At 38.0% G+C, this 57,671-nt stretch carries 50 protein-coding genes (2 of these 50 cut by a window edge); 32 read left to right on the top strand and 18 right to left on the bottom strand.

The features are described from left to right. From ACW6QP_RS05685 to ACW6QP_RS05740, 12 genes are all read left to right on the top strand, one after another. A protein-coding gene (locus ACW6QP_RS05685) for a glycosyltransferase (protein WP_457909889.1) crosses the window boundary here: on the top strand, positions 1-970 show its 3' portion. Its footprint begins 236 nt before the window's first position; 970 of the gene's 1,206 nt are visible here — the last part of the coding sequence; its start codon lies beyond the left edge, outside the window; its stop codon occupies positions 968-970. Between the two features lie 9 nt (positions 971-979). After that, positions 980-1,564 carry a CatB-related O-acetyltransferase gene (locus ACW6QP_RS05690; RefSeq protein ID WP_457909890.1) on the top strand — a complete coding sequence of 195 codons (585 nt, stop codon included), beginning with the start codon at positions 980-982 and terminating at the stop codon, positions 1,562-1,564. 2 nt (positions 1,565-1,566) lie between these two features. Then, positions 1,567-2,496 carry a glycosyltransferase family 2 protein gene (locus tag ACW6QP_RS05695; protein ID WP_457909891.1) on the top strand — a complete coding sequence of 310 codons (930 nt, stop codon included), beginning with the start codon at positions 1,567-1,569 and terminating at the stop codon, positions 2,494-2,496. A 285-nt stretch (positions 2,497-2,781) separates the two neighbouring features. Then, positions 2,782-3,750 carry a glycosyltransferase family 2 protein gene (locus tag ACW6QP_RS05700; protein WP_457909892.1) on the top strand — a complete coding sequence of 323 codons (969 nt, stop codon included), beginning with the start codon at positions 2,782-2,784 and terminating at the stop codon, positions 3,748-3,750. 158 nt (positions 3,751-3,908) lie between these two features. Next, a complete protein-coding gene (locus ACW6QP_RS05705; RefSeq protein WP_457909893.1) occupies positions 3,909-5,123 on the top strand; it encodes a glycosyltransferase in 1,215 nt (404 codons plus the stop codon). Between the two features lie 20 nt (positions 5,124-5,143). Then, a complete protein-coding gene (locus ACW6QP_RS05710; protein ID WP_457909894.1) occupies positions 5,144-6,028 on the top strand; it encodes a glycosyltransferase family 2 protein in 885 nt (294 codons plus the stop codon). Positions 6,029-6,071: 43 nt separating this feature from the next. Then, positions 6,072-7,166: a glycosyltransferase family 4 protein gene (locus ACW6QP_RS05715; protein WP_457909895.1), complete on the top strand. Its 1,095-nt coding sequence runs from the start codon at positions 6,072-6,074 to the stop codon at positions 7,164-7,166. 83 nt (positions 7,167-7,249) lie between these two features. Then, positions 7,250-8,347 (top strand): glycosyltransferase family 4 protein, encoded by a 1,098-nt coding sequence (locus ACW6QP_RS05720; protein WP_457909896.1) that lies wholly within the window; start codon positions 7,250-7,252, stop codon positions 8,345-8,347. A gap of 4 nt (positions 8,348-8,351) precedes the next feature. Continuing rightward, entirely contained in the window at positions 8,352-8,885 is a 534-nt protein-coding gene (locus ACW6QP_RS05725) for a serine acetyltransferase (RefSeq protein WP_457909897.1), read from the top strand. A 339-nt stretch (positions 8,886-9,224) separates the two neighbouring features. After that, a complete protein-coding gene (locus ACW6QP_RS05730) occupies positions 9,225-10,310 on the top strand; it encodes an EpsG family protein (RefSeq protein ID WP_457909898.1) in 1,086 nt (361 codons plus the stop codon). Further along, positions 10,311-11,189 (top strand): glycosyltransferase family 2 protein, encoded by an 879-nt coding sequence (locus ACW6QP_RS05735; protein ID WP_457909899.1) that lies wholly within the window; start codon positions 10,311-10,313, stop codon positions 11,187-11,189. Continuing rightward, entirely contained in the window at positions 11,189-12,283 is a 1,095-nt protein-coding gene (locus ACW6QP_RS05740; protein ID WP_457909900.1) for a glycosyltransferase, read from the top strand. The genes ACW6QP_RS05735 and ACW6QP_RS05740 overlap by 1 nt, the downstream gene beginning before the upstream one ends. A 7-nt stretch (positions 12,284-12,290) precedes the next feature. Here ACW6QP_RS05740 and ACW6QP_RS05745 read toward each other — a convergent pair whose 3' ends face one another. Beyond that, the gene (locus ACW6QP_RS05745) at positions 12,291-12,956 is read right to left on the bottom strand and encodes an acetyltransferase (protein ID WP_457909901.1); all 666 of its coding nucleotides are present in this window, start codon (positions 12,954-12,956) and stop codon (positions 12,291-12,293) included. Between the two features lie 264 nt (positions 12,957-13,220). On the opposite strand from ACW6QP_RS05745, the gene ACW6QP_RS05750 reads away from it, so the two are divergent. From ACW6QP_RS05750 to ACW6QP_RS05790, 9 genes are read left to right on the top strand one after another with little or no spacing between them, the layout of a single operon-like run. Further along, positions 13,221-14,384, top strand: coding sequence for a glycosyltransferase family 4 protein (locus ACW6QP_RS05750; RefSeq protein ID WP_457909902.1), 1,164 nt, complete (start codon positions 13,221-13,223; stop codon positions 14,382-14,384). Positions 14,385-14,413: 29 nt separating this feature from the next. Further along, the gene (locus ACW6QP_RS05755) at positions 14,414-15,037 is read left to right on the top strand and encodes a sugar transferase (RefSeq protein WP_457909903.1); all 624 of its coding nucleotides are present in this window, start codon (positions 14,414-14,416) and stop codon (positions 15,035-15,037) included. Continuing rightward, positions 15,034-16,071: an ATP-grasp domain-containing protein gene (locus ACW6QP_RS05760; protein ID WP_457909904.1), complete on the top strand. Its 1,038-nt coding sequence runs from the start codon at positions 15,034-15,036 to the stop codon at positions 16,069-16,071. Before ACW6QP_RS05755 ends, ACW6QP_RS05760 begins: the two co-directional genes overlap by 4 nt. Positions 16,072-16,073: 2 nt before the next feature. After that, positions 16,074-16,973 carry an NAD-dependent epimerase/dehydratase family protein gene (locus ACW6QP_RS05765; RefSeq protein WP_457909905.1) on the top strand — a complete coding sequence of 300 codons (900 nt, stop codon included), beginning with the start codon at positions 16,074-16,076 and terminating at the stop codon, positions 16,971-16,973. Between the two features lie 30 nt (positions 16,974-17,003). Continuing rightward, positions 17,004-17,651, top strand: a complete 648-nt coding sequence (locus ACW6QP_RS05770) for a metallophosphoesterase family protein (protein WP_457909906.1) — start codon at positions 17,004-17,006, stop codon at positions 17,649-17,651. Then, positions 17,652-18,827, top strand: coding sequence for a DegT/DnrJ/EryC1/StrS family aminotransferase (locus tag ACW6QP_RS05775; RefSeq protein WP_457909907.1), 1,176 nt, complete (start codon positions 17,652-17,654; stop codon positions 18,825-18,827). A gap of 6 nt (positions 18,828-18,833) precedes the next feature. Continuing rightward, the gene (locus tag ACW6QP_RS05780; RefSeq protein WP_457909908.1) at positions 18,834-20,807 is read left to right on the top strand and encodes an SDR family NAD(P)-dependent oxidoreductase; all 1,974 of its coding nucleotides are present in this window, start codon (positions 18,834-18,836) and stop codon (positions 20,805-20,807) included. Positions 20,808-20,819: 12 nt separating this feature from the next. Further along, entirely contained in the window at positions 20,820-21,602 is a 783-nt protein-coding gene (locus ACW6QP_RS05785; RefSeq protein ID WP_457909909.1) for a polysaccharide biosynthesis/export family protein, read from the top strand. Continuing rightward, entirely contained in the window at positions 21,602-23,998 is a 2,397-nt protein-coding gene (locus ACW6QP_RS05790) for a GumC family protein (RefSeq protein WP_457909910.1), read from the top strand. Before ACW6QP_RS05785 ends, ACW6QP_RS05790 begins: the two co-directional genes overlap by 1 nt. Positions 23,999-24,315: 317 nt before the next feature. Here ACW6QP_RS05790 and ACW6QP_RS05795 read toward each other — a convergent pair whose 3' ends face one another. Continuing rightward, positions 24,316-25,047 carry a tyrosine-protein phosphatase gene (locus ACW6QP_RS05795; RefSeq protein ID WP_457909911.1) on the bottom strand — a complete coding sequence of 244 codons (732 nt, stop codon included), beginning with the start codon at positions 25,045-25,047 and terminating at the stop codon, positions 24,316-24,318. Positions 25,048-25,125: 78 nt separating this feature from the next. Between ACW6QP_RS05795 and ACW6QP_RS05800 the strand changes: the two genes are divergently transcribed. The 5 genes from ACW6QP_RS05800 to ACW6QP_RS05820 are packed head-to-tail and all read left to right on the top strand — an operon-like array spanning position 25,126 to position 30,848. Continuing rightward, positions 25,126-26,463 carry a capsule assembly Wzi family protein gene (locus ACW6QP_RS05800; RefSeq protein WP_457909912.1) on the top strand — a complete coding sequence of 446 codons (1,338 nt, stop codon included), beginning with the start codon at positions 25,126-25,128 and terminating at the stop codon, positions 26,461-26,463. A 3-nt stretch (positions 26,464-26,466) separates the two neighbouring features. After that, on the top strand, positions 26,467-26,805 hold the full coding sequence (locus ACW6QP_RS05805) for a hypothetical protein (RefSeq protein ID WP_457909913.1): 339 nt from the start codon (positions 26,467-26,469) through the stop codon (positions 26,803-26,805). After that, entirely contained in the window at positions 26,784-28,619 is a 1,836-nt protein-coding gene (locus ACW6QP_RS05810; RefSeq protein ID WP_457909914.1) for a PAS domain-containing sensor histidine kinase, read from the top strand. Before ACW6QP_RS05805 ends, ACW6QP_RS05810 begins: the two co-directional genes overlap by 22 nt. 45 nt (positions 28,620-28,664) lie before the next feature. Further along, entirely contained in the window at positions 28,665-30,410 is a 1,746-nt protein-coding gene (locus ACW6QP_RS05815) for a PAS domain S-box protein (protein WP_457909915.1), read from the top strand. Positions 30,411-30,440: 30 nt separating this feature from the next. Then, positions 30,441-30,848 (top strand): response regulator, encoded by a 408-nt coding sequence (locus ACW6QP_RS05820; RefSeq protein ID WP_457909916.1) that lies wholly within the window; start codon positions 30,441-30,443, stop codon positions 30,846-30,848. Here ACW6QP_RS05820 and ACW6QP_RS05825 read toward each other — a convergent pair. Together ACW6QP_RS05825 and ACW6QP_RS05830 are read right to left on the bottom strand one after the other, a co-directional pair. Further along, the gene (locus tag ACW6QP_RS05825) at positions 30,845-31,921 is read right to left on the bottom strand and encodes an endonuclease/exonuclease/phosphatase family protein (RefSeq protein ID WP_457909917.1); all 1,077 of its coding nucleotides are present in this window, start codon (positions 31,919-31,921) and stop codon (positions 30,845-30,847) included. The two genes, ACW6QP_RS05820 and ACW6QP_RS05825, sit on opposite strands and share 4 nt — an antisense overlap. Positions 31,922-31,930: 9 nt before the next feature. Further along, positions 31,931-32,752 carry a phosphatase PAP2 family protein gene (locus tag ACW6QP_RS05830; RefSeq protein WP_457909918.1) on the bottom strand — a complete coding sequence of 274 codons (822 nt, stop codon included), beginning with the start codon at positions 32,750-32,752 and terminating at the stop codon, positions 31,931-31,933. Positions 32,753-32,902: 150 nt separating this feature from the next. Between ACW6QP_RS05830 and ACW6QP_RS05835 the strand changes: the two genes are divergently transcribed. From ACW6QP_RS05835 to thrC, 6 genes are all read left to right on the top strand, one after another. Beyond that, a complete protein-coding gene (locus tag ACW6QP_RS05835) occupies positions 32,903-34,027 on the top strand; it encodes a vWA domain-containing protein (RefSeq protein WP_457909919.1) in 1,125 nt (374 codons plus the stop codon). Positions 34,028-34,105: 78 nt separating this feature from the next. Further along, on the top strand, positions 34,106-34,474 hold the full coding sequence (locus ACW6QP_RS05840; protein WP_457909920.1) for an endonuclease domain-containing protein: 369 nt from the start codon (positions 34,106-34,108) through the stop codon (positions 34,472-34,474). 84 nt (positions 34,475-34,558) lie between these two features. After that, positions 34,559-36,022: a magnesium chelatase gene (locus ACW6QP_RS05845; RefSeq protein WP_457909921.1), complete on the top strand. Its 1,464-nt coding sequence runs from the start codon at positions 34,559-34,561 to the stop codon at positions 36,020-36,022. Positions 36,023-36,340: 318 nt separating this feature from the next. Next, positions 36,341-38,788, top strand: coding sequence for a bifunctional aspartate kinase/homoserine dehydrogenase I (gene thrA, locus ACW6QP_RS05850; RefSeq protein ID WP_457909922.1), 2,448 nt, complete (start codon positions 36,341-36,343; stop codon positions 38,786-38,788). A 3-nt stretch (positions 38,789-38,791) separates the two neighbouring features. Then, positions 38,792-39,715 (top strand): homoserine kinase, encoded by a 924-nt coding sequence (locus tag ACW6QP_RS05855; protein ID WP_457909923.1) that lies wholly within the window; start codon positions 38,792-38,794, stop codon positions 39,713-39,715. Beyond that, positions 39,712-41,007, top strand: a complete 1,296-nt coding sequence (gene thrC, locus ACW6QP_RS05860; RefSeq protein ID WP_457909924.1) for a threonine synthase — start codon at positions 39,712-39,714, stop codon at positions 41,005-41,007. The genes ACW6QP_RS05855 and thrC overlap by 4 nt, the downstream gene beginning before the upstream one ends. 71 nt (positions 41,008-41,078) lie before the next feature. Here thrC and ACW6QP_RS05865 read toward each other — a convergent pair whose 3' ends face one another. The 14 genes from ACW6QP_RS05865 to ACW6QP_RS05930 form a co-directional block, all read right to left on the bottom strand. After that, positions 41,079-42,563: a S10 family peptidase gene (locus tag ACW6QP_RS05865; protein ID WP_457909925.1), complete on the bottom strand. Its 1,485-nt coding sequence runs from the start codon at positions 42,561-42,563 to the stop codon at positions 41,079-41,081. Between the two features lie 93 nt (positions 42,564-42,656). Then, positions 42,657-44,327: an ABC1 kinase family protein gene (locus ACW6QP_RS05870; protein WP_457909926.1), complete on the bottom strand. Its 1,671-nt coding sequence runs from the start codon at positions 44,325-44,327 to the stop codon at positions 42,657-42,659. Positions 44,328-44,450: 123 nt separating this feature from the next. Further along, the gene (locus ACW6QP_RS05875) at positions 44,451-46,466 is read right to left on the bottom strand and encodes a cation:proton antiporter domain-containing protein (protein WP_457909927.1); all 2,016 of its coding nucleotides are present in this window, start codon (positions 46,464-46,466) and stop codon (positions 44,451-44,453) included. A gap of 108 nt (positions 46,467-46,574) precedes the next feature. After that, the gene (locus tag ACW6QP_RS05880; protein ID WP_457909928.1) at positions 46,575-48,437 is read right to left on the bottom strand and encodes a M61 family metallopeptidase; all 1,863 of its coding nucleotides are present in this window, start codon (positions 48,435-48,437) and stop codon (positions 46,575-46,577) included. Positions 48,438-48,617: 180 nt separating this feature from the next. Continuing rightward, on the bottom strand, positions 48,618-49,814 hold the full coding sequence (locus ACW6QP_RS05885; protein ID WP_457909929.1) for a glutamate-5-semialdehyde dehydrogenase: 1,197 nt from the start codon (positions 49,812-49,814) through the stop codon (positions 48,618-48,620). Positions 49,815-49,836: 22 nt separating this feature from the next. Beyond that, a complete protein-coding gene (gene proB, locus ACW6QP_RS05890) occupies positions 49,837-50,607 on the bottom strand; it encodes a glutamate 5-kinase (RefSeq protein WP_457909930.1) in 771 nt (256 codons plus the stop codon). A 24-nt stretch (positions 50,608-50,631) separates the two neighbouring features. Then, positions 50,632-51,441 (bottom strand): pyrroline-5-carboxylate reductase, encoded by an 810-nt coding sequence (proC, locus tag ACW6QP_RS05895; protein ID WP_457909931.1) that lies wholly within the window; start codon positions 51,439-51,441, stop codon positions 50,632-50,634. A gap of 480 nt (positions 51,442-51,921) precedes the next feature. Then, on the bottom strand, positions 51,922-52,356 hold the full coding sequence (locus tag ACW6QP_RS05900) for a hypothetical protein (protein ID WP_457909932.1): 435 nt from the start codon (positions 52,354-52,356) through the stop codon (positions 51,922-51,924). Between the two features lie 2 nt (positions 52,357-52,358). Then, positions 52,359-52,781 carry a hypothetical protein gene (locus ACW6QP_RS05905; protein WP_457909933.1) on the bottom strand — a complete coding sequence of 141 codons (423 nt, stop codon included), beginning with the start codon at positions 52,779-52,781 and terminating at the stop codon, positions 52,359-52,361. Positions 52,782-52,861: 80 nt separating this feature from the next. After that, the gene (locus ACW6QP_RS05910) at positions 52,862-54,229 is read right to left on the bottom strand and encodes an MBL fold metallo-hydrolase RNA specificity domain-containing protein (protein ID WP_457909934.1); all 1,368 of its coding nucleotides are present in this window, start codon (positions 54,227-54,229) and stop codon (positions 52,862-52,864) included. Between the two features lie 2 nt (positions 54,230-54,231). Continuing rightward, a complete protein-coding gene (locus tag ACW6QP_RS05915; RefSeq protein ID WP_457909935.1) occupies positions 54,232-55,074 on the bottom strand; it encodes a restriction endonuclease in 843 nt (280 codons plus the stop codon). Positions 55,075-55,101: 27 nt separating this feature from the next. Further along, positions 55,102-55,953, bottom strand: a complete 852-nt coding sequence (locus ACW6QP_RS05920) for a universal stress protein (protein WP_457909936.1) — start codon at positions 55,951-55,953, stop codon at positions 55,102-55,104. A gap of 2 nt (positions 55,954-55,955) precedes the next feature. Next, a complete protein-coding gene (locus ACW6QP_RS05925) occupies positions 55,956-56,807 on the bottom strand; it encodes a universal stress protein (RefSeq protein WP_457909937.1) in 852 nt (283 codons plus the stop codon). A gap of 11 nt (positions 56,808-56,818) precedes the next feature. Next, positions 56,819-57,671, bottom strand: the 3' portion of a protein-coding gene (locus tag ACW6QP_RS05930; protein WP_457909938.1) for a universal stress protein. The gene runs 2 nt beyond the window's last position; the window shows 853 of its 855 coding nt (coding positions 3-855); its start codon straddles the right edge of the window (only 1 of its three bases is visible, at position 57,671); its stop codon occupies positions 56,819-56,821.

Consider the following 57,671-nt stretch of genomic DNA (forward strand, 5'->3'; position numbering starts at 1 on the left):
AATAAGATTTTTCAAAGAAAAAAAAATATCTGATGCAGTTGGCGCTCTCTTCAGGGCTGTTAGAATAAAACTCTCGTCAAACGATTTATGGCATCTAAATTTCAAAGCTTTTTTTAATAAAATACATAAAATTTATGAAGCAGATATAGCTATTTCCTTTAGAGGTTTAGATATAATTATTCCATATTTTGTTACAGAAAAGGTAAATGCTCGTTTTAAATTAATGTGGATTCATGGTGATATTAAACATCACATTACTGATAAACAAAAATTCTCACATATATTATATCCCAAATTCGATAAAATATACGGAGTTTCAGAAGATGTAAAAACTTCAATAATTTCAATGTTTCCCGATTTAAAAGAAAAAGTTGAAGTTTTTAGAAATATGGTTCCTGTTGTAAAAATTAAAAAACTTGCAGAGATTGGGGGATCTTTTGAAGATGATTTCTCCGGATATAGATTATTAACAGTAGGTAGATTAGATCGATTTAAAGGACAAGATAGAATCCCAAAGATAGTTAGATGGCTCAAAGATAAAGGTTTTAATTTTAGATGGTATCTGGTGGGGGATGGGGAATTAGAAAATGAAATTAAAACTCAGATTCTAGATTTAGAAATCAATGATCATTTATTTCTTTTAGGAAATAAAATGAATCCTTATCCTTTTATTAAAAACTGCGATATATATGTGGTTCCCTCCAGAACTGAGGGAGCATCTATAGTAATGCATGAAGTTAAAACTTTAAAGAAACCTATAGTTACAACGAACGTAGCGAGTGCTGAATTATTTGTAAATGATGGAGTAGACGGATTTATAGTATCAAATGATATGGAAGGTGTTTTCAATGGCATACAAAAATTTTTGGATAATCCTTTATTAATAAAAAAATTCTCAATTTTTTCAAATTTATCTAATAATGAACAAATTGATGATATTAATAAATTTTATGAATTGGATAAAATTTGAGTTGAGCATATGAAAAGTATCATACAAAGAATTAGAATTTTATTATATTTTCTAAAAATAAATTCTAAACCAAAAGAACAACCTCCATTTCATATTAAAAGTCACGGCCAAATAATAAGTAAAGGGAGAAATTCTGTCCATAACGGAAATTTTGTAGTTAAAGGAAAAGGTGGTGTTTTAGAAATTGGAGGTTTTTGTGCAATAGGCGTAAATGTAACGGTTATTTTAGCAAATCACTATTATGATTTTCCAGCTGTAGAATTTGATTTTTATAAAAAATATTTTGGGAAATATCCATACACTATAAAAAATCGAAAAAATCGAATTGGGAGCGATGTATGGATTGGAGACAATGTGGTAATATTGCCAGAAGTTAACATTGGTAATGGAGCAATTATAGGCGCTGGAGCCATTGTAACTAAAGATGTTCCGCCTTACGCCATTGTAGGTGGAAACCCTGCTAAAATAATAAAATACCGTTTTTCCGAAAGTGTTACTCAAGAATTATTAGATTCTAAATGGTGGGAATGGGATGATTCGAAAATAAAAGAAAATAAAGATTTCTTTTTTAGAAATTTAAATCAGAATAATTAAGAATGACAGATAAAAATTTAAGAAAGGTTGATTTTAGTATCATTATACCGGTATATAATTCTTCTTCTTATTTAGAGCTGTGTATACAGTCTGTTTTAAGTCAAACCTATAAAAATTTAGAGATCATTTTAATCAATGATGGATCTACTGATGATAGTCTCTCAATTTGTAATAGCTTAGCTAAGGGAGACGCTAGAATAAAAGTCTTAGATCAAAAGAATAAAGGTCAGGGTAGTGCAAGAAACTTAGGTTTAAAACATGCCAATGGCACTTATATTCTATTTGTGGACTCAGATGATGCATTAGCTGAGAATACATTAGAGCTAAATTATCAAATATTAGAAAAAGATCCTTCAATTGAATGTTTGCAGTTCCCTATTTTCATGAAATATGGAACTGAGGATGCTTATATCAGAAAAAATATTGATAAAAAATATCAACTGGAATCTAATGAATTTAAAAAATTTATTCTTGAAGACAATTTGATTTCATGGATTGTCTGTGATAAAATTTTTAAAAGAGATAGTATTAAAAGTTTGAAATTTAGAGAAGATATTAAATTTGAGGATAATTTTTTTATGATGGAGTACGTACAAATTGTCAAGAGTTTTTATTCATCTGAGAAGGGACTTTACTATTATTATTTTAGGGAGGAATCAACGACAACCTCAACTTTTAGTGAACTTAAAGAAAGAAGCACTTTAGAAGTGTTGTGTTTGATTTTGAGCTTTTTAAATCCAATAAAAGATTGTGATACATTTTACAAGTATCTCATTCGATTAATCAATGTAAATAAATCTTTGACAGTTAATTTTAATTCTAATTTTAAAGAGTTTTATAAGTTTAGGAGACAGGTCGATATATTAGATGCTTTCACTACTAAGCTGCCAATTAAAGACAAATTTAAACTCCTTATGTATAAACTTCAATAAATAACCTTAAATTAATAGTTATAACTCATCACTCTTTTGCATTTTTAATTAGTTCTCCATTCTCTCAATTTTTTATTAAAATACTCAAAATATTAAACTTAGCTTAAAAGGAAACAAGCTTTCAATGTTAGAGTCGTTATGTTGGCGATTATAATTTAGCTTTGCATTTTTATTTTAATATATTACGACGATGAAATCTAATTTTGATTAACCAGTTGTTTTATTTACATAACTTATTGATTGTAAGCATATTATCACGATTTATTTATGAAAAATCACCAGCCAATGATTTCTATTATAATTCCAATCTACAACGTAGAAGATTTCCTCACTGAAAGTCTGTTTTCTGTTGTAAGTCAAAGTTATAGTGACTTCGAGGTAATCATGGTTAATGATGGCGCGACGGATTTATCAGCAACAATTGCAGATGATTTTGCGCATAGAGATACTCGTTTTCGACTTATCCATCAGGAAAATAGGGGTTTATCTGGTGCAAGAAATACAGGTTTGAGAGAAGCGCGAGGAGAATATGTTTTTTATCTAGATTCAGATGACATGTTGCTGGAGAATGCATTGGAATTGTTGATTAATGCAGCAGTAAAATATCAAGGAGATGTTGTGCAGGGGAACTTTTATTATGATTATCCTAGCTATAGGCTACTCAATCTTCAACAACATCAAGAAATTGAGGTTTATAATAGAGAAGAAGCTATGTGGGCATTATTGGAGCACAAGACAGTATTCAATTTTGCCTGGGGAAAGTTAATTAAGAAAGAATTAGCCCAACGCTATCTTTTTCCCGAAGGTAAGTTTTATGAAGATACTTTCTGGAAATACAAAATAATTGAAGATGTGGAACGCTATATAGCTATCAGACAGCCTATTTTATATTATTTGCAAAGAGATTCTGCTATTTCTGGTTCCTTCTCAATTCGTAATTTGGATCAGTTGGAAGGTGAATTAGAACGCTTGGAGTATGTGAAAAAGCACTATCCAAAGAAATTTGAGAATCAAGCGTTAAAATTGCTCCATCAAAAAGTTCAACATCATTATTCGTTATTGACTTGCATAAATCAAGACGAGCAACAAATATATAAAAAGAAGCTACAAGATATTGAGTCAGATTTGAATTTAAAAGAAAAGTTTCCTAATTCCACTACTGGATTGTACAACAAATTAAATAGTATTACCCAGCGTTTAAAAAATCGAGTTTTGGGATCTAAAAATTGGAAAAGAATTGAGAAAGTAGAATAAGGAAATCAATGATTTAGGAAGACCTTTTCATAAGTAGTATTAGTGAATTTAAAATAATACGCTAGGTATGTACTATATATAATTTCACACTTATTCAAGAACAAAATAATGGGGCCATTTTTTAGAAAATGGAAAAAATTTAATCCTAAAATTTGATTATGCAACGAAAGTTAAAAATTCTTTTTGTAATTGAGTCTTTAACCCTAGCTGGTAGTGAAAAGAGTTTAATTGCATTATTAAACAATTTAGATAAGAAAATTTATGATGTTGATTTGCAATTATTTCGATTTGGCGGAGAATTAGATGGTTTTATTCCGGATTTTGTAAATCTTCTTCCTCCAATACCGTATACCATGTATGCAGAACAAAGTTGGGGCCAAAACTTGATTGACCTACTAAAGGGAAAGGATTTTAATTTTTTTAGAAGCAAATTTTCTTACTCCATAAATATTAGAAAAGGCCAATATAATAATCCGGAACTTGCTCAAATTTACTGGGAAACAAACAGTACTAACATAGATGAGTCAAGTATTGATTATGATATTGCAATCGCCTATGCACAAGGTATTCCTACTTTTTATGTTCAGGATAAGATAAAAGCCCATAAAAAAATAACCTGGGTGAATGCGAATGTTCAATTCACTAAAAGAAATATTATATTTCAACAACTTTATTATTATCAGTACGACTGTATAGTTCCTGTATCAGGTATGAACGAAATACATTTTAAAAGTATATTTCCTGAGTTTGAAAAAAAACTTTATTTAGTCCCTGATATGATTGACTATATAAGTATAAATAAGATGTCTGAAGAGTTTGTTCCTGGATTTCAAACAGACCAATTTAATATTCTAACAGTTGCTAGATTAGAAAAAGGGATGAAGGGACTAGATATAACTATTGAAGCCTGTAGGATATTAAGAGATAAGGGAGTTAACTTTCATTGGTACATATTAGGAAAAGGGACTTTTCAGACCGAAATACAAAATTTTATTAAATCTCATAGGTTAGAAAACTATCTAACACTTTTAGGCACCTCACCCAATCCTTACCCTTATTTTAAAGCTGCTGATTTATACGTGCAAACTTCGCGGTCTGAAAGTTATGGAATATCGATTGCGGAAGCCCGATTGTTGAATACACCGATTGTAACTACATGTTTCGATTCAGTTTATAATCAGATGGTAGAAGGTATGAATGGTCTTATAACTGACATTAACGCTGAGGCAGTTGCAGATGGAATTATAAGAATAATGAATAACGAAGAATTATACAATTCAATTGTTGAATACCTTAAACAAGAACCTAAAGAAAATAAAGAAACTGTAAAACGATTTGATACAATGGTCAGCAATTTATTAACTACTAATTGAAATTTATTTAAAAGAAAATAATGAATCAAGTTTTAGTAAGTATTTGTTGTTTAACTTATAATCATGAGAATTATATAGATAAATGTATCCAGGGCTTTTTGATGCAGAAGACTAGTTTTTCTTTTGAAATCATAGTCTTTGATGATGTGTCCACCGATAATACTGCCATAATAATTGCAAAGTATCAAAAGGAATATCCCGGCTTGTTCACAGTAATTAAACAGGAGGTTAATCAATTTTCACAGGGGATTCAACCTTTTTTTAAAATACTCTTTCCGGCAGCAACTGGAAAATATATTGCGTATTGTGAAGGGGACGATTATTGGACAGATCCCTTAAAGTTGCAGAAACAGGTGGATTTTATGGAAATGAATAAAAATATAATAGCTTGCGGCACCAATTATAATGTATTAAGGGGCAAAGAATTAAATGAAATTAATAAATATTCGAAGCAGCAATTATTTGATCATTACGATATTATTTTCAACAATAGGATTGGAACTTTAACTGCTTTGGTCAGAAATAATTTTCAAATTCCAAATTATTTAGAAAGTTCTTTTTTCGGTGATTTAAGCCTTTTATTATATCTCACCAAAAACAAAGGTGAAATTGCTGTTTTACCCATTAATACAGCTGTATTGAGAGTTCATGAATTAGGTATCTATAGTGGAGCAAGCATCGAAGAAAATATTCAAAGAGAATTTTCAGATAAACTTTTATTTCTGAAGAATAATAAAAAGGATCTTAAGTTCCTTTTATATTGCTTGATCTCATGCTTTCAGAAAGCTTCTGTCCATTTTGCAAGGGCTGTTTTGCAAAGACCTTATTCTAACTTTAGTTATTCAGTATCTTATATTCAACAAATACAGATTTTATTAGGGTTGTATTTGCAAAAAACAAAATAATAATCAATGTTCACATTGCATTAGTTCAATTTAATTATACTTCATGAAACTTTTATATATTACCAATGGAATAACTGGTTCAGGGGGACTGGAACGTGTGCTTTCAATCAAGGCAAGTTTGTTGGTGGACCAGTATGATTATGAAATAGCAATAGTTTCTTTAAATGAAAAAAAATTAAGTCCTTTCTATTCTTTTAATAACAAAATTAATTTTTATGACATTACTGTACCCAAGGCTTTATTCCTGAATTTAACGGCTTATATCAGAGGGCTTCGAAAAATTGTTAGAGATTTTAAACCTGATGTTATTTCTGTATGTGATGATGGTTTGAAAGGTTTTTTTCTGCCTAAAATTTTGGGTAAACAAGTTCCCATTATTTATGAGCGACATGTTTCCAAAGAAATAGAAATGAGAGATAACTTTCCTTTCTGGAAGAAGCAATTAATAAGGGCTAAATGGAAAATAATGGAGAAATTAGCTCCCGGTTTTTCAAAATTTGTGATTTTAACTGAAGGAAATTCCATGGAGTGGCCATCTTTGACGAATCTAAAAATTATACCTAATCCATTGCCATTTTACCCTGAAAATAGCAGTTCTTTAAATAACAAGAAAGTGCTCATCGTAGGAAAGCAATCTTATCAAAAAGGCCAGGATCTCCTGATTCAAGCCTGGAAGATTGTTATGGAAAAACATCCCGACTGGGTTTTGGAAATTGTTGGAAAAGTCGATGAGTCTATGGGATTAAAACAACAGCTATCTAAATTGGACCTTGCAGAACAGGTACATTTTTTTGAACCTGAAAAAAATATTGAACAAAAATATTCAAATACATCTATTTATGTGATGTCCTCCCGCTACGAGGGTTTTGGGATGGTATTAATAGAAGCAATGGCTTTTGGGGTCCCATGTATTTCTTTTAACTGTAATTATGGTCCTTCTGATATTATTAAACATAATCAAAATGGATTATTGATTCCAAATGGAGATATTAACTCATTAGCAATGTCAATTATTGAATTGATTGAAAATCCTGAAAGAAGAAAAGCTTTGGGGCTTCAGGCTAAAATAGATGCTCAGAAGTATTTGCCAGAACAAATTGTTAAGCAATGGGATGACCTTTTTCGATTAATAACTTAATGGATTTAACTGGGAGACAAAATTTCTTCTATGGGGAAATGTCTATTCGATATGAGCGCTAAAACAATCTTATAAAAACATCTATGAAACATATTGTAATTTTAATAGATCAGCTATATAATTTTGGAGGTATTGAACGTTTAGTAGCTTTGAAAGCAAATTATTGGACTTCTGTATTTGGTTATAAAGTGACTATCTTGAGTACAGAACAAAAGAGAAATCCGAAGGTTTTTCCATTGAATAAATCGGTGGAATGTATAGATTTAGGAATTAATTACGACAGATCTAAAAGTTACTTTGGACCAAGAAATTTGGCCAAATTTTTTAAAAACATAAAAATCCTAAAGCAACAATTAAATGTTTTAAAACCGGATTTCATTTTGGTCGCTTCACATATTCCAATGACTTATTTTATTCCTTTTATCAAGGGAAAGTCTAAAGTTATCAAGGAATTTCATTTTACCAAATACGAACGGCAACGGAATTTGAAATTTAAAATATTTAATTTTTTTGAAAGCAAGTATGATTATTTGGTAGTTCTGAGTAAAGAAGAACGTCAATTTTATGATACGCAAAATGTTGTGGTCATCCCAAACCCGTTAACTTATCCGGTACCTGAGAATGGCCTATCAATAGATGCTAAGGATAATAAAGCTATTTTTGTAGGGAGGGTTGCGCCGGTGAAGAATTTAGAAGGTATGATAAATATCTGGAAAAATTTTATAATGCTGCATCCCAACTGGAAACTAGAAATTTATGGTTCTTATGACGATGTTTATGGACAATCTATACGGGAAAAAGTTATCGAGGAAAACATGTCTGATCATATTTTCTTAATGGGAAGTGCTTCTAATATTATGAAGGCGATTGAATCTGCAAAAGTGATGTTAATGACCTCGCACCAGGAATGTTTCCCTATGGTAATATTGGAATCTTTTGCTCTTGGGGTTCCTGTATATGCATTTAATTGTCCCACAGGTCCCCGAAACATTATTGAGGATGGCAAAAACGGATGTCTTATTGAAAATGGAAACATTACTGAATTTGTAAATGCATTAGATGCTTTTGTGGAGAATGAAGACGAACAAAAAAGAATGTCCAAGTTCGCATCTATAACCGCTAAAATGTATTCTTTAGATATTATTATGCAAAAATGGAATGAGAAAATTTTTCTAAAATAAATTTATGATAATTTTCAAATATATTTTATATTTTCCTTTGCTCTTAAGATTTTTAACTGCAACCAATAAAAAGATTATTATCAAAGATCTTTATGCAAATAATCTTAAGAAAACAGAATCTATTAATGATGATTTTATTAACCGAATTTCGGTGGATCGCTATTTTAGAACTTTGTTCTATTTTCGCACAAGAAGTTTGTTCACAAACATTTTACGGATATTTTTTCCAAAAGAACGATATTTCATAATTGACATAAATTCAAAAATTGGAGGTGGATTACGCACTGCACACCCCTATGGGACAATTATTAATGCTGAGCAGGTAGGAGAAAATGTTTATATAAATCAATTGGTAACTGTAGGGGAGAAAAATGGAAAAAGACCTGTTATTGAAGATAATGTAGAACTGCATTCCAATTGTTGTATAATTGGTGGGATCAAAATAGGAAAGAATGCTATTATTGGTGCTGGTACCATTATAACCAAAGATGTTCCTGCAAATAGTGTTGTAGTTGGTGCAAAAATGAGGTTTTTATAAAGTATAAGAATCCAGTGTGTTATTTACATCTTTCATCTTTTATATAGTACGATCTCGGTTTTATAGATATCAAGGAATTAAGGTAGTATTGATAATAGGATTAATTTAAAATTACTTAAAAAAGAATTTTCAGAACTTCTTGTAATTATGGAAGCCTGAGAATGGAATAAAATTCTAGATTTGTTTTAAGGTAGATTAATTTTTGCTTTTCATAATAATTTTACTTTAGTCGATTTTGATGCAGGAATAAATTATGAGACGGACCTTATGATTACCACTCTCTAAAATAGGGGGTCGGTTTTTCAAACGATGCCTTCGACTCAATTAAAAAAAAGATAGTTGGAAATTTTCCCCTTACAATTTTATACCCCAATTTACTATCAAATCCTTTTTGGAATTGTATTTATAATTGCTATAAATACCTTTTCAACCAGTATCACCACACCTAGTGGTATTAAGTTCACAAAATATCTTGGTGTAGTAACTCTAATTTATCTTCTGTTAATGATGGGGTTAAGGCCAATAAGCTATTATTTTGGGGATATGGGCACCTATAATATATATTTTGAAAGATATCAGTCTGGAGAGGAAATAGTTCAGTTGAAAGACGGTTTCTTTTATGCTTTTATGAAATTCTGTTCCAATTTTATGAATGCACAATCCTTTTTTTTTCTTTGTGCCTTCTTATATATTATTCCCATTTATTTAGCATGTAAAAAATGGTTTGGACAATTTTGGGGTTATGGATTTTTGATGATAATTTCTATATTGACTTTTTGGGCATACGGTACAAATGGAATTAGGAACGGATTGGCCACTTCAATTTTTATATACGCCCTCTCAAAAGATAAGTTAATATTTAAGGCATTATGGATGTTGGTGGCATTGAATTTTCATACGTCCATTTTATTGGCCATTCTCGCATATATAATTGTCTATTTTAAAAATTCTCCCTCTTTATATCTAAATATCTGGTTTATTGCTATACCATTATCCTTGGCAGGCGGAAGCTTTTGGGAAACTTTTTTCCTGGGGTTTGGCTTCGAAGAGCAAAGAATGCAGGAATATTTAGGAAATACTGACTATGCGGAACAATTTTCCAAAACCGGATTTCGCTGGGATTTTTTACTTTATAGTTCAACCGGGGTGTTTGCAGGATATTACTATATCTTTAAGAAAAAAATTGTTGACAAAAATTATCTGTTTATTTATCAAATTTTTCTCATTACAAATGCATTTTGGATTTTGGTAATCAGAGCAGGTTTTTCAAATAGATTTGCATATTTATCCTGGTTTTTATTAGGCCTTGTAATCATATACCCATTGATAAAAAAAAGGTTTTTAAGTGGGCAGCATGCTAAAATAGGACTCATAATAACCGGTTCTTTTCTTTTTACCTACATATTAGAAGTTATACTTAAATAAATGAAAAAACTCACAGTCTTCACTCCTACCTATAATAGGGCCTTTTGTTTACACCAGGTGTATGAAAGTCTCTTGCGACAAACTTCCATGGACTTCATCTGGATGATCATTGATGACGGTTCTGAGGACGATACAAGAGAATTGGTGGATAGTTGGAAAAAAGAGAATAATATCGAAATAGAATATTATTATAAGGAAAATGGGGGGATGCATACCGGTCATAATTTTGCTTACAAAAAGATAATTACTGAACTAAATGTCTGTATTGATTCTGATGATTACATGCCGGATAATGCGGTAGAATTAATTATTAATTTTTGGGAAGAAAATGGGAATGAATCCCTCGCAGGTATAATTGGATTGGATCAATTTAAGGATGGTTCTATTGTGGGAACACGAATCCCGGCTCACCTTACAGTGTCGAAACTTAGTGATCTATATAATATCCATGGTGTGAAGGGTGATAAAAAATTAGTTATAAGAACAGACCTTGTAAAAAGATTTCCTTCATACCCCGAATATGAAGGAGAAAAGCTGGTACCCCTTGGGATTTTATATCTTATGATTGATCAGGAATACAATTTTTTGTGTTTGAATAAACCATTGTGTATTGTGGAATATCAACCGGATGGCTCATCCCATACTATTTTGAAACAATATAGGGTAAGTCCGGAAGGATTCGCCTATGCACGATTAGTGAAAATAAAATTAAGCAAAAATTTAAGAGAAAAATTCAAACAATCCATACATCTTGTATCATCGGCTATATTTGCGAAAAAAAGCACTTTGATTTTAAAATCTTCAAATTTAATGATCACTCTACTGGCAGTTCCATTCGGGGTTTTTGCAAATCTTTACATCCGACTCAAAACCATATAATGAAAGTGTTACAGGTAATTAATAGTCTAGGAACCGGGGGTGCCGAAAAACTAATCATAGATAGCCTTCCTGTTTATATGGAAAAGGGATTAGAAATTGAATTATTATTATTAAACTCCCGTGCAACGCCTTTTTTAAAACAATTAATAAGCAGCTCTAATTGCAAAATTCATTCAATAGGGGAAGGTTCTGTATATAATCCAAAAAATATTTTAAAGATTATTCCTTTTCTTAAGAAGTTTGATGTGGTACACGTTCATCTTTTCCCATCACTATATTGGGTGGCTATAGCTAAAATTTTAAGCAGGAGCAGAGCGAAGTTTATTTTTACTGAACATAATACCAGTAACAAACGCAGGAATTTATGGATTTTCAAATTTTTTGACAGGATTATTTATTCTGTTTATGACAAAATTGTGACAATTGCAGAAGAAGTTGATAATAACCTACGGCGACATTTAAAGGGGAACACCTCAAAATTTGAATTGATCGAAAATGGTATTGATCTTAAATCATATAAAAATGCTATTCCCCTTTCAAAGACAGAATTTTTTGAGAATGATGACATTATTCTTATTCAGGTATCAAGTTTCAGAATTCAAAAAGATCAACCCACTTTAATTAGAGCATTAAAATTATTGCCTGAACAGTTTAAACTTTTATTGGTTGGAGAAGGCCATCTAAAAGCAGAAAATAAAAATTTAGTTGAGTATTTGGATTTGTCTTCGCGTGTAAAATTTTGTGGTATTAGAGAAGATGTTCCATCTCTGCTAAAAACCGCCGATTTTGTCATCTTATCTTCACACCATGAAGGTTTATCGCTTTCAAGCATAGAAGGTATGGCATCGGGAAAACCATTCTTGGCTTCAGATGTTCCAGGCTTAACAGAAGTGGTTAAAGGAGCAGGTGTTTTATTTCCAGAGGGTGATGAAAAATCTCTGGCTAAGGAAATTTTAAAGCTTATCAATACTCCAGAATATTATAAAAAAATTGCCGCGAATGGTTTAAAACGTTCTCAAAAATATGATTTGAAAGTAATGGTTGATAGGTATATTGTTTTATATCACAGAATATTAGATTCTAGTCCTCAATAAAAAGTTTTTAAAGATATTTTCCCTTTAGATCATCGTAAGAAAGCGCCCGTTTTTTAGTGCCTGGATGGCTGAAGATAGATTTATCGCCAGTATTTGATGTAATATTACAACTCATACCAATAATATTTTTATTTCCTATTTTAATTTTTGGCTTTACCGTTGCATTTAACCCAATGAAACTGTTACTGCCCACTTCAACCTCTGCTCCCAGAAGGCAGACACTTAAGAGCGAATTTTTCCCAATTTTAGAATGGTGTCCAATTCTCGCTCCTAGGATTATGGAATTATCATCTATCTGAACATAGGGTTGGATGAAAGTTGCTTCTCCTATAAAAACATTTGCTCCGATTTTAAGATTTGTTGGACATATAGCATTTGTGGAGATATAAGATGCTAAAGAATAACCTTTTTGTTTTGCGGTTAAGAAAATACGCTCCCTTAACTCATCATTTCCCGCAGATATAAAAAGATCATATTCATTTGGGTCATAATTTTTTTCAAGATCATCGAAGTTGACTAATGTAAAATGGTGTGGTATCTCACTGGCTTTAGCTAGATAACTTTCTTCTACACATTGGGCAACAACAGTATACGGGCTGTCTTGATTAAAAGAATAACATATGAAATCTGCGAAATTACCTACTCCGTAGATGATCAACTTTCTGGTTTTCACTGGGATAAATTATTTATAGTAATTGAAGTTAAGCAAAGATAAGTTTAAATATTAGATTTTCTGGATGGGTTCTAATAATATTTAAAGAAAGGTGTTAAGAAATTGCATTTAACGAGTGCTTTTATAACATTTTATATATTCTTTAATTCTTATATTAAAATATAATCTCGATGAACAGAGCCAAGAATTCACTTATAATATTTGTTAACCTTATAGAGATTTATTTCGCCATTAAATTATTTTTACATTTCTTAATTAAAAAGGATGGACAAGCTTATTCGAATAACCACAATTCCTCTATCTCTCGAAAAACTTCTCGAAGATCAGCTAACTTTCATGAATCAGTTTTACGAGGTGACTGCAATTTCTGGTGAGAAGGAGAGACTTAAGAGATATGGAAAAGTTAATGGAGTGAAAACTTTCTGGGTAGAGATGACCAGGACGATTACTCCCTTATCCGACTTTAAAGCAGTCTGGAAACTTTATAATTTCTTTAAAAAAACGCAACCTTTTATCGTACATACTCATACTCCAAAGGCCGGAATAGTGGGAATGTTGGCCGCCAAACTAGCTGGCGTGCCTCATAGGTTGCACACGGTGGCTGGAATGCCGCTAATGGAAACCACAGGTGTTAAAAGAAACCTTCTGAATTTTGTTGAAAAACTCACCTATTCCCTGGCAACCAAGGTTTACCCGAATTCCCGCGGACTAAAAGATGTAATTCTAGCCGAAGAATTTGCAGCTGAAGAAAAATTAAAAGTTCTGGGTAAAGGGAGTTCGAACGGAATTGATACATCCTATTTTGATCCCGGGAGAATTTCGGTAGAGGAGCGTAATCAATTTAAAATAAACACCGGTATTCCCGGATCGGATCTGGTTTTTGTATTTGTGGGTCGCCTAGTCTCTGAAAAAGGAATCAATGAGTTGGTACAGGCCTTTGTTAAACTTCAGAAGGAAAATCCCGAAATCTCTCTTTTGATGGTCGGACCCTATGAGCAGGATTTGGACCCAATTTCCAGAGAAAATTTACAGCTTATTGAGCAACACCCTAAAATTTTTACCACCGGTTACCAGGTAGATGTGCGCTCGTATTTTGCGATTAGCGATGTGCTGGTATTTCCCAGTTACCGCGAAGGTTTCCCCAATGTTGTACTGCAGGCAGGCGCGATGAATTTACCATCTATTGTTAGCAATATTAACGGTTGCAATGAAATTATTGTAGAGGGAATAAATGGGATGATAATACCCCCAAAAGATCAAGATGCTTTATTTAAGGCGATGAAACTGGTTGCCGAAAACGGCGATTATCGGGAGAGACTGGCGTCAAATGCCAGAAACGAAATTTGTAGATTTTATGAGCGAAAAGAATTTTGGCAAATTTTGTTAAATGAATACAAAAGCTTGGAGAAGGAAGGTTCAAAAGCCTAATTTTGGTCCGCGGAATCTTTATATGTTATATGTACCTAAATTTTTTCAAACCTCTTTTCGATTTCTTTATATCCCTAATCGCCCTGCTACTTTTAAGTCCAGTTTTGATTTTAGTGACTATTCTGCTTTTTATTGCGAACAAAGGAAAACCTTTCTTTCTACAAGTGAGGCCTGGAAAGAATGCGAAAAATTTTAAAATCATAAAATATCGAACAATGACTGATGAGCGGGATGCACAGGGGGTGTTGCTTCCCGATGCCGAGAGACTTACAGGAGTGGGTAAATTTGTACGAAAAACCTCTATAGATGAATTTCCGCAGTTATTAAATGTATTAAAAGGAGATATGAGCCTTATAGGCCCGCGGCCTTTATTACCCCAATATTTACCTCTTTATACTGATAGACAAAAAAAGAGGCATTTGGTGAAGCCTGGAATTACCGGGTGGGCGCAGGTTAATGGTAGAAACAATGTGGGATGGGAAGAGAAGTTTGAAATGGATGTTTGGTACGTTTTCAATGTTGATTTTGGTTTGGACTTAAATATTCTAATTAAGACCATTAAAAAAGTCATATTATCCGAAGGTATCAGTGCAGAAGGCCACGAAACAATGCCTACTTTCACAGAATATATAGAAAAAAAAAATAATAAATGAAAAACATTTTAGTTACTGGTGCAGGAGCTTTATTAGGTCAAGGGATTTTAAGATGTCTGAATTTTTCATCAAATAATTATAATATTATTTCTGCAGATCCAGATGTGCGATCCACCGGACATGCGCTTGCGCATGCATCTTATAAAATTCCATATATTACTTCTGGAGATTATTTAGAAAAAATTGAAGAGATAATTTTAAAAGAAAGAATTGATATTATTCTTATAGGAACCGATGTCGAATTGCCTGTTTTTGCTGAAAATAAGGAATATTTAGAAAAGGAATATAATGTTAAAGTGGTAGTTTCAAATTCTAAAGTAATCGCCATTTCTAACGATAAATACCTCACTTCGAAGTTTTTAAAGGAAAATGGATTTCCTTTTCCTTTATCGGCCTTGACTACAAATGCCAATGACATCAATTTTTTAAAGAATAATGCAGATTTTCCTCTTATCGCTAAACCTGTAGATGGAGCACGTTCAAAAGGAATAGAAATAATTCATAATGAAGCTGAGCTGGATACCTTATGTGCTTATAAAAATAATTTGGTTGTGCAGGAAAAAATTGGTGAAGATGAAGGGGAATTCACTACAGGTTGTGTGGTGGTTGATGGTAAGTGTGTTTCGGTAGTTTCTTTAACTAGGGATTTAAGAGATGGGAATACCTGGAGAGCTTATAGGAAAGGAAATACAGCTTATGATTCCAAAATTTCTAAAATTGCTGAAACCCTAGGGGTGGAGGGACCGGCAAATTTTCAGTACAGGATAAGGAATGGGGAACCTGTAATTTTTGAGGTCAACTGCCGATTTAGTGGAACTACGCCAATAAGATTAATGTATGGTTTTAATGAAGTTGAAGCACTTGTAGAATATTATTTGGAAGATATACCTATTGCCTGGCCTGTATTAAAAGAAGGAACAGTCTTAAGGACTTTTTCAGATGTTTTCGTTCCTAATGATAATATAGAACAATTTGATAGGGATGGATATACATCAAATTATAATTCTCAATATTATCCATTTAAATTAAAATAGATTTGAAATTTCTAATATTTGGCGGAACCGGATTCATTGGAAGATCCCTTGTGCGGTATCTAAAGGAGAAGAATCAGGAAGTAGTCTCTGTTTCCCGAACTGGAGCAGGTGGGGGAGTGGCCTTGGATGTTACATTAGAAACTGATTTTTCAGAATTAAATTTTTCTCCAGATGTAGTTATCAATTGCGCTTCAAAAGTACCTGAGAGAGGGCGGTCTGTTAATGACCCTTCATATTTAAAGGAGCTTTTTCTTACAAATGTTGTTGGGGCTATAAATATTGCCAACTGGGCGGTAAAACAATCTGTGCCCAGGATTTTGAATTGTTCTACTTTAGCAGTTGTGAAAAAGCCATGGCCAAATTTATTAAATGAAGAAACTAACAGTATTCCTGATGGTTTTCATGTGGGTTATTCCATGTCCAAATTAAGTCAGGAAAGAGTTATGGATGAATGCGTGAAATTAAGTGGTATAAAATTAGTTCATGTGAGATTATCTGCAGTATATGGGGATGGTATGGTAAAAGAAGGGATAATATTTAATTTAATTAATCAACTAAAGTTAAATGAAGAGGTGGTGCTTCACGATTCTCATAAGAATACTTTAGATTTAATTCACGTACACGATATTTGCCGTTCTCTTTTTGAAATTAGTAAAAAGCAGATAGCCTGGAATTATATTAACCTTGCTAATGGAAACCCCGTCACCATTAACACCCTGGCAAGAACTCTTAAAAAAATACTCCATTCCAAATCAAAAATTGTAAACGTTGAGTCAAATAATCCTCCATCTGAAGCAAATATTGATATTTCCAAACTTCGTGAAATTATGGAGGTAGGCTTTAATGATTTTATACCTTTAGAGGAAGGTTTAATGTCGATAATAAAGAACGAAGCTTTGTAATAGGAGTTAATCTAAATTTTAATAGGAAGAATGCGGTTTTTAATTTTTGGAGATATCCACGGGAACCTTCCAGCCCTTGAAAAACTTTTCGAAATTGAGAAAGGAGAGTATGACTGTGCTATTTGCCATGGAGATGTTGTGAATTATGGACCCTGGAGTAATGCTTGTGTAGAATTTCTTGAGAGAAAAGATAATATCATAAAATTATTTGGAAATCATGAGCATAATTATTTGGAAAAAAAATATACAGGCACAAATCCAATAGCCCAGGCATTTTTCAATTACTGCTTTCCCAAATTCTCAAAATCGCACGAAATTAAAAAGTATAGAGAATCCTTTCAAATTAAAAATTATACTGTTAAACATACTATAGAAGAAAAGTATATTTTTCCAGATACAGATTTAAGCACTTTGGTTCTTGATGGAAACTATATTATAGGGCATTCTCATTATCAATTTGATCGTTCTTTTAAAGGTTGCAGATTAATAAATACAGGAAGTCTTGGGCAAAATCGTAAAGTTATTAATATGGCTGAGTATATAATCTTTGATGAAAAGAACAATCAAATAGAATTAAAGCATTTTAAATACGACATTGAAATTGTTATTCAAAAAATGAAAGAAGAAAAATATCCAGAAATTTGTATAGAATATTACGAAAGTAAAAAGAAAATTTAAATGAATAATAAAATTTGGCTTTCTTCTCCACATATGGGAGACAAAGAGCAGAAGTTTGTTAACCAGGCTTTTGAACAGAACTGGATAGCTCCTTTGGGACCTAATGTTAGTGGTTTTGAAGTGGATATTAAAGATTACCTTTTTTCCTCCCACTCCGGAGGAGGTCAGGAGGGGGCCTCGGGGGCAATTGTAGCTCTTAGTTCTGGTACTGCGGCCTTGCATTTGGCACTTGTCCAGCTAGGCGTAAAAGCCGGAGATGAGGTGCTTTGCCAATCTATGACCTTTGCAGCTTCAGCAAATCCCATTGTCTATCAGGGAGCAACTCCGGTTTTTGTAGACAGCGAAATGGACACGCTTAATATGTGTCCGGTGGCATTAAAAGAGGCCATTGAAGACCGCATCACAAATGGCAAAAAACCTAAGGCTATCATTGCGGTTCATCTATATGGAACTCCATATAAGGTCGAGGAGGTGCACGCAGTGGCTTCAGAATTTGATATTCCTGTGATAGAGGATAGCGCAGAGGCTCTGGGGAGTTCTTATAAAGGGCAAATGTGTGGTACTTTTGGTGACTTTGGGATTCTGTCTTTCAACGGAAATAAAATAATCACCACTTCAGGTGGAGGTGCTCTGGTGGTTAGAGATCAAAAAGTAAAAGAAAAAACTATCTTCCTGGCAACCCAGGCAAGGGATGCTGCTCCTCACTACCAACATTCAGAAATTGGATATAATTACCGGCTTAGCAATGTTTCAGCCGGTATTGGTAGGGGGCAAATGCTGGTTTTAAATGATAGAGTTAAGGCAAGGCGGGCAATGCATCAATTTTACGTGAATCTTTTTGCCGAAATTGAAGGAGTTGAAGTGCATAGTGCACCTTCAGAAGAATATTATTCCAATCATTGGTTAAGCGTAATTTTGGTGGATGCTGAAAAAACCGGGGGTATCGACAGGGAAGAATTACGACTGAAGCTGGAGGAACAGAATATAGAGAGTCGTCCATTATGGAAACCTATGCATATGCAACCGGTGTTTGAAATGGCTCCCTATTACGGTAAAAATCGCATCGCCGAAAAATTATTTGAAAACGGATTATGTCTTCCATCAGGTTCAAATTTGAGTGGTGATGATCGTAAACGAATCAAAGAGGCGATAAAATCAAGTTTTAACTTATCTTAGCCGATTATGAGTAACCGATTAAAAAGCGCACTCGATTATATCTTTTCAGGTAAAGATACCTCTTTGGACCTGAGGAATATACGCTATCTGCCCAGGTGGGCAGTCTTGCTAATCGATATCTCGCTGGTGGCAGCTTCGGTTTTACTAACTATATTGATAATTGTTGATCTTACTCCTGCATATTATACTTTTCTCAGTTTTTACGATAAGGCATTAATAATTGTAATTACCCATATAATATATTTTTATATCTTTAAGACTTTTGCCGGAATAATAAGACATTCTTCTAATATAGACGCACTAAGGCTGCTTCTAGCCACAGTAAGCTCTTTTTTTACACTGGTTTTTCTAAACTATATTACCTTTTTTCTCTTGGGGGAGAAGATTTTCTTAATCGGGGGGCTGCTTATTAATTTCTGTATTTCATTTTCCCTGCTATTCCTGTTTAGAATGGCGGTGAAACAGGTGTATGAATATTTTAAGTTGGTTCAGAAGAATGAGAGTTTAATGCCTGCGGTGGTGCTGGGAGCCGATGAAAATGCTATTTCTGTGGCAGGAGCTTTGGAACTGGAACACCCCAGAAGATTTAAAATTGTAGGTTTCCTTACTCAGGAAGCACATAATAAGCGGATTCGAATTTTAGATAAACCGGTGATTCGGCATACGAATAAAGTTTATGACGCTTTGCAGGAGTTAGGAGCGGAAGCCTTGATCTTTTCTGAACACAATATTTCGGCAGAAGAAAAGTTCGAAATTATCGAAGATTGTCTTCAGCACGATATCAAAGTTTTTAATGCACCGATTGTCTCCAGCTGGGATGACAATAAACCTATTGCTCAAAAAGTAAAATCCCTTCAAATTGAAGATTTACTGGAACGGGAACCAATTACTCTTGATCCGCAGAATAAAATTGAACAACTTACCGGCAAAACGATTCTGGTAACTGGGGGAGCAGGTTCTATAGGTTCTGAAATTGTTCGACAGGTTGCTAATTATAGTCCGAAAAAATTGATCATTCTCGATCAGGCTGAAACTCCTCTCCATAGTCTACGGCTGGAAGTTGAATCAAAATTTCCCGATCTTAATTGCAAATTTATTATTTGTGATGTGGGTAATGTGAGACGTTTGGAATTGATGTTTCAGAATCATCAAATCGACGTAATCTATCACGCAGCGGCCTATAAGCACGTACCATTGATGGAGGAAAATCCGCACGAGGCTGTTTTTGTAAATATAGCAGGCACCAGAAACCTGGCCGATTTATCAGTAAAATATAAGGTGGGACATTTCGTTATGGTATCTACAGATAAGGCCGTAAATCCAAGTAATGTAATGGGTGCCAGTAAGCGTGCTGCTGAGATGTATGTACAATCGTTGTATCACAGCAGCCTGAACCAGACCGAAAGTAAAACCAAATTCATCACCACCAGATTTGGAAATGTTTTGGGATCAAATGGTTCCGTAGTTCCTTTGTTCAAAAAGCAGATTGAAAAGGGTGGCCCGGTGACCATCACTCATCCCGATATCATCAGGTATTTTATGACCATTCCAGAAGCTTGTCAGTTGGTACTGGAAGCTGGAGCTATGGGAAAAGGAGGGGAGATTTTCGTGTTTGATATGGGAGAGCCTGTGAAAATAATGGACCTTGCAATTAAGATGATTAAACTGGCGGGTTATGATCCTCATAAGAGTATTAAAGTTAGAATTACCGGATTGAGACCTGGCGAAAAACTATATGAAGAACTTTTAAATGATGAATGTAAAACCCTGCCAACACATCATAAAAAGATTATGATAGGACAGGATGTGGTAAGGGATTATGAAAATATAAGGGAGCAGGTAGCAGATATCATTAAATCAGCTAACAAGTTGAAAGCAGATAAAGTAGTTGCCAAATTAAAAATCCTGATTCCGGAATTTAAAAGCAATAATTCTTTATTTGAGCTGTTGGATAATAAAGAACAAGTAATTGGAGAATAAAAATTTATGGTTTTGAAATATTTTAAAAGAATTTTGATCCCAGTACTGGGAATTTTGTTTTTTGCCAGTTGCTCTACCAAAAAAGAAATCCTGTATTTTCAGAATATAGAGGAAATAGACGGTTGGGTTAATGATATGGATTACGAGCCGGTGATCGAAAAAAATGACGCATTACGCATAAATGTTTCTTCAATTAACGAAGAAGTTGTAAAACCATTTCAATCACCTCATATCGGCGCCTCTGGTGGAGCCGCGATGGGAGGCGGAGGCCAGAATATGTCTTTAATGGGTTACCTTGTATCGCCTGACGGTACAATAAACTTCCCCGTCTTAGGCCAAATAAAGGTAACGGGAATGACTCGTTCTGAAGTGCAAAAGATGATTCAGGAGCGGGTTAGGGATTACGTTACCGATGCAGTGGTAGATGTGAGACTGGTAAATTTTCAGATTACTGTTTTAGGAGAAACCGGCTCTACCCGGGTGCCTGTCCAGGATGGCAGAATTACTGTGCCTGAACTTATCGCGATGACCGGTGATATCACATATAATGGAAAAAGGGAGAATATTCTGGTGATTAGAGAAGAGCAGGGTATAAAATCTTATGGTTATGTAGATCTCACCGAGGCTGACGTTTTCAAAAACCCGTATTATTACCTCAAACAAAACGATATTGTTTATGTGGAACCTACCTATAGAGCGGTGAAATCGGCAGGATTTTTTACCAGTTACCAGGGAATAATCTCTCTAGGGACCACAGTAATTAGTATGTATTTACTCATAAATAGTCTGTTATAATGGAAGATTTAAACGATTTTAATACTCAAAAAGAAGAATCGAATTTCGACCTGAAAACAGAGATTTATAAATATCTGGGATACTGGAAGTTGATTTTATTAGGATTTTTGATCGGCGGGCTTTTAGCGTATTCATACAACAGGTATACTATTCCTAAATTTCAAAGCTTATCTACTCTTCAAATAGTAAATGAAGAAGAAAAAAATGTGATGAATGCCCTGCCGTCTTGGAAAGGTGGGTCCATTTTATCATTGCAAGATGACGGTTTAGATAACCATATCGAGAAGTTACGTTCAAAAACCCTGGTAGAAAGTGTAGTAGCAGATTTAAATCATAATGTTTCCTACTTCATTGAAGGAAATGTGATTACTGTAGAAGCCTATAAAAGCAGCCCTCTTTCGATCGAATTTATAACCCCAGATTCCATAATAAATAACCTTGCTGCAAACCTTTTAGTTACTCCAGTTTCCGACACGGAATACAATCTTGAAATAGAGAATAGGTCTTATAATAAAAAGCATAGTATAGGAGAATTGGTTGAGCTGGGTGAGATGAAATTTAGTATAATACCACGCTCGGCTGGAGAGGAAGGAAATTTCAGGAAAAGCAATACTGTAAATATTAGACTACGACCGGTACCAGCGGTCGCCCGGGAGTACCTAAGCCGGTTGGTGATTAGTAAGAAGGGCCAGGCTAAAGATATGTTATCGCTTTCTATGGTGCATCCTACCAAAGATAAATCAGAAGATTTTCTGAATAAATTAATGGAACGTTTTAATGAAGAAGGTGTTAAGAATAAACAGGAAGTGGCCGAAAATACTACAAAGTTCATTCAGGACAGACTTGAAATGATAACCACCGAGTTGGATTCTGTCGAAGGTGGAATAGCCGATTTTAAGCGTGAGAATCAATTAATGGATGTGGGGAGTGCAGCAGGGATATATCAAACCCAATATAACACTGCAGAACAGCAAATATTTAATTTAGAAACTCAGTTGGTTTTGATTTCTTCTGTGGAAGAAGTTTTAAGAAATCAAAATGACTATGAATTATTACCGGAAGCCGGAGTAACCGAGGGTGGAATTTCGGGTCTTACCAATTCTTATAATGCTCTTGTTATGGAGCGCAATCTTTATCTCAGGAACTCCACTCCTCAAAATCCTGTAGTACAAGCCATAAGTGAGCAATTAGACTCTTTGCGGGCTAATTTGTTTGAAAATATAGAGAGTACGAAAAGGGCGATTAATATTCAAATTAGCGAATTGAATCAACGTGAAGGTAGAGCACAGGGACAATTCAGCAATTTTCCCGGCCTGGAGAAAGGAATGCGTAGTATTGAACGACAGCAGCAAATCAAAGAACAACTCTATTTATTCCTACTGCAAAGAAGGGAAGAGGCGGCGATTAGTTTTGCGGCCACAGCTTCAGTAGCCAGAGTGGTAGATGCTGCCTATACTTCTGCTGAACCGGTAGATCCTAAACCCTGGTTAATCCTGGTTGGTGGCTTTTTATTCGGGCTTATTATTCCTATTTTAATCATTTTTGTAAAAAATTTCCTGGATACCAAAGTGCATCATAAGGGAGATTTACAACCGCTTACCAAGCATATTCCATTTTTAGGAGAATTGCCCAGAATCAAAGCCGACCAGAATGAACTCATTGGAGTAAACGACAGGTCTCCCCTGGCAGAAGCTTTTAGAATTTTACGTACCAATCTGGCCTATCTCATTCAAAATAAAGGAAAGGAACGCGGAGAAGTTATCTTTGTGACTTCAACTATAAAGGGAGAAGGGAAGACTTTTGTTTCCTTCAACCTTGCCAGAACCCTGGCGAGCACCAATAAAAAAGTTCTGATTATAGGAGCTGATATTAGAAATCCGAAATTGCATCGCTATGCCGATTTGCCTATGGAGACCAAAGGACTTTCTGATTATCTATACGATTACGAAGTTACAATGGCCGATATTATTCGCCCAACCAATAAAGAAGGGATTGCTGTTGATTTAGTTATGTCTGGAGCTATTCCTCCAAACCCGGCCGAGCTGTTTATGAGTGACCGGATGGAAAAGCTTTTAAAAGATACTGCTGAAATTTATGACTACGTCATTGTGGATACCGCCCCTACCATGATCGTGACCGATACTCTGCTTATTAGTCCGTTAGCCGATACCACCCTTTATATTACGCGAGCAGAATACACTGAAAAGAAATTGCTCGATTTCCCTAAAGATCTAAAGCAACAAGGCAAATTAAAAGGTCTGGCCGTAGTATTGAATGATATAGATTATTCAAAATTTTCGTACGGAGCCAACTATGGTTATTCCTACGGCTATGGCTATGGTTATGGAGCCGATAAGGAGAGTAGATGGCAGAGGCTTAGGAAGAGGTTTAAGTAAGTCCGGTTGCCGGTTGCATGTTGCCTGCTCCAAGCTGTAACGGGTTTCGAGTTACGGGTTGCGGGGTTTGCTATTTTTTGTCTTGCCACGAATTCACGAATATTCTCTTTGCAGATTCTGTGGAAGGCTTTGCATTCCCAATAGTTATCGGGATTGCGAGAAATACGGAACTGGGATATTTTAAGCAAAGAGCCCAGCTTACTTTATGATGTCTGATTACTCCGGACTTTTAACTCGCAAAAATATATTCGTGCATTCCTGGCAAAAAATATTAAAATTCAATCTGCTACGCTACGCACAAGAATTCCTAAAAAATCTTAACTAAATAGCGCCTTCGATCTTGCAATAACCGGCTCGATTAGTTGGGCCTGTTTTTTATTTAGCCTGATTTTTTCAATTTTTTCGAGGTGTTCCATTCGGTGGCAGTCGCTGCTTATAAAATCGATCATACCTTCCTCCAAAAAGCGGTTGGCCATTTTATTGATGCCTTCGCCGTAATGCCGACTCAATGAAAGCATATTTAACTGAAACTTGCAGCCACGGTCCTTCAAATCACGATATTTATTCAAACTTTTGTTATGATAAAAAGCATAGCGCTCGGGATGGGCTAATATGAGTTTATAACCCTTGGTTTGTAGCTGGAATAAAATGTCGATAAGGTTTATGGGCGCCTGAAAATAAGACATTTCAATAAGCACATGCTTCCCGGCAAAGGGAAGAATCTCATCATTTGCTATACTTTCGGTTAGCCAGGCATCCATCATATACTCGGCCGAAGCCTGGATTTCCACATCTTCGGGCAATTGCAATTTTAATTCCTGGAGCGCAGCTCCAATATCGGCCGGGCTGTTGGGGTAATATTCACCCATCACGTGCGGAGTACAAACAAAATTTTTAACCCCAAATTTTCCGAATTTTTCGATCAGTTCGAGGGAGACGTCCACATTTGGTGAACCGTCGTCGATGCCGGGTAATAAATGGTTATGGAAATCGGTGAAATTCTCAAGATAGTCTACCAGATATCGTTTTTTCTGAAAAATGCTGAGCATACCGGAAATTTTTGAAGTTAAAATTACATATTTTTAAATCAAAATCGGCATATTTGAGAAGCCTTAACTAACCTGCTTATGTTCAGAATCATTACGCTCTGTTTATTATTTTTTAGCTTCGGAAAAATCTCTGCCCAGGGTTTGTCCTATTCCCTGGACCTGCAGGCCACCGGCCTGGTCTATTCTGAAGAAACTTCTCCCTTTTGGATGCATTCCAACCAGCGGGGCCGAATTGATGAAGCCACTAACTTTTCAGGATTGCTGTCGGGAAAGATCCAGTATGCTCTTGAGCCTGAAACTCTTTTTGAATTTGGTGCCGGATCGCTTTACCAGGATGGGTTTACAAATGATTTACAGGCCGATGAATTGTATTTTGCTTTTCAGAAATCCTGGTTTTCTGCGGTCCTGGGCCGAAAACAACGCCCAGATTTGTACAACGGACTTTCCGCTACCAACGAAAATATCGTCTGGTCGCTAAACGCACGACCAATGAACGGGATTCGGTTGTTTACCAATAGACCCGTATTTTTCAAAAATAATCGGGGAATCGGGTTTAAAGCTGCATTGGAAGAATACATTACCGACGATGAACGCTTTGTAGAAGATACCAGGGTGCATCATAAAAATTTTCACCTGGTTTACAGGGCGGCTCAACTCCAGGTATCAGCTGGGCTTGAACATTTTGTACAGTGGGGCGGGGTACATCCTGAATTTGGCCAGTTACCGGCATCCTTTTCAGAATATAAAAATGTGTTTTTCGGCAAGGAAGGTGACGACATAGTTGGCGGCCAGGAAGTAAACGCGCTTGGAAATCACTTAGGGAGTTATGTGATAAACTTACAGACCAGTTTCAGAAATTATGACGTAGAGCTAATTTATAACCATCTGTTCGAAGACGGTTCGGGTCGTGTCTTGCGCAATACTCCCGATGGTCGATATGGGCTGTACCTAAGCGATCGCGAACCTGGTGAAAAATTGATTCAGAATATCATGTATGAGTTTTATTATACTAAAAACCAAAGTAAAAACTTTCCTTCTGATGATTTTATTGATAATTATTTTAATAATAATCTTTATAGGTCAGGCTGGACCTATGGTAATAAAACTTTAGGAGTACCTTTTATATCTACACGAAGTTTAAATTCTAATTATTACAACAATACGATTTTAGTTCATCATTTAGGGATCAGTGGATATTCAGGTAATGTTCCATATAAGCTTTTACTATCTTATCGGAAAAATTATGGACCATTATTAGGTGGGGAGATTCCTCCTCATACGGTTTTCTCTACGTATTTAGAATTAAAGGTATATCAGGGAATTTTGGACGTTAATCTATTAATAGCCTCCGACTTTAGTTCGCTGGGAGATTCGAATTTTGGAGGCGGAATTCAAATAAGCCGTAAAATCTTCTAAATTATGCAGCAAAAACCTGTTGTCTTTCTGCTGAATAAAAATCAGGAAATTCTCAATGTTTTCGGGGAAGCCGCTGGTCTTTTCGAAACCTGCTTCGGAAAATTTCTCGACCAAAAAGACTTCAGTAGTAATTTTCCTGAAAAGTATGCCAATGAACTCCAGCTTCGGCTGAAGCAGGCTTACACAGGAGAAATTTCAGACACCAGGATAAAGCTCGAAAATTGTGATGATGTGCTAAAACTTACTTTTTCACCAGTTCCGGGTGAAAATAATGAGATTGAAAAAGTAACGGTGTCGGGAAAATTTATCCGCCCGAAGAATTGCAAAGTATTTCAGAAATAAAACTGCGTAACGTTATTGAAAATTCAAGCCTGGCGATTTTATTAACCAATCCAAATGGCGGAATCTTCGAGGTAAACCGGGCGGCCTGTAAAATGTTTGGGTATAGTCCGGTAGAATTCACCAAAACCGGTAGGTACGGAATTCTTAAGAATGATGAGGCTCTCAAAGAGTCAGTAAAAATACGACGGGAAAGAGGTGAAGTGCGTGCCGAACTAACCGGGTTGCGTAAAAATGGCGAGGAATTTCCCTGTGAGGTATACTCTACTATTTATACCAATCACGAGGGTGAATTGCGCAGCAGTACCAGCATAATTGACATTAGCGAACGAAAAGAGAAAGAAAAGCTGGCAGAATATAATCAAAAAGCTTTCGAGTCACTATACAATCACAACCCCGAGGCAGTATATTCTTTCGACCTTCAGGGAAATTTTACCAGTTTGAATAAAGCCGCAGAAAAACTGGGAGAAGGCTCCCGAGAAGATTTGATGAAAATGACCTTTCTGCCGCTTATTGCTGAAGAAGACCGGGAAAGAGTGCTTCAGAATTTTCAAAAAGCAGCCCGGGGCGAAGTGGTTAAATACCAAACCGGCTTCGTGAGTTTAAGGCAAAATAAGGCCATTCTGGAGGTGACCAATTTTCCCATGTTTATAAACGACGAAATTGTTGGAGTTTATGGAATCGCAAAAAATGTAAGCACACAACTTAGAGCAGAACAGAAACTCCAGGAAGAAAGGAATCTGTTAAGAGCGATAATCGATAATATTCCAGATTATATTTTCGTAGTAGACCGGGAGCATAAAACCCTGCTTGTAAACCGAAAATTTCACCGGGATCTCCTGGGTTTTGATGCTGAAGCTCCCGCTTTAGGCTTGCAACCTACAGATTATTACCCCGAACACGAAGCCAAACTCATCATCGAAGACAATAAACGTCTTATGGAAAGCGGGGAAATTGTCTTAAACCGGGAAGATAAGGTGATAACCTTTAAGCGCAACACCGAAACCATTCTACTTACCAAAGTACCTTTAATTAATGTAGCCGGTGAAATTACCGGGTTGGTAGGGATTGCGAGAGATATTAGCGAAATTAAGGCAAAGGAGAAAAAACTGGAAGAAGTAAATAAAGAATTGCAAATTACCAACCGTGAACTGGAAGAATTTGCTTATGTGGCCTCTCATGACCTGCAGGAACCTTTGCGTATGATTACCGGATTTCTTGAGAGACTCAAACAAAAGTATACTTCAGAACTCGATGAAAAAGCTCAGCAATATATCTATTATGCACAGGATGGAGCTATTCGTATGCGAACTCTAATTCGCGATTTGCTGGAATATTCCAGAGCTGGCAGGTTTGAAAATCAGGCTGAAGCCGTAGATGTAAATCTAGTTGTTAGAGACATACTCAAACTTCAGCAGAAGAGTATAAGGGAGAAAAAGGCAGAAATCCTTTATAATCACCTTCCCATAATTAAATCCCATAGAATTGCGGTGCAACAACTGCTTACCAATTTAATTCAAAATGCCTTAAAATATCAAAGGCCCGGGGTGGCTCCCAGGATAACAATTGAATGTAGGGAGGCAGATACAAAATATGTCTTCAGCGTGGCCGATAATGGAATAGGCATAGAACCCGGTTTTGAGAATAAGATTTTTGAAGTTTTTCAACGCTTGCATTCCCGCGCTCAATATTCAGGGACCGGGCTGGGCCTGGCCGTTTGTCAAAAGATCGTTGATAATCTTGGCGGAAAGATTTGGGTAGAGGCCAATGAACCTGAAGGCAGTATTTTCAAATTTAGTCTCAAAAAGCTAAATTAGTCAAAAATAAAGGTCGCCTTCCGGCTTCCGGTTTCAAATAGAGCTATGTTTCAAAATGAAGGTTTCCTTAAACTCCTGGTGATTGAAGATAATCCGGGAGATTATTTTCTTATTGAAGAATATTTGCAGGAAGAGATACAAGACCTGAATCTTACCCGGGCCGAAACTTTCAAAGAGGCAAAAACTTATCTGGAAACCGAAAGATTTACAGCGATTCTATTAGATATGTCGCTTCCCGACATTAGTAACCCTAAAGATCTTGTAAAAGCTATAATCCCCCTGGCGGGAAATTCGCCCGTGGTGGTACTTACTGGTTATGCCGATAAAAATTTTGGCTTGCAAACTCTTTCTATGGGGGTTTCAGATTATTTGCTGAAAGATGAAATCACCTCCGGAATTCTGGCCAAAAGTATTGGCTATAGCCTGGAGCGAAAAAAAGTCCAGGCTCAACTGTCAAATTCTGAAGTAAAATATCGCAATCTTTTTGAGGCAAATCCACAACCTATGTGGGTTTTAGACAAACACAGTTTATGCTTTTTGGATGTTAATCCGGCTGCAACTGCCTTATATGGTTATTCCAGGGAAGAGTTTTTAAAAATGTGTGTTAGAGATCTCTGGGCAGGAGAAGAAAGCCGAATTGAAAAAGTTGTAGCCGAAAATTACCACGACCTTTTTAATTTAAGTGTCTCGCATTTCAAAAAGAACGGGGAGGTCATACGGGTAGAAGTGCAAAGCAATCCGTTGGTTTTTGAAGGTCGGGAGGCCCGGGTTTCACTGGTTACCGATGTCACCGCTAGATATAAGGCCGAAAGAGAATTACAGCACAGCGAAGAACGCTTTCGGGCATTGGTTCAGGATGGTTCAGATTTAATTAGTATTCTGGACGATGATCTAAATTATATCTATATAAGTCCCAGCGTGAAACAAATTTTAGGGATGGAAGCAGAAGATTTTCTGGGAAGGTCATCTGCCGATTTTATTCATCCCGATGATTTGGATAAAGTTTATGGCCTGAAGAAATATTTGGGAAAAAAGAAACGTATTCATATCCCGTCCTATAGATACAGAAGTGGAAACGGTGAATACCGCTGGTTGGAAACAATTATAACAGATTTACGTGATGAACCTGCCGTTAATGGCCTGGTGTCCACCGCCAGAGATATTACAGAATTTATTGAACAACAGGAAAAGCTCAAAGAAAGCTTGCGTCGCTATGAAATTGTTTCTAAAGCAACCAGTGACCTGATAACCGATTACCATATCCCGGAAGATAAAATGGTTTTTAATGAAGGGATTTATGAAATATTTGGCTACCAGCCCGGGGAAGTTGGAGCTAATGGAAAATGGTGGGATGAAAGGGTGCATCCAGAAGATTTGCCAAGAGTCAAACGCCTTGTAAATTCTCTATACAAAGAAGGGAATTATAAATCTCAAATCGAATACAGGTTTTTATGCGCAAATGGGGAATATAAGAATATCCTCGTTCGCAGTTATGTAATAAAGGATGAAAATAATATTCCGGCGCGCATCATCGGCTCGATGCAGGATGTTACCGATAGACGTAAATATATAAAGGCTATAGAAGAAAGTAACGAGCGACTTCGGGAAATCGCCTGGACCCAATCTCACGTGGTAAGAGCCCCGCTCGCTAAAATTATGGGCTTAATCGATTTGCTGAAAAACCACAGGGACGATCTCGATAATATCAATGAAATTCTAAATAATATTCTATCTTCGTCTGAAGAATTAGATAAGATAATAAGAAAAATCACGGTGAAAACCGAAAAGTAACCCCGCCCCGGGTCTTTTGAGGATTAACCTATGCTGGAAGTACTTATAATAGACGATGATCAGGTTGTGGTATTCATTCAAAAAAAAATGGTTAGCCACGCCGGACTCTCTTCGAACCCCAAAAGTTTTTTTGAAGCTGAAGCGGCACTCTGTTATTTACAGAAACGTGCCACAGAAAATGACACTCATTTTTTGATTATGCTTGATATCAATATGCCTAAAATGAATGGCTGGGAATTTTTGGAGAAACTTCAAAAATCAGCTGTTAGTGATAGGGCCCTGGTGGTGATGGTAACTTCTTCTGTAGATGCCCGGGATAGACAAAGGGCACAGGAATATAAAAACGTGATTGATTTTATCGAAAAACCTATTACTGCGAAATCTTGTGAGAGACTGGCAAAATTACCCGGTATAAAAAACTTAATCGCACAGCATTAAATATGTGCTTCTAATGGATGGGCATCCTTAATCTTTTGTTCGGCCCATTGCTCTTCTTCCTTATCGGCTTTAGGGGTCTCGTGTTTATTGCTTACCGAAGGTTGATATTTCAGTTTTATATACATTGGGAAATGATCTGAGCCTACATGCCGCTCCCGGGCAATTTCTATAAGTCCAAAATCTCTGGAATGAAATACGTGGTCTAAAGGCCAGCGAAGCAAGCGGTAATCGGCGTGAAAAGTATTAAAGAAACCACGGCCCCTGCGAGGATCCAACAGGCAGCTCATTTCCATAAAAAGGCGGGTGGTACGAGACCAGGCCACGTCGTTCAGATCACCAAAAACCAAAATGCTGTTTTTCTCCCCATCCAGATCGCGTCCCAGCATTAAGAGTTCGGCATCGCGGTTGGTGGAAGTTTCAGCTTCCGAAGGGCTTGGCGGCATAGGATGTAAACAGTAAAAATTAATGTTTTTGCCATTGCGAAGTTTAACCTTTCCGTGAATAGAAGGTATGCCTTCCTGTACCAAATATTTCACTTCGGGATCTATAAGCTCCAGTTTGGAGTAAAGGTGCATTCCGTAGAGATTATCCAGGGGAACTTTTACGGTATATTTGTACTCTTTTTCAAGACCAGAAAGCTCCTTTTCCCAACGTTCGTCGCTTTCCAGGGTTAAAAGCATATCGGGCTTTCGGTCTTCTACCAAATCTATTAGTTTCTGAAACTTCTTATTTGGAGTCAATACATTGCTAACTAAGATCGAAATATTAGCGGTTTCGTCATTATTTGCCACTCTAAGCACCATCTTTTTTCCTAAATAAGTGTAAGGTAGAATTTTCCAAATCTGGTAACCAAGAGAAAAGATCAAAAGGCTAATCATCACCCAATGAAGGGTTTCAGAAAAATCATAATAGATTAAAGAGGCGACCAGGGTTAGGCTTATCAGAAATGAAATTTGAATACGTGGAAAGTCGAAACCTCTTATCCACCATTGGTCAAACCTCGTAGCCGAGGCCAGGCTTGGAAGCAGCATAATAACTCCCAGGATGATAAGTGTAATTTCTCCGATACTCATAATTGGGCATTAGAATCTATACGATAAAGCTAATCCTTTTGTGTTAATTCCGCTACCAAAAATATTAAATTGAGCGGTAGGATAAAGGTCCAGTTGCTCATTTCCTTTTTTATGAACCTGCGGAATTAAAATTCCTGCCGCGGCACCTATTCCAAAACCAATGAGATTATCGGTTAAAAAATGTTTTCCGCCTTCAAGCCTTAGATAGCCCACAAACGCAGGAACAGCTGCCGCACCTGCCCAAATATAGGGTATGGCTTTAGAATCGGGATTAAAATCCTGGAAAACCTTTGCGGTAAAAAAGGTTGCTGCAGCTGTGGCCGCAGTATGTCCGGCAAAAAATGAACGCTGCGCATCATTATCGGTTCGTTCGCTCATAGGCAGTGAAGTATTATACACCAGGGGGCGGCTTTTTTCAACTGCTCCGGCGGTTATGGTGAACATAGCCCCGGTGGTGGCCATTGTTTCAACGAAAAGCACGGCTATTTGCCCAAAATTATTCCGCATATTTTTTTCTGCCAGAAAGGCTGCCGGGAGAGCAAAGGAAGCATAAAAGGGAATATAACTAAGTTCATCTGCCGCTGCTGAATAATTCCCCGCTGCCCAGCGGTCTACCCCCCAAAGATCATTCTTGTCTAATGCATTTACCTGGGCTTCGGTTAATTCATCTTTATTCTGAATCATAAGTACCCCCAATACATTGAGACCAACTCCGGTAGTAATCCAAATTCCGTCTTTCACCAGGTCGGTTTGGTAAGGAGAAGTAGATTTTTGAGCTAAGATTGAACAACTAAAAAATAAGGCCAGCAGGCCCGGGAGCAATTTTTTCATAAGTAGTAGTTTGGGTCAAATTTCTTAACTCTCGCCTTATTACTGAAGCAATTAAGAAAAGAATAACGTTTAAAAGGATTAACATAAGTTTAAAGGCTGTTAGAGCAGATTAATTTTCCTTTACTGCTTAAATGCTTTAATTTTAGGGGTATGAAGCGAGATATAAAAATGAAGCAAAGAGGATTTGTTTTCCGCAAATTTGAGGATGAAGCCCAAACTCCTTTCGATAAACTCTTCGAGATTTTTAAGGAATTGATCACACATACTTCTGGCGATTTTGATGAAGCGATGGAGTGGCTAAAACAGCTCGATGAAGAATATAACCTCACTTCTGAGGATTATACTTTAGATGATTTCGTGGAAGACCTTAAAAAGAAAGGATACATTCGTGAAGAGGTCGAGGACGGGGAAGGCGGAATGGCCATCACCGCTAAAACCGAGCAGGCCATTCGCAAACAGGCTCTGGATCAAATCTTCGGAAAATTAAAAAAAGGAAAATCGGGAAATCATCGCACCAATCGCATTGGTACCGGTGACGAGCACACGGGCGATTTCAGGGAATATCAGTTTGGGGATTCTCTGGACCGCATTTCGATGACCGAAAGCCTGAAAAATGCTCAAATAAACCACGGCCCTGGAGATTTTAGAATGAATGAAGACGACCTGGTCGTTGAAGAAACCCATTATAAATCCCAGATGAGCACTGTGTTAATGATAGACATTAGCCACAGTATGATTCTTTATGGTGAAGACCGAATTACCCCTGCAAAAAAAGTTGCGATGGCCCTGGCCGAGCTTATAACAACCCGATATCCGAAAGATACCCTGGATATCATAGTATTTGGAAATGATGCCTGGCCGGTTAGCATTGCCGAATTGCCGTATTTAAAGGTGGGCCCCTATCATACCAATACGGTTGCAGGCCTGGAACTGGCGATGGATTTATTGCGCAGAAAACGCAATACCAACAAGCAAATCTTTATGATCACCGATGGGAAACCCAGCTGTGTAAGACAAAAAGATGGTACCTATTATAAGAACCCGATGGGGCTTGATTCTTATATTCTGGAAAAATGTTACAATATGGCCCGGCAGGCCAGAAAGCTTAAAATTCCAATCACCACCTTTATGATCGCCCAGGACCCTTATTTAATGCAATTTGTTAAGGAATTCACTTATGCCAATCAGGGTAAGGCGTTTTATACAGGCTTAAAAGGTTTGGGAGAAATGATTTTTGAAGATTATGAAACCAACCGGAAGAAGAGGATTAGATAAAGATCAAACTCCCCCGTTTTGGTTTACAACCAAAATTTCCCTCTCTTTATCTAAAGAGGGGAGCTTTTAAAATATAAAATGAACAGAAAGCAAATTCATACACGTAAGGAGTTAAAAGAAAACCGAAGAATTCTTAGAAGTAGAATGACACCTGCAGAAGCTTTTCTTTGGAGCTTTTTAAAAGGCCGGAAGCTTGACGGAAAAAGGTTCACAAGACAGCATAATATTGGAAATTATATAGTTGATTTTTACTGTGCTTCTGAAAAATTAATTGTTGAGTTGGATGGTGAAGTTCATTTTAATAATGCTTCAGCTGAAAATGATAGAAAAAGAACCAAATATCTAGAAGCTTTAGGTTTTTCTGTAATAAGGTTTGAGAATAAGTTGGTTTTCGACTTCCTCCCTTTGGTTTTAAGGGAAATACGTGGTCATTTGAAATCAAATTAAAGCTCCTCCCTTTTTAAAAGGGAGGTGACAGGATTTTTGAGAAAAAATTCTGTCGGAGGGTTTAAATTTTAAAAAAACAAAAGAATGAAAATAGAAAACATAAGCAACCTGGGAGAACTTAAAAAATCAGGATATAAAAGCAAAAGTATCAAGGAAGAATTACGCCAGAATTTAATTCAAAAAATTAAAGCTGGAGAATCTGCATTTGAGGGTATTCATGGGTATGAACAAAGCGTAATTCCTGAACTGGAAAACGCAATTCTATCAAAACACAATATCAATCTTCTTGGTTTACGAGGGCAAGCGAAAACCAGGTTGGCCAGGCTTATGGTGAATTTACTCGATGAATGGATGCCGGTTGTAGAAGGTTCAGAAATAAATGATGATCCGCTCAATCCTATTTCAAGATATGCCAAAGAATTAATAGCCGAAAAGGGCGATGAGACCCCGATTAGCTGGGTGCATCGGGACGAGCGTTTCTTCGAAAAACTGGCGACCCCAGATGTCACGGTTGCCGATTTAATTGGTGATGTAGACCCTATAAAAGCTGCGAATCTTAAACTAAGTTACGCCGACGATCGCGTGATTCACTTCGGAATGATTCCCCGGGCTAATCGCAGTATTTTCGTGATCAATGAACTTCCCGATTTGCAGGCCCGCATTCAGGTGGCTTTATTTAATATTCTACAGGAAGGCGACGTGCAAATACGAGGATTCAAATTGCGTCTTCCCCTGGATCTACAATTCGTTTTTACCGCTAATCCTGAAGATTATACCAACCGGGGTAGTATTGTAACTCCTTTAAAAGATAGAATAGGTTCCCAAATTCTTACGCATTATCCACAGTCGATCGAAGTTGCTAAAAAAGTAACCCAACAGGAAGCCCGAGTAGATGAAGCTCAGGAGAAAAAAATCCACATTCCGGAATTGGCCAGGGATCTTTTGGAACAAATTAGTTTCGAGGCCAGGGAGAGTGAATTTATCGATGAGAAAAGCGGGGTTAGTGCCCGTTTGAGTATTACGGCTTTGGAAAATCTGCTTAGCACTGCCGAGCGCAGAAGTTTACTTGCGGGTGATGAGAAAACTTCAGTTCGTTTTGGTGATTTTATGGGGGTAATCCCAAGCATTACGGGAAAAGTAGAACTGGTGTATGAAGGCGAGCAGGAAGGTGCCGCAAAAGTTGCCTTAATTTTGATTGGTCAGGCTGTAAAAAGTTTATTCCCGCAATATTTTCCGAAGATTGAGAAGCTTCAGAAACAACAGGAAGTTTCGCCATACGATGAGCTGGTAGAATGGTTTTTTAATGAAAGCGGATTCGAACTTCCCGATGATCTTTCAGAAAAAGAATACAAGGCAAAGCTTGAATCTGTAAAACCACTGGATGCTTTATTGAATAAATACCAGGCTGAGGCCAGTGTTGAAGATCGCTATTTTCTAAAAGAATTTTTACTCTGGGGTCTTGTAGAATTCAAAAAACTCAGCAAACAACGCTTCAGCAAGGGCACTCAGTTTAAAGATCTCTACGGAAGTTATATAAGCGGGTTATAAGAGATTCCATTTTTATAGATTTTACCGGCTTCATTTTAAGCTAATTATAATTTTAATCGCCAAAAATGAGATTTCCGCAAAACTTTGAGGAAATCGGTTTTTTAATTGGCCGGGAATCTTCTATGCCATATTTTTATCGAAGAATTTTATACAAAGAATGAGAAATTCAGCCCAAAATATTACTGCACTTTCAGGCCGCACTTTGGCTATGGGCGCGATTTTCATGATTACCGGTATTACCCCGTTTGGGGTAGTATGTATATAATTTTCCGAAAGCACCACACGCAGCATTTTAACTGTTTCACTTAAACTTATTGTATGAATATCCTGAAATTCGGAGGCTCTTCTCTGGCCACCCCCGAACGTATTAAACTGGTCGCAGCAAGCGTTCAGAAGCATTTGGAAAATGATCAAACCCTGGCTGTTTTTTCAGCTTTTGGAGGGGTAACCAACGACCTCCTGGAAATGGCAACCTTGGCTGCCAACGAAGATGAGTCTTATAAAAAACTACTCGAAAAAAACGAAAAACGTCACCTGGATGCCGTAAGAGAATTGATTCCTGTCAATTTACAATCGGCAATCTTAAGCCGGGTAAAAACCGAATTCAATCGCCTGGAAACCCTATATGAAGGTGTTTTTTTATTAAATGAACTCTCTAATAAAACCAAACACGTAGTCTCTGGTTTTGGAGAAATTTTGTCCTCTCTAATCATTGCTGAATATTTTAAAAGTTTGGGAGTAAATACTGCCTTTGCCGATTCCCGTGAATTGATTGTTTGCAGAAATAACAATGAAAAAGTTCAGGTTTTTTATCCTGAAACCAATAAAAATATCGAAGCCTATTTTGCTGAAAATTCAGCTTCGCTTTCTGTGGTGCCCGGTTTTGTAGCCCGAAATGAAATGGGGATTCCAAGCACGTTGGGAAGAGGCGGTTCCGACTTTACCGCCGCGATATTTGGTGCGGCCTTGAAGGCTGAAAAAGTACTCATTTACACCGATGTGAACGGAATGTACACAGCCAACCCCTCTTTGGTCCCTCAGGCCTATTCATTGGATAAAATCTCTTATGAGGAAGCGATGGAACTATCGCATTTTGGAGCAAAGGTTCTTTATCCGCCCACGCTTCAACCCCTGTTAGACCGAAATATCGAAATTCATATTAAAAATACCTTTAAACCCGATGAACCGGGTACGGTAATTTCCAAATCCAGCAAAGAAAACTTTAGGTGGGTGACAGGGATTACACATATAGATTCGGTAAAACTTTTAAATATTGAAGGCAGCGGAATGGTTGGAATTCCGGGCTTTTCGAAACGTTTTTTCGAGGTGCTCTATCAGGAGAATATCAATATTGTGCTCATCACCCAGGCATCTTCCGAACACAGCATCTGCATTGCGGTAAAAGATGATGAAGCAGGACAGGCGGCAGAGGCCTTAAATGAAGCCTTCGAATATGAGATCGAGCATAGAAAAATAAAACCGGTTAGCATCGAAGATGAGGTGGCTATCGTGGCCCTGGTGGGAGATCGAATGAAGAGTCATCACGGCTTAAGCGGCAAGATGTTTAGTGCGCTGGGAAATAATAATATCAATATCAGGGCGATTGCCCAGGGCTCTTCAGAGCGAAATATTTCAGCAGTAATCGCTAAAAAGGATGTAAGAAAGGCACTTAACACTCTGCACGAACAATTTTTTGAGGTACCTTCAAAAGAATTGAATTTGTTTGTAACCGGAGTAGGAAATGTAGGCTCGAAATTCCTTGCCCAGATAAAACAACAGGAAGAGTATCTTCTGGACAAATTGCGGTTAAAAGTGAGAGTGCTGGGGCTTTCAAATTCCCGTAACATGTTGTTCAATGAAGATGGCATCAATCTGGAAAGCTGGCAGGAAGATCTTAAAAACGGAGAGATGGCCAGCCCTGAAGACTTCCATAATAAGGTTGTCAATTTCAATTTGAGAAATAGTATCTTCATAGATAATACGGCTAATGAGGAAATTTCTACCTGGTATGCAAAATATCTGGAAAATTCGGTGTCGGTGGTGACCTGTAATAAGATTGCCTGTGCTTCGGCTTATGAAAATTACAGGGAATTGCAGGATTTATCTCGTGAGTATGGAGCCTCCTTTTTATACGAAACCAATGTAGGTGCCGGGCTTCCGATTATCGATACGTTGAAAAACCTGGTCGCATCTGGAGATCGTATTCAAAAAATCCAGGCGGTACTTTCTGGTAGTTTGAATTTTGTTTTCAATAATTATAAAGCATCAGAATCATTTCACGAGGTGGTGCAGGAGGCCAAAAAACAGGGGTTCACCGAGCCAGACCCTCGAATTGATTTAAGTGGGGTAGACGTAGCCAGGAAAATCCTCATTCTTGCCAGGGAAACCGGGCAGCAAATGGAGCTCGATGATATTGAGAAGAAAAATTTTCTTACTGAAGAAAGTCTGCAGGCAAAAGATGTCGACGAATTTTTTGAGATTCTGAAACAGGATGAGAATAAATTCAGAAGCATTTACGAAAAAGCCCGGGTAGCAAAGGCTCAGCTTAAATATGTGGCAGAATACAGTAATGGCAAGGCAAAAGTAGGTTTGCAGCAGGTACAGGCCGATCATCCTTTTTATAATTTAAGCGGGAGCGATAACATTGTTTTATTCTTTACAGATCGCTATCCCGAGCAGCCACTCATAGTAAAAGGTGCCGGAGCAGGGGCCGATGTGACCGCCTCGGGAATTTTTGCCGATGTAATTAGAATAGGAAAAAAATAAAGGATGGAAGAAATAAAAATTTTCGCACCGGCCACGGTTGCCAATCTTTCCTGTGGTTTCGATGTTTTAGGTTGCTGTTTGGATAGTGTTGGCGATGAGATGCTTCTTCGGAAAAATTCTGTGAATAAACTGCGAATAACCCGAATCGAAGGGGCAAACCTGCCCACCGATCCCGACCAAAATGTTGCCGGTGTTGCAGCAAAGGCTCTACTGAAGAAACTTGGAAGCAAACAGGGTTTTGATATCGAAATTTATAAAAAGATAAAACCCGGCAGCGGACTCGGAAGCAGTGCTGCCAGCGCCGCCGGGGCTGTTTTTGCCATTAATAAGTTGCTGGATTCTCCATTTTCGGCAGCAGAACTGGTTGAATTTGCGATGAAAGGCGAAGAACTGGCAAGCGGGAATGCTCACGCCGATAATGTGGCGCCCGCATTATTGGGAGGTTTTAGTTTGATTCGTAGCTATGAACCTTTAGAAGTAATCAATCTGCCCGCACCCGAAGAATTAAAAATGCTTGTTTTGCATCCTCAAATCGAGATCAAAACCAAAGATTCCCGGGCTATTTTAAAACAACAGGTGAGCCTGCAAAAAGCCGTAAGCCAATGGGGGAATCTTGCAGCGCTGGTTAGTGCGCTTTACACTAATAATTACGAGCTTATGAGCCGTAGTTTGGTAGATGGAATTATTGAACCGGTTCGCTCTATTTTGATTCCGCATTTTGAGGAATTAAAGAAGATTTCTCTTGAGAATGGAGCGCTTGGTTTTGGAATTTCAGGTTCGGGACCTTCGGTATTTATTTTGGGCAGGGGAGAAGAAGCAACCAAAAAGCTTCAGCAAAAAATCGATTCATTTTATACAAAAACGGGGCTGGACTTTGAGCTTCATTATTCAGCAATCAATCAACAGGGAATAAGAATACTTTCATGAGATATTACAGTTTAAACGATAGAACGCATTTCAGCAATTTTGAAAATGCGGTAATTAAAGGTTTGGCGCCCGATAGGGGCTTGTATTTCCCGGAAAGAATTCCGAAGCTGCCAGATGATTTTTTTAAAAAAATCAATAGTTTATCTAAAACGGAAATCGCCCTGCAGGTAATTCGCGAGTTTGTTGGAGATGAAATCCCGGAAGCTGAACTTACCAAAATTATTGAGCGCAGCCTGGGTTTTGAGTTTCCGGTTAAAAAAATTGAAAAGCAAATAAGTGTTCTGGAGCTTTTTCACGGGCCTACCCTGGCCTTTAAAGATGTGGGAGCTGCATTTATGGCGGGTTGCCTGGGCTATTTTGTTCAGAAAAATAAGCTCGGGAAGATAACCGTGCTGGTAGCGACTTCTGGCGATACCGGGGGCGCCGTAGCCCACGGATTTCTTGGCGTTGAGGGTATAGAGGTGGTGATTTTATACCCGAAGGGAAAAGTGAGCGAAATCCAGGAAAAGCAGCTTACTACGGCGGGGAAAAATATAACTGCACTTGAAGTAGATGGGAGTTTTGACGATTGCCAGGCGATGGTTAAAAAAGCCTTTCTAGATGCAGAGATCACGAGCGAGCGCCAATTGACTTCGGCTAATTCTATAAATGTGGCGCGCTGGTTACCTCAAATGTTCTATTATTTTCTGGCCTGGCAGCAGGTGAAAAATTCAGGTAAAAAACTCGCAATTTCGGTTCCCAGTGGAAACTTCGGAAATATTTGTGCCGGCCTGATGGCCCGGGAGATGGGTTTGCCCATTTCTCATTTTATTGCGGCTAATAATGCCAATGATGTTATTCCGAAGTATTTGGAAAGCGGCGAATATCACCCAAAAAGCAGCGTGCAAACTTTGTCTAATGCGATGGACATTGGTGATCCCAGCAATTTTGTGCGTATTCTTGAAATATTTGAGAATGAATTTAATAGTTTGAAATCGTTAGTTTCTTCTTATTCATTTTCTGATGCACAAACTCTGGAATGTATGAAAATCGTACACCAGCAAACCGGGTATATGTTGGACCCGCACGGTGCTGTAGGTTACCTGGGATTGCAAAAATTTCTGAAAAAGAATAGAGAATATAAAGGACTGTTCATTGAAACCGCTCATCCTGTAAAATTTCCTGAAACGGTGAAAAAAGCTATTGGGAAATACCCTGATATGCCCTCTTCGATCAAGGGAATTTTAGATAAAGAGAAGCAGGCAGTTTCGATTAGTGATTATGAAGAGTTGAAAAGCTTTTTAAAATCCTGAAATAGTATAAAAAGAAAGAGGCTGTCAATTCTAACAGCCTCTTTCATTTAACCGATAACTTCAACCCCTACTTAATACTTCGCAGGGGCGCCTTCTTCCGGAAGGGAATTCTGGATAAATTCTCTAATATCGTCATTGGCATTTTTAAGGTCTTCAGCCCGTAAGTACATCATATGCCCGCTTTCGTAACCTTTAAAACTAAGGCGATCTTTCATCTTACCGCTGGGATCCAGTTGCCACATTGTGTATTTTGCATTAAAATAGGTGGTCGCTCCATCAAAATATCCCGATTGTACCATTACGTGTAAATTGGGATTTTGAGCCATAGCCTGTCTTAAATTAGGCCCTGAATTATCGCGACTGCGATCCCAGGGATGCACCGGCCCGAACATATAATATTTAAGATCGGTCTTAAAGTTCAATTCTTCTCTTAAGTAGTAATTAATCGCGGGAGTGAAGGAATGCAGCCAACTGGTTAATTCAGCATTATAATCGGGGGAATCGCCGGCTTCTTTGGCATCGAGACCTAAATATCTTGAGTCAAGTCGACCCACGCTATAGCCGCCATTTTCACGCATCAATTCTTTCCAGAAAAAACGAATTGGTACTTCCAGGTTATGCTGCATAATCACTTTTTCTGAAATTCCCGAATACCGGGCCATTTTCTCTGCGGCTTGCTTTCTTTTTTCTGAATCTGTAAACCCGCCTTTTATAAGAACCGGGAGTAATTCATTGATAGAATATTCCTCTACCTCTTCCAGCAAATCTTCTAATTCCCGGTTTTGTAATTCCTGCGTGAGTGCGTTGTGATACCAGGCTGCTGCCGCGAAATACGGCAAACGGTTGGCGATTTCTACCGGTCCATCGCGGTCTATGCCAATTTCTGTTGGCGAAACCAGGATTACCCCGTTGAGATACATCCATTGTGAATTTTGCAATTCCAGGGCCAGGCCAGAAACCCGGGTGGTTCCATAGCTTTCCCCGATAAGATATTTAGGAGATAACCAGCGGTTATTTCGGGTCATAAAGGTGTTGAGCCATTCGGCAAGGTATTTTATATCGGCATTCACCCCGAAGAATTTTTCACGATTCACTTTTCCGTCCTTATCGGGAATTGGGCGTGAATATCCGGTGTTCACAGGGTTCACGTATAAAATATCGGCTATATCTAAAATTGAGTGTGGATTTTCCTTGATTCCGTAGGGTTGCACGGGGTAGCCTTCATCATCGATTTTCAGCACCCTGGGGCCGGTATAGGCAATATGCATCCAAACCGAAGCAGAACCGGGACCGCCATTAAAAGAGATTACCAGCGGGCGATTTTCGGTATTGCTAATCCCACTTCTTTTATAATAGGTGTAATGCAAACTGGCTATGGCCTGGTTTTCATCCCAAAGGGCCTGCATTCCCGTGGTGGCGGTATAATTAATGTTTTGACCTTTGATTCTAACCGAATGCTGGGTAACCACACTGGTGTCTACAGGAATTTCAATTTTTTGAGCCCGGGTATTTAGGCTGAATAAGATACAGATGATTAAAAAGGAAAATTGTTTCATCGAAAAGTTTAGGTTTAATTAATGAAGCCCCAAAATACGCTGAAATGACGAAACCCGCAAAAGCGGGTTTCTTTAAAAGATTTGTCGTTCAATTTATTTTTTATTGTTCAGGTTTTCATCGTGAATTATGATAATATAACTCAACAGAATTCCGCCGATGGCTGCCAGCAAAAAGAATATGATAGCGAGACCCGGGTAACCAAATATCATAAAGCTGGTGGGCACCTGCATTAGCATTGCAGCACCAATAATCATCGCGGCGATGATCAATCCCAGCGTAATTCTATTGGCCACCTTTTGGAAACCATCGGTAAAACGTTGCTGGTCTATGGCATCGATTTTCATTTTGAAACTGTCGTTGGCCAGTTTTTCTGAAATCTTATTTAAACGTTCGGGAAGATGCTCGGCCAGCTTCTTGGATTCCAGCAAAACTGAAAAGAAATTCTCTGGTTTCAACTCTTCGTACATCTTCGATTCCATCATTTTGGTGACGTGCCGGCGAATTGCTTTTCTCAAATCGTAATCGGGATCGAGACTGGCCACGATTTGATCCATATTCAGAAGAATTTTACCCAGAATGTTTACCTCTACCGGAAGGTGAATTCCGTTGTTGGCAGCAAGCCGGTTTAGCTGAATTAATAGCCTTCCGGTTTTCATATCCTTGGCCGTGCTGTGTTCACTATCCATCACGATATCGTTGATGGCTTTTTTAAATCGTTTCACATCGGCCTCCTCACCAATTTGACTCATATCCAGCAGGATCTGTGCTGTGTCATCACCATTATTGTTACTAAGGGCGATGAGCAACTGCAGCAGGTACTCCTGCATTTTAGGGGTGAACCGGGCTACCATTCCCAGGTCGATAAGTGCGATCTTCCCTTCAGTAGTGAATTGGATGTTTCCGGGATGCGGATCGGCGTGTACAAAGCCGTCGTTGATGATTTGTTGCAAATATGCCTCTACCAGTTCATCTACCAATGGGCGATAGTCGACCTCAATTTGTTTGAGAGGCGAGATAGAAGTCACCTTTTGCCCCTCGATATAGTCCATAGTTAGAACCTTAGACGAACAATAATCGTAAACCGGTTGGGGAACAATAAGATGCCTGTAAGATTTCAGGTTCTCGCCGAGGGTTTTTAAGTTTTGAGCTTCCCGGGTATAATCGAGTTCCTGAATGAGGATGCGTCTTAATTCGGCGAGCACATCATCGAAGGCGTATTTTTTAGCAATTTGAGTATGCTTTACTGCAAGATCGGCCAGTTCTTTAAGAGTATCGAGGTCTTCAAGGAATTTTTTTCGTATTCCGGGACGCTGAATTTTAACCGCCACGGGTTTTCCCGATCGCAAAGTGGCTGTATGAACCTGGCCAATTGATGCACTGGCCAGGGGCTCTTCATTAAAGGTTTCGAAGGCTTTAGAAATACGGGTGCCAATTTCTTCTTCAACAATGCGATGCACCTCTTCATAAGAGATCGGGGGAACGTCATCCTGAAGAGTAGCCAGGGCTTCCAGGTAGGCATCTGGCAATAAATCGGGCCGGGTAGAAAGCAATTGACCTAGCTTGATATAGGTAGGCCCCATTTCTTTTAGGTCTTCTACCAATTCTTCAGGACTGCGATCGAAGCTTTGCTCTTTTTCCTCTTCCCCCATTTCATCATTCAGGGCGCTGGAGGCCGTTTTTTCAAAAAGATCGCTATTCCAGTATTTCAGCATAAAAGCGATAAATTTCTGGTAACGAAGCAGGTTGTCTGGTAATACCGACATATATATTTGGCTTAGGTTGTTGATTAGTTAAAGATATCTATTTAAGCCATTAACACCAATATAGAGCTACATAGATCGCTATTTTTAGCAAAAAATTAAAATAAAACCTAAGTATTTTAAAATTTAGGAGAGGCCTTCGTAGCTTAATAATTTATTAAGGCGGTTTATGTTAGTGGGGTGACCAAAAAGATAAAGCAGGTCTCCCTGTTCAATTCGGGTTTGGGGGTTAACTTCAGTAATATATTGAGTATCCCGTTTAATGGCGAGAACAGTAACTCTGTATTCCCTGCCAATAGCCGATTCTTCTATGGTTTTACCAACGATTTGAGAGTTGGAATTTTCAACCATAAGCGTCACGATCTCCTTATTGGGAATGTGCAGGTGTTGCAATGAGGGTTTATGGGGTTTACCCTTTAAAGTGGTAAGCATCTCATAATCGGCCGAACGGATATTATTGATAAATTTTTGAATTTCGTTATAAGGCACCAGGTATTTCTTGAGTACCCTGGTAAATATTTCTATGGAGGTTTCAAATTCTTCGGGTATAACCTCGTCGGCGCCTAATTTTAGATTTTCTTCGATCTCTCTTACATACCTGGTTCTCACAATAATGAAAGCGGTTTGGGTGTAATTTCGAATATTCCCAATAATCTTTTTTGTAGCACCGGGGTCTGAAATAGCTATTACCACCACCCGTGCTTCGTGTACATGTAAATGTTGAAGAATTAAAGGATTGGAGGCATCCCCAAAAACAACAGGTTCGTTTTTTTGTTTGGCCTTATTAAAAGCATCGGGGTCGGTGTCTACGATAACATAAGGGATTTCAGCATTTCTGGCTGCTTTAGAGATGTTTTCACCGTTAATTCCGTAGCCTATGATAATCAAATGATCTTCTAGAATTAATTCTTCAGTAGCAGTTGCCTTGGCCTCTTTTCGTTTGCGGTTTTCGAGACGTTTTCTAACAGGCCCAGGAATTGGTGCCTTCAGAAGAAAATAGGTGAAATTAGGCGCTGCCTGCATCAAAAATGGAGTTAGGGCCATACTCAATATCGAAATAGCCAGGAAGTACTGGTAAATATTCTGCGGAATGAGGTCGTATTCCAGGCCTACGCCCGATAATAACAAAGAAAATTCCCCAACCTGAAACAGACTGAAAAGCGTAAGAAAAATAGTTCGCGGAGGATATGCGAGTGCGATTACCGTTAGCCCTACGACTATCATTTTTAATAAAATCACCCCAATAACCAGTAATAAAATGACGCCCAGGTTATTAAAAAAGAAATTAAGGTTGAGCAAAGAACCCACCGACACGAAAAAGAAGCTGATAAAAATTTCTCGAAAGGGCAGAACATTGGCAGTAGCCTGGTGACTATATTCAGATTCAGAAATGATTAATCCCGCAAAAAAAGCACCCAGGGCCAGTGATAAGCCAATAGATGAAGTAAGCCAGGCAATGGCGAAGCAAAATACGATCACACTTAGAATAAATAATTCCCGGTTTTTGGTTTTAATCACCATTTTAAAAACCTTGGGAATTATAAACCTTGCTAATACGTACATAACCACCCCCAGGCCTATAATTTTTAGCAGAAGTATGCCAATGGTTCCCATAATATCATCGCTATCCCCGGCCAGTAAGGGAGTTAACAGCATCATAGGCACTACAATAATGTCCTGAAAAATAAGGATGCCAAGACTTATACGTCCGTGAGGAGAGGTGATTTCGCCTTTTTCCTGAAGCAATTTGAGTACGATGGCTGTACTGCTTAATGAAAAAAGAAACCCCATAAATACCGCTGCACTCCATCCCAATCCGAACAGCTTTGCCAAAAGAGCCGTGATAAGAATGGTGCCACCAACCTGTAACCCTCCTCCCAGAATTACGTTTCTTTTCATACTTAGTAATTCTTTTAAGGAAAGCTCAATTCCAATTACAAAAAGCAGGAAAATTATTCCAATCTCAGAAAGCAATTCTACTTCGTGCTGGGAGCTAATAAGGTTAAAGGCATAGGGACCGGCAATGATCCCGGCAAGCAGAAATCCTAAAATAGAAGGTACTTTTATACGCTGAAATAAGAGAATTATTCCAATTGAGAGTCCCAGTACAATCACAATGTCTTTTAGAATAGGAATTTCCAAGAAAGTATATTTTTGGTTAGGCTGGTCTAATTTAAACGAATTGTGCTAAACCCCGAAATAAAAAAAGCGGCAGGTTTCCCCGCCGCTTAAAGCACTAGTTAGAATCTATTAACCTTTTAACCAGGCTTTGCGCAGTTGCACTGCGTCTGAATTTTCCGGAAGCTCTTTTTCAACCAGAGTTTTTTCTATGGTAGTAGGTTTGCTGATTTCACCTGAAATTTCAAGCTCTTCACCATCTCTTAAAATAAGCATTTTAAAGTCGTCGCCTTCCTTCCAGCTTTCGGCTTGCATCACCATATTGTAAACGTTTTGAATATTATATTCTTCCTCATTAATCGATACAATCACATCTCCAGGTTCAACGCCAAGGCCGCCAAAGAAGGAATGATTTAGGATATTTTCTCTAAAGAAAAGCTGGCCCGTAGCAGGGTCACCATCTATAAAGGGAGTGTTACCGCGAATAAAATATCCGCTTTCTACTTCTTTTTCACTTTCTTCAAGACCAACCTTGGCAAAAAATTCACCATAGGGAATTGGCGTAGTACCGCTCACATAGGTTTCCAGAAAATCTCTGATTTCGGGAAAGGTCAGTGTTACAATGTCATCAAATAAGTCTTCATCTTTAAACGCACGATCCTGGCCATATTTACTGCCCAGTTCTTTCATAAGATCAAGAACACCGTAATCTCCCTTGCTTAGCTCTCTAAGCCTAATATCCAGGGCCATTCCAATGAGCGCCCCTTTCATATATACATTATAATAACTGTCTTTGTACTCATCTTCCAGGATATTCTGGCTCATTAAAGTAAAAGACATAGTATCATCAAAATTTGCGGCGGTAGCCATTTTATCGGCTATGCGATCGTAAAAATCCTGGTTGCTAATCAAATCCTGATTCACCTGGAAAAGATTGGCAAAATATTCGGTTACGCCTTCATACATCCATAAATGGCGGGACATTTTGGGCTCATTATAATCGAAATATCGGATCTCTTCGGAATGTACATTCAAAGGGGTAAGAATATGGAAAAATTCATGAGACACCACATCGGTCATCGTTTGCTGAAGCTGTTCGGCCTGCATAGCTTCGGGAAGTACCACAACAGTTGAGGTATGATGTTCCAGGGCACCGAAGCCACGGGCATCGGGTTTCTGTTGGTCGCTCAGATACAATAAAATGGCGTATTTCCCGGTATTGTCGATTTCTCCTAAAAATCGTTTTTGCGCCGAAATCATTTCTTCGATTCCGGGTTTTATATCTTCTGAAGTATATACCTTATTGGGAGAATACACATTCAAAAGCACCTTCATATTGCCTACCATAAAACTGCTGGTATCGGGAGTAGCATACATTATAGGGTTATCTATAACCTCAAAATACCGGCTTAACATAAAATCATCTCTTTTTCCGGCGTCGAGTGCTGTTGAAGTGTTCGATAGGGCAGTGCCGGGAATGAGATTCTCTGGCCTGCTGATTCGAAGCGCATAAGCTTCTTCTTTTTGTTTTTCAAAATAGCCTACAAAGCTGTGCAGGTTCAGCATAAAGTTTTCACCAGCTTCAATATTGGTTCCGCTGGGAGAAAAAACACCTTCTTCGCCTTCTATATCAAACGAGTCATTAACCCAGTAGGTTACTTTATCAAGGTTTGTTGCGTTAGGGATAAGCCAGGTGTTATCATCGGTTTTTTCAAATGAAAGTTCATTCCCATCGTAATCAAAAGCTTTAAAATCTTCGATAAATTTCCCGTAATTATCAATAGAATAAGTTCCCGGCACGGTTCTCGGAATAAAAAACCTGGTGGTGTCCCGGGTAAAGCGATCGGGGTCTACTTCAACCTTTACTTTATCATCAACAACGTTAATAAGGTCTATCGAGGTGACTACCGGCTGCCTGGTTTCGGTAATGCTTTGAGGAGTTTTACAGGCATAGAGGCTACATATTGCCGCCAGGGCAAGCAGGGTTCTTTTCATTTGATAAAAATAATCTTTTCTGGGTATAGGACGGGTATCAGTGAGTTTTGTTACAAATTTATTATTGCTAAAAATTGAAAACCATTAAAATTGCTGAAAATCTAAGTATATAAATTCCTTAAAATAAAAAAGGTGTCCCGATTTTTCAGGACACCTTTTTTTATGGTTTTAATCAGGAATTTATTCCCTGATGTGGCCTTCACCCAACACATAATATTTATTGGTAACCAGCTGCTTTAATCCCAGCGGGCCACGGTGGTGGAGTTTATCGGTACTAATGGCCAGCTCGGCACCCACTCCCATTTGCCCACCATCTGTAAAGCGGGTGGAAGCGTTATGGTACACAGCTGCACTATCTACCTGTTCCATGAACTTAAGAGCTTCATCTTTGTCTTTTGTAATAATACTGGCCGAATGTCCACCCGAGTATTTGTTGATTTTATCTATCGCCTGGTCTAAACCGTCTATAGCAGATAAAACGATTTGCATTGCCAGGAATTCTTCATACCAGGTATCTTCTGAAGGGATTTTATCTTCATCGATAATTTTACCAATTTCATCATCTACCAGCATTTTTACTTTATTCTCCTTGAATAATTGCTGAAGTTCTTTCACCTTGTTTTCAAAATCGGGAAGGTTTTTATCGATAAGCACTTTATCAAGCGCATTACAACCTGAAATCTTATCGGTTTTTGCGTTGAGCATTACCTTCTTAGCCGTTTCAAAATCGGCGTTTTTGGTTACATAAAGGAAATTATTTCCTCTACCACTCACAAGAACTGCTCCTGCCGCGTGTTCCTTAACAAAAGCGATTAGGCGTTCTCCTCCTCGAGGCACGATAAGGTCTATATGCTCTGGCGGATTTTTAAGGAACTCCTGGGTTTCGGTTCGGTTTAACTGAAGCAGTTCAATCCAGCCGGTTTCCAGGCCGTTTTCTTTTAAGGCTTCGTGCCAGCATTCTACCAAAATTTTATTCGAATTATTGGCTTCCTTTCCGCCTTTAAGATAAATCTTGTTATTGGCTTTAAAAGCCAGTACGGCAGCTTCGATGGTAACATCTGGACGACTTTCATAAATGATCATTATCGTACCAAATGGCGCTGTTTTATTGGTAATGTCAAGGCCTGAGTCCAGTCTTCTGTGTTCTATGGTTTGACCCACAGGATCTTCCTGGTCTTTAACCTCACGAACCGACTGGATCATAGCGTCAACCTTGTTTTCATCAACCACCAATCTATCGTACATCGCCTGGTCTCCATCTCCAAAAGCTTCCAGGTCTTTTTTATTGGCTTTAATGATATCTCTTCTTCTTCGGTCCAGGATATCCATCATAGACTGAAGTACATCATTTTTTTTCTTACTATCTAAAAGTTTCATTTTTCTAATTTTTTATTTTGAATTAAGGTGTAAACTTGGTACCCACCGGTTTTCCGGCTACGATATCAAGTATTACATTTTCTCTTTTTCCGTTTGCGATATAGGTAGTGATATTCTTGGCGGCGGTACCTTTGGCGATCTTTAATTTAGACTCCATTCCGCCTCGGCCTTCACCTTCACCTTTATCAGATTCCTGTACATATTTTTCAACATTCTGGTCTATCTGTACCTTGTTGATTTTTTCAGAATCCTCGTGATCGGGGTGGCCGGTGTAAAGCCCGTCGGTATCACTTAAAATAATAAGAGCATCGGCCTGGATCAATTCAGCAACCAAACTCGCCAGCTCATCATTATCTGAGAACATAGACATAGTTACCGACACCGCGTCATCTTCATTAGCAATAGGAATAATTCCTTCGCTTAGTAGAGACTCATAACAGTTAATCATATTTTCCCGGTGAATTCCCGGGCTAAAGTCCCTCTTGGTGGCTAACACCTGGGCACAGCGCATTCCGTAGTCGTGAAACAAACTGTAGTAATGTCTCATCATTCGGGGTTGCCCCACCGAAGAGAAAACCTGCCGGCGTTTGGAGGGATCTTCGATATTTACATCGCCTAGAATTTCCTTCCCGGCGATAGCCGATCCAGATGATACCAATACAACCATTACGTCTTCTTCATATAAAGTTGCTATTTGCTGAACAAGACTTTTTAATACGGGTTGTAAAATTCTATTGTCCTTGTTGGTCATTACATTCGTACCAACCTTAACTACTATTCTCTTTTTTTCCATTTTATAGGTTTTGAAAATACTTGTTTATGCTTCTTCTTTTCCCAATTCCACAGCACGGTCAAAAGCCGCATAGGCTGCATCCTTAATTAGTTCTTTTACATTGTTATCATTCATAGAATCCAATGCAGCCCGGGTGGTTCCTCCTTTAGAAGCTACCCGCTCCATCCAGGTGGTGGGAGAAAGATCAGATTCATTAAATAGTTTTACCGCTCCTTCAAAGGTTTGGCTTACCAGGACTTTTGAATCGTTTTTGGAAAAGCCCATTTTCAACGCGGCTTCCAGCATAGATTGCATAAAATAAAATACATAAGCCGGCCCACTACCAGAGATTCCGGTAGAAGCATCAATAAATTTTTCTGACTCTACGTGAATTGAAGCCCCGGTTGTATCGAGCAGGTTTCTCACCATTAATAATTCTACCCTCGATATTTCGGCAGCTTCGGTATATGAAGTTACACCTTTTCCCACCTGTGCTGGTAGGTTAGGCATTGAGCGAACCACTTTTTTAACCCCAAGGCCTTGTTGAATCTTTTCGATGGTAACTCCAGCCATTAAGGATACAAATATTTGCTGGTCATTAACCATATCTTTGATCTCTTCAAATAGACTGTCGCAGTGGTAGGGCTTAACTGCTAGAAAGACCACATCGGCCTGCGGTAAACAATCCTCTATATTATCGTATACATCGAAATGATCTACCTTGCTTAAAGTGGTAATTACCTCGGCCGATTTATCGAAAATCATAAGATTTCTCCGATTTAACAGGCTCGATTTTGCCATACCTTCAGCATAGGTTAATCCCATATTTCCTGCTCCAATAACTAATACTTTCATTTTTATTGTTTTGGTTGTTTAGATTTATATCAATTTTGTTCACCCACTATGGCACAAATACCATGCGAGGCTGGGTAAAGCAAAATTTATATTTGAGCTTTCACCAGTAATTTAAAATAAAAATGATTGAGAGATATTTAAGAGAAGGTTAAACCTGAAAAAATTTTGGTGAAATTTAAAAAATAGAAACATTGGCAGGGCTTGAATACAATTGATTTACAGTAGATTATTCCTATAATCCTGAAGTTTCCAATAAATTGTTAAGCTTATCTTAAGGAAGAAATCTCTATCAAATTAGCCTTCCGAAATACGGAAAATAAAAATTCTCTGCAGTCGAAATTTTAAAAAACCAATACTGCAATAATGGCAGAAAAATGCGACTATTTGTAACGAAAAGGTTTTCGTTGATTAAGGCTGCGCTAAAACAAATGCACCCCGGATACAAACCAGCCCGGGGTGCTCGTAAAAAACTCAACAGCATCAATTCAACAATCGTTTTTGTTTTTTAAGCGCCAGGCTTACATTTTTAAAAATCTCTTGCTTTAAATGATGAAATTTTTCTGTGAACGAATTAAATCGATTCAATAATTCGCGGTGTTCCTGCTTATATGTTTTTTCCTCGGCCGGCTGGTCAATTCCGTCTACCATTATTTTGAGTCCATTTCGATGTTCGGTTACCTGTTTATGCAGTTCAAAAAGTTCTGTTTCCGAATTTTGCAGCGCCAGGATTTGAGCTTTTACCTGCGGAAAAAGTTTAGACTCAATAATGGGCAGGGTATATTCCTTGAGCATATCCTGAAAAAAGATATGTTCATCTTTGATGAAATTTAATTCTGATAACCATTGCAAACTGGAATAATGCATTTCTTCTGCACTTTTCCATTCTATATATTTAAAAGATGGCTTTGGTTTCATCGTTAATTCCTGGTTTTTAGACTGGCAGCGCTATAATTAAACACCTCTGACCGGAATTCTCTGAACCTATTGAGAAATGAATTTACCCGTTTTTCGAGGTTCAAATGCTCTTCGTGATAGAAACTGTCACAACTCACATCATCACACTCCAGCATTCCTTCGAGATTAAAACGATGATTATGGGTTTCCTTATTTAGATCGAGCATTTCAAGGCGTAAGCTTTCCAGCTTTAACTTGAAAAGTTCCAGTTTTTCAAACAAATTGGGAATACCATCCCGAAAGATATCGGCAGATAAATAATGTTCCAGGAAGTAAACTTCATCAGCCTTAAAAAATAATTGCTCTATCCACCAATCATTTTGTTGCTGAAGTTCCTGAATGCTTTGCTCATTAGCCGAAAATTTGGGTTTTGAAGAAGCCGACATCACGTTAAAATTAAATCTAAATTTATGCTGAAAAAAGCTCCTTTAAAATGATAAAAATCAGCTATTTGAAACTCATTTATTTAAAGCTGAAGTTTGTAAACCTCATTGAGCCCGGGGATGGTCACTGGCCATTTTAGAGTATCTTTAATCTTCACTCTTAAGACATCACTGGCCATAGGTTCGCCGTGAATAAGGAAAGTTTGTTCGGGGATGTTTTTTATCGGTTTTATCCATTGTAATAATTCTTCCTGGTCGGCGTGAGCCGAGAGGCTATGAATTTGAAGAATACTGGCTTTTACCTCACAATATTTTCCGAAGATTTTTATTTCGTGAGCCCCTTCCTGGAGTTGTCTTCCCCGGGTGCCTTCAGCCTGAAATCCAACCAACATTACCTGGGTTTCAGGTTTGGAAATATAATACCTTAAATAGGTGAGTACCCGCCCGCCGGAAACCATTCCGCTTCCTGCAATGATAATCTTAGGCCTTGGATTATCTATGGTCTTCCAGGTATCGGCATAAGAGGTGATGATATTAAACCTCTTTTTCATATTTCTGAAATCTTCTGAACTCAATTTATGCCAGGCAGGATAATTTGAAAAAATCTCCAAAACCGCGTTCCCCATAGGACTATCTACAAACACCGGAATATTTGGAATTTTATTCTGCTTGCTTAAATGCCAGATGAGGTGCATCAAAGCTTGCAGGCGTTCTACCGCAAAACTGGGAATGATAAGACTGCCGTCGTTCTCAAGACATTTAGTAATCGCTTCAGAAAATATTTTCTCCAGATTTTCTTTAGGATGTAACCGGTCTCCGTAAGTGCTTTCAAGAAATAGATAATCGGCCCATTCGGGATTTTTGGGCACAGGTAAAAGGAGGTCGTCCTGGCGGCCAATATCACCTGAGAAAACTAAAATTTTGCCTTTAACTTTGATCTCTATAAAGCAGGCGCCTATAATATGACCATTTTCCCTGAATCTGTATTTTACTTCTGGGGAGGCCTCATACCAGGTCTCAGGTTCTATACTTTTAAAGAGGCGCATACTATTTTCGGCTTCTTCCAGAGTGAAATATGGCAGGGCAGGGTCGTGTTTGGTATAGCTTTCGGCATTGGCTCTTTCGGCTTCCTCTTCGTGAATTTTTGCACTATCCTCAAGGATCACTCCGGCGACCGCCAGGCTTGGAGAGGTACCTCTAATTTGACCTTTGAAACCCTGCTTAACCAATCTTGGCAGATAGCCACAATGATCCAGATGCCCGTGAGTGAGCAAAACCAAATCGATTTGAGACGCAGGAAACGGCAAATCTTTCCAGTTTTCCAGTCTTAATTCTTTTAATCCCTGAAAAACCCCGCAATCTATTAGGATGTTTATTCCGGGTAATTCTAAAAGGAATTTTGAGCCTGTTACTGTGCCTGCAGCACCAAAAAAATGCACTTTCGCTTCCATTTTTAAATTTTACAAAGATTTTCCATTTCGCTAAGGATTCGGGCTTTACGCTTTTCAGAAATTCCCAGATGGTCCAGGTAAAAATCATCGTTTAAAAGTTCCCGGCATAAGACCACATCCCGACTTAATAAAAACTGTTTTTCCCGTGAATTTAATAAAGAGGAAACAGTGATGGGAAATAAACCAATTTGGTCTATTTTGTCTTTTAAAGCCTTTCCTTTTGGTAGATCCCAGCTCAGTAACTTAAGGCCCACACAATTGGCATATTTTCTTGCATCGGCGCTAAATCTGGTATTTGTGGCTACCCAACCTTCTTTGAATTTAAATGTTTCTGAAGGCTTTTCGTTATAAAACTCTTCGATATCCCTAAACCTGGAATGAATATACAAAGGCACTTTCACATCGCTGAATTTTCCCTGCAGACTATGGAATTTACATTCCATTAAAATGTCTTCACCGTCCCTGGTGGCGTGCACATCTACCTCGTGAGATACACATTTTCCCTGGAATTTCACTCCAACATCTACCTGGTACCCGCTATGAAACAGGATGGCGCCAATGAATTTTTCAAAAGGAAAACCTGTGGGCCCCAACTCGAAAATTGCCTTTTTCAGCTTGTATTTTGAAGCTAATAAATTGCTTCTGTTTTTCAACATTTGAAAAGCCCGGTTATAAATTTCTTTAGTACTTATTCCCTCGTATAATTCCGAAGAAATAGCCTGAAGAATATGGTTTATGGTTTCCTGGTCGGCACCAGACCTGCGTAATGAGGCTGCAACTTTCTCTGCAGAGAAACGCACCTTTCTACCCGATGCTTTTTTAATATTTATCTGGTCTTTATGCATATCAAGGAAGTTAAATAAATTTTCAAATTATTCCGGTAGGGGTAACACCAGAATAGGAATTTGTGGCCTTTTGCCCAATTTCTTCAATAGGCTTACAGAAAACAGTTTTTTGAAAAATCCGGGTTTGTTATTGGTTAAGACCAAAACCTGGGAGCGCCGACTTTCGATAAAACTTTGAATTCCTTTGGCAACAGGGATATTGGTTAAGGTATGAAAACTATGACTGCTATCATCCAGCATTTCCTGAATTATTTCTTTGTTGTGTTCCTGAGCTTCAGAAAGTTGCTCTTTTTCCTGAATATGCAATACACGAATGCTTCCGTTTAAATGACTTGCAAATTCTTTAATAAGGTTCATATGCAATTTTGATAGACCGATTCTATAATTTGTGGCAAGTACAATTTCATTTTTTGGTTCATCGAGATGCGCCAGGGGTTCGGGTACCATAAGCACGGGACAGGATCTTATCCTATCTAAAACAGCTAAGGTATTGCTGCCTAGAATTCGGTTTTCAGGATCATTTTCACCGCGGGTTCCCATAACGATCATATCATAATAACGTTTCTCCAGGCTAGCCTCTATGGCTTCGGTTACACTGTTATAGGTGATGATTGGCTTGAAATGATGTTTCGAATTCGGGTTTTGCTGATTTAGCTCCAAAATTAGATCGGTTATTTGCTCTTCGGCTTCCTGCAGAGCTTCATCATAGGCAGGTTCGCCCGGCTCGGGTACCATAAGGCTTTCTGTAGTGAAATATACCGGTTGAAATGCGTGCAGCAAATAAAAATTGCAGCTTTCCTGTTCGTAGATTTTTATAGCATATTTGATAGCATTAAGGCTATTCGCTGAAAAGTCGGTTGGGAGGAGAATATTTTTCATGATCAGGCTGTATATTTTCCCGAAGGAATTACCAAAAAGGGAACTTTGATATGAAATCCGATGCGATTTACCACGGGTCTGAATAAGAGGTTTTCAAAAAAGGAATGCTTGTTATTGATCATTACAAGAAAATCTGCATCTGATTCCTTCTGAAAGTCGTAAATCCCCTGAGTTAGGCTGTTTTTTTCAACACTAAAAAACCTGTGTGGCACCTCCTGCAAGACCGAACTTAATTTCTTCTTGTTTTCTTCCTGGATTGCATTTAGGGTCTCTCCCAGATAAATATGGAGAATCTGGATGGTAGCTTTATGCTCCAGAGCTATAAATTTTAATAATTCAAGTTGATCTTTAGTGTAATCGATGCCGTAATCTGTAGGAAATAAAATTTTCGTCGGATTTTTAAAATCTACCTCAGAGGGCACTGCCAGAAGCGGGCATTTCACTTTTTTCATCGCCTGTACAGTGTTGGTCCCGATGAGGATCTCACGGGCGCCGGTAGCTCCCTGGGTACCCATAACCACAAGATCTATATTTTTTTCTTTTATCTGCTCTTTGATCTCATCTATCAGCAAATTAAAGGATGAAATGATCTCGTAGCTGTGTTTGGAATTTTTTTCGTTTTTCTTCAATTTGGTAAGCATCCGGTTGAGCCCTCGCCTGGAGTTTTCCCGGTACATTTCTTCCAAATCGGGCTGGGTAGAATTATATAACAAATACTCGGTGTCATAGAGCACGGGAGTAAAGGTGTTTAGGAGATAAAACTTACAATCTTCATTTTTAAATAACCTTACCGCGTAGGTCATAGCCTGGTAGGAATTCGAAGAAAAATCGGTGGGTAGAAGAATCTTTTTCATGTTAGTTAATTTTATAAAATTTCCCGGTTATAATTTTGCAACACCAAAAACGGAATTTTAGGTTCAAGCCCAATTCGATCTATAGTAGAGTGAAAAAGTATATCTTCTAAGTAGGTATGCCTGCCGTTTACCATGATGAGCAAATCAATTTTTTCAGTATCTATATAATCCAGAATGGCCTGGGTTTTATCGGGCGCATCGATTTGATGAAATTGAAAATTCAGGTTAACAAACTGCTCTTTTAGAATGATTTGATTGTCTTTTTGCCTGTAAGATTCCAGTGGGAATTTTGAAATATATAGCATATGTATGCTTGCCCTATAGGTTTGAGCCATACAAGCTACCAGCTTTAACTCTCTTTTTTGATAGGGGATAATATAGTTGGTGGGAAAGAGTATACGGCGGGGCATCTCCAACGGAGTTCCCACGGGAATGGCCAGAACCGGGCATTGAACGTATTTCAATACCATTAGGGTATTACTTCCAAAGCTCAAACTGCGATTATTGGTACAGCCACGGGTTCCCATAACGGTGATATCGGCATTTTCGCGATTAATCAAATCGTTAACCTCATCTACCAGGGATCCAAAAATGGAAAGCTTTATAAACTTATGCCTGGGGTTAGGAGAATAGTCTTTAATTTTGGCTTCAAATTCATCAAGAGAATTGTTGGCTTTGGTTTGCACTTTAATTTTAAGTTCATCAAATAACTCCCTGCTTAGATTTTTTTCTTCCGCATAAACCTCATCGGCGAAAGTATGAAGCAGATAGATTTCACTGGTTTCGTGTTTAAATAATTCCACAGCATATTTAAGTGCCTGTAAGGAATTTTCTGAAAAATCGGTGGGTAAAACTATCTTTCTC

It is taken from the genome of Salegentibacter haimaensis, from assembly GCF_054121495.1.

Excerpts from the sequence above, each read along its gene's own strand:
- ACW6QP_RS05830 (WP_457909918.1), bottom strand. The coding sequence starts at position 32,752 with ATGAAAAAATTGCTCCCGGGCCTGCTGGCCTTATTTTTTAGTTGTTCA.
- ACW6QP_RS05910 (WP_457909934.1), bottom strand. The coding sequence starts at position 54,229 with ATGGAAGCGAAAGTGCATTTTTTTGGTGCTGCAGGCACAGTAACAGGC.
- ACW6QP_RS05780 (WP_457909908.1), top strand. The coding sequence starts at position 18,834 with ATGAGTAACCGATTAAAAAGCGCACTCGATTATATCTTTTCAGGTAAA.
- ACW6QP_RS05695 (WP_457909891.1), top strand. The coding sequence starts at position 1,567 with ATGACAGATAAAAATTTAAGAAAGGTTGATTTTAGTATCATTATACCG.
- ACW6QP_RS05700 (WP_457909892.1), top strand. The coding sequence starts at position 2,782 with ATGATTTCTATTATAATTCCAATCTACAACGTAGAAGATTTCCTCACT.
- ACW6QP_RS05710 (WP_457909894.1), top strand. The coding sequence starts at position 5,144 with ATGAATCAAGTTTTAGTAAGTATTTGTTGTTTAACTTATAATCATGAG.
- ACW6QP_RS05790 (WP_457909910.1), top strand. The coding sequence starts at position 21,602 with ATGGAAGATTTAAACGATTTTAATACTCAAAAAGAAGAATCGAATTTC.
- ACW6QP_RS05715 (WP_457909895.1), top strand. The coding sequence starts at position 6,072 with ATGAAACTTTTATATATTACCAATGGAATAACTGGTTCAGGGGGACTG.
- ACW6QP_RS05735 (WP_457909899.1), top strand. The coding sequence starts at position 10,311 with ATGAAAAAACTCACAGTCTTCACTCCTACCTATAATAGGGCCTTTTGT.
- ACW6QP_RS05690 (WP_457909890.1), top strand. The coding sequence starts at position 980 with ATGAAAAGTATCATACAAAGAATTAGAATTTTATTATATTTTCTAAAA.
- ACW6QP_RS05740 (WP_457909900.1), top strand. The coding sequence starts at position 11,189 with ATGAAAGTGTTACAGGTAATTAATAGTCTAGGAACCGGGGGTGCCGAA.
- thrA (WP_457909922.1), top strand. The coding sequence starts at position 36,341 with ATGAATATCCTGAAATTCGGAGGCTCTTCTCTGGCCACCCCCGAACGT.
- ACW6QP_RS05870 (WP_457909926.1), bottom strand. The coding sequence starts at position 44,327 with ATGTCGGTATTACCAGACAACCTGCTTCGTTACCAGAAATTTATCGCT.
- ACW6QP_RS05705 (WP_457909893.1), top strand. The coding sequence starts at position 3,909 with ATGCAACGAAAGTTAAAAATTCTTTTTGTAATTGAGTCTTTAACCCTA.
- ACW6QP_RS05855 (WP_457909923.1), top strand. The coding sequence starts at position 38,792 with ATGGAAGAAATAAAAATTTTCGCACCGGCCACGGTTGCCAATCTTTCC.
- ACW6QP_RS05845 (WP_457909921.1), top strand. The coding sequence starts at position 34,559 with ATGAAAATAGAAAACATAAGCAACCTGGGAGAACTTAAAAAATCAGGA.
- ACW6QP_RS05770 (WP_457909906.1), top strand. The coding sequence starts at position 17,004 with ATGCGGTTTTTAATTTTTGGAGATATCCACGGGAACCTTCCAGCCCTT.
- ACW6QP_RS05920 (WP_457909936.1), bottom strand. The coding sequence starts at position 55,953 with ATGAAAAATATTCTCCTCCCAACCGACTTTTCAGCGAATAGCCTTAAT.
- ACW6QP_RS05925 (WP_457909937.1), bottom strand. The coding sequence starts at position 56,807 with ATGAAAAAGATTCTTCTACCCACCGATTTTTCTTCGAATTCCTACCAG.
- ACW6QP_RS05900 (WP_457909932.1), bottom strand. The coding sequence starts at position 52,356 with ATGAAACCAAAGCCATCTTTTAAATATATAGAATGGAAAAGTGCAGAA.
- ACW6QP_RS05750 (WP_457909902.1), top strand. The coding sequence starts at position 13,221 with ATGGACAAGCTTATTCGAATAACCACAATTCCTCTATCTCTCGAAAAA.
- ACW6QP_RS05725 (WP_457909897.1), top strand. The coding sequence starts at position 8,352 with ATGATAATTTTCAAATATATTTTATATTTTCCTTTGCTCTTAAGATTT.
- ACW6QP_RS05905 (WP_457909933.1), bottom strand. The coding sequence starts at position 52,781 with ATGTCGGCTTCTTCAAAACCCAAATTTTCGGCTAATGAGCAAAGCATT.
- ACW6QP_RS05840 (WP_457909920.1), top strand. The coding sequence starts at position 34,106 with ATGAACAGAAAGCAAATTCATACACGTAAGGAGTTAAAAGAAAACCGA.
- ACW6QP_RS05835 (WP_457909919.1), top strand. The coding sequence starts at position 32,903 with ATGAAGCGAGATATAAAAATGAAGCAAAGAGGATTTGTTTTCCGCAAA.
- ACW6QP_RS05775 (WP_457909907.1), top strand. The coding sequence starts at position 17,652 with ATGAATAATAAAATTTGGCTTTCTTCTCCACATATGGGAGACAAAGAG.
- ACW6QP_RS05760 (WP_457909904.1), top strand. The coding sequence starts at position 15,034 with ATGAAAAACATTTTAGTTACTGGTGCAGGAGCTTTATTAGGTCAAGGG.
- ACW6QP_RS05915 (WP_457909935.1), bottom strand. The coding sequence starts at position 55,074 with ATGCATAAAGACCAGATAAATATTAAAAAAGCATCGGGTAGAAAGGTG.
- thrC (WP_457909924.1), top strand. The coding sequence starts at position 39,712 with ATGAGATATTACAGTTTAAACGATAGAACGCATTTCAGCAATTTTGAA.
- ACW6QP_RS05885 (WP_457909929.1), bottom strand. The coding sequence starts at position 49,814 with ATGAAACTTTTAGATAGTAAGAAAAAAAATGATGTACTTCAGTCTATG.
- ACW6QP_RS05825 (WP_457909917.1), bottom strand. The coding sequence starts at position 31,921 with ATGAGTATCGGAGAAATTACACTTATCATCCTGGGAGTTATTATGCTG.
- ACW6QP_RS05815 (WP_457909915.1), top strand. The coding sequence starts at position 28,665 with ATGTTTCAAAATGAAGGTTTCCTTAAACTCCTGGTGATTGAAGATAAT.
- ACW6QP_RS05720 (WP_457909896.1), top strand. The coding sequence starts at position 7,250 with ATGAAACATATTGTAATTTTAATAGATCAGCTATATAATTTTGGAGGT.
- proC (WP_457909931.1), bottom strand. The coding sequence starts at position 51,441 with ATGAAAGTATTAGTTATTGGAGCAGGAAATATGGGATTAACCTATGCT.
- ACW6QP_RS05800 (WP_457909912.1), top strand. The coding sequence starts at position 25,126 with ATGTTCAGAATCATTACGCTCTGTTTATTATTTTTTAGCTTCGGAAAA.
- ACW6QP_RS05865 (WP_457909925.1), bottom strand. The coding sequence starts at position 42,563 with ATGAAACAATTTTCCTTTTTAATCATCTGTATCTTATTCAGCCTAAAT.
- ACW6QP_RS05805 (WP_457909913.1), top strand. The coding sequence starts at position 26,467 with ATGCAGCAAAAACCTGTTGTCTTTCTGCTGAATAAAAATCAGGAAATT.
- ACW6QP_RS05755 (WP_457909903.1), top strand. The coding sequence starts at position 14,414 with ATGTACCTAAATTTTTTCAAACCTCTTTTCGATTTCTTTATATCCCTA.
- ACW6QP_RS05820 (WP_457909916.1), top strand. The coding sequence starts at position 30,441 with ATGCTGGAAGTACTTATAATAGACGATGATCAGGTTGTGGTATTCATT.
- proB (WP_457909930.1), bottom strand. The coding sequence starts at position 50,607 with ATGGAAAAAAAGAGAATAGTAGTTAAGGTTGGTACGAATGTAATGACC.
- ACW6QP_RS05795 (WP_457909911.1), bottom strand. The coding sequence starts at position 25,047 with ATGCTCAGCATTTTTCAGAAAAAACGATATCTGGTAGACTATCTTGAG.
- ACW6QP_RS05880 (WP_457909928.1), bottom strand. The coding sequence starts at position 48,437 with ATGAAAAGAACCCTGCTTGCCCTGGCGGCAATATGTAGCCTCTATGCC.